The following is a 51,128-nucleotide window of genomic DNA, read 5'->3' as shown; positions in this document are numbered from 1 at the left end:
CCGAGACGAACACGTGTCGCTGTTCTGCGGGCCTGGCTCCGACATCGGCGAAACGCCCGAGGAAAAGGAGCAGCGTCGCGCGCGAGCTCGCGCCGTGTGCGCCGCCTGCCCGGTCCGGGTCGAATGCCGCCAGTACGCGAGCACGGTTCTGCGGCACGGCGAGCCGACCGGCATCTGGTATGGCGAGGACTACGACGTCCGCGCGGCCGAGCGGAAGAGGCGGATGCGCCGAAACCGTGAGCACCGGCAGCGAGCAGGGCAGCCATCATGAGCGCCAAAGCGGACGTCCAGGTGCGGGCCATGGACGAAGCGGTCCAGGTCCTGACGAAGCGGCTGCGCGAATGGGCCGCCGCCCCGCCTGACCAGCGGGAGCCCGCCGACGCGGTCGCTCGCCGCTTCATCACCGACATGAACGGCAACGGCTGGCGGTTCAACCCCGCACTCCGCCGGCCCCGGCCGCCCATGCCCGACGACCCGGTCGGAGCCACGGCGAGGGGCGCAGCGCTGGCACGGAACCTGCTGCCGAAGCTCCACGATCACCCCGAAGGAGGCCAGGAGTGAGCCCGGCCCGGCCCGCGCACGAGCAGCCCGGCGCGATCCCCGCCCGCGTGCCGTACGACGAGTACGGCAACCTCCTCCCCAGCACCTCGGGGGTGGATCCGGACCGGATCGACTGGCGGCCACCGGACCCGTTCACGCTTCCGCTCCGACTCCAGGACACGCACGGGCTGCGCGGCATCACCAGGCCGATCACATGGAAAGACCCGCACGGCCCCTCCACGTTCCCGATGTTCCCGGACGACCTGGCCCGCACGGTCAAGGGCACGGTCATCGACCACGGGCTCGTCGTCGGCGCGACCTGGGTGCCTCTCGTCCGCCGCGACCGGTACGGCATCGGCCTCAAGTCCTTCCACGAGCAGGAAGACCCCGCCCCCGAACCCCCACCGGCCACGCCCGCCGAGGAGGCCACGGCCCGCTACATCGACCGCGAGCACGTCGTCCGGCTGATCCGCGCCGCCTTCACCGTGGGCGAGCCGGAGGAGGACCTGCCGCCGGACCTGACCAACCTGATCCGCCACATCAGAGAGGATCGACCTTGACCAACCACCAGGATCTGCGCGGCCCGGCGATCCAAGCTCTCGTCTACCTCGCCGCGTACGACAGCGGCCAAGGCGTCACCCTCACGTCGGTGGAGCCCGGCTTTTGGCAGGTCGGCGACAGCGGCTGCATTGCGCACGCTGACACCCTTCACCAGCTCGCCCACGCCGGACTCCTCGACATGAGCTACCTGGTCGAGGGCTGCGACATGTCCGTCACCGTCACGCAGGACGGACGCGACTACCTCACCCACCACCACAACGCCAGGAAGGACCGCCACCAGTGACCATCAACCCCACCACCACCGGCCTGCCGCAACTCGGGCAAGCCGTCACGCGGCTACTCGACGCCATCGCAGCCGACCCCCACTACCAGCGCGACGGCCACGTCACCTACCAGTACCAGCCCAAATCGGGCGGCCGGTGGAAGTCCAGCAGCGGGCACACCTGCGGCACCGGAACCATCACCACCGCCGAACGCAACCATGTCGTCACGGTCGAAGTCGCCGGCCCCACCATCAAGACGCTCACTCTCACCCCAATCGGGAACGACTACCTCGCTAAACGCCAAGCCCGCCGCATAGCGCGAATGGTTGAGCCGCTGAACCCCATCACCATGACCATCGCCGATCTGCTCCAGCGGTCCGGTCCAGACGACGACGGCCGGATGATCACCGTCGAAGCCAGCGTCATGATCCAGGACGAGCAGCACACCAGCAAGGGCGCTCCGTGGGCGGTGCTTACCCTCGACGACGGCACCGGCCTGATCAAGGCGATGGTGTACCCGCGCCCGTACACCGAGGCGGGCGCCGAGCTGCTCATGCCCAGCGAGGAGAAGCTGCTGTTCACCGGCCGCCTCGACGTACGGGACAACGAGCCGCGCCTGGTCGTGCAGACCGTGCAGGTCGTCCGGAAGGTGGACGCCTGATGACCGAGCAGACCACCCCGGAGAACCCGTACAAGCCGCGCGCCGTGGACCTTGCCCTCGCCGCCCTGGGCGCCGCCATCGCCGGAGACGACGACACCGCCAGCCTCGCTCTGGCCGCCGTCGTAAAGGAGACCGACATCCCTGGCCTGATGGACGCCATCTACGTGTGGTGCGACACCCTCATCACCCAGGCCGGCACCGCCGGGCAGCTCCTCGATCTGGAATGGATCGACGCTGACTCGGATCGAGTCGTCGGCGCGGAAGACGTGCCCGAGGAGATCCGGTGGGCCGGTCACCTGCTGCTCGCTCGAGCCGGAGGCGACCGGGAGAGGTTCGTCGAGCTGATCCGCAGCCTCGACCCGGACCCGTTCCGCATGGCCGCCTTCGTTGGGGCGTTGTTCGCGCTGGTCGCGGACAACCTGAAGCTCGTCCTGGCCGCTCGGCGTCGGACAGGGCTGTCATGACGCGGCACGTGATCCAGATGTCCGGTGGCCTCGGGTCGTTCTGGGCCGCCGACCTCGTCCGCCGACGCTATGGCAACGAGCACATGGTGCTGCTGTTCGCCGACACCCTGTGGGAGCACCCCGACCTGTACCGGTTCCTCGGGCAGGCCAGCGAGCACCTGGACATCACCCCGACCATCATGTGCGACGGCCGGAACCCGTTCCAGGTGTACTTCGACCAGCACTTTCTCGGCAACTCTCGGCTCGCGCCGTGCACGAAGGAGCTCAAGCAGAAGCCCTGCCGCCGCTGGCTGGAGGAGCACTGCGACCCGGCCGACACCATCCTGTACGTCGGCCTCGACGCGGCCGAGGAGCGCCGCCGGCCCGGTGTCGTCAAGGGGTGGGCGCCGTGGCGGGTCGAGTTCCCGCTGATGGACGACGAGAGCTGGACGAAGGAGCGGATGAAGGGCGAGTGCGTCAAGCTCGGCATCGCGATCCCCCGCATGTACGAGCTGGGCTTCTCCCACAACAACTGCCAGGGCAGTTGCGTCCGAGCGGGGCAGGCGCAGTGGCTTCTCACCCTGCGGGAGTTCCCGGAGCGGTACGCCCTGGCCGAGGCCGAGGAGCAGCGGTTCCGGGAGGAGCACGGCAAGGACGTGTCGATCCTCACCGAGACCGTAAACGGCGTGAAGCGCCCGCTCACGCTGAGGACGCTGCGGCTTCGCGCGGAGGCGGGCCTGGTCCGTCGCCGTTCGCCTCGGCCGGCCCGGCCGCGCCGTCGTCGCAAGGCCGCCGTGAAGACGGAGGCGCTGTTCGAGATGGGGTGCCCGGCATGATCAGCGCCCTCACGCTGGCCGAGGTCATCGGCCAAGCCATGAAGGCGGGCCTGACGCCTGCCGAGGTGACCGCCAAGGTCGTCCGCGCCCTAATCGAGCACAACGTCGGCCAGATCCCTGCCACCTCGCCGATCACGTGCGAGGTGTGCAGCGACAGCCCAGCCACTCAGGCGCTGGTCGTTGACTACCCCCACATCGGGAAGGCCACGACCTTCCTCTGCGAACCGTGCGGCCACGAGCAGGAGCCGCACGCCCGCCGCCTCGGTGTGGTGTGGCGATTCCATCTCGTTCCCGTGCAGGAGGTGCAGGGTGACTGAGCAGGCCAAGCAGGACGAGCGCGCCCAGCTCGCGCTCATGGTGATCGGCCCCGAGCGGCGCGAACGCCTTATCACCCACTACGCGGACGGGCTGTCCCTGGCACACGGCATGAGCGCCGCAGCGGCCCGCCGCTACGCCACCGAACTGGTGGACGACGCTGATCCCGGTGCCGTTCTCCGGATCGGGCAAACCTGGACGCAGCGCGACGGGGAGAAGCTGCCCGGCGGCGACGTCTTCCGGTTCGCCGGGGAGAAGTCATACACCGTAGTCGGGTTCACAGACGACGGGCTGGTGTCGGTCGGTGACGGCAAGTTCCACCTCAATGCCCGCCTGTTCAGGAACATGTGGCTCACCGCCTGGCCGGAGGAATACACCCTCATCGAGGAGCCCCAGCCTCCCCAGGCTGCGCTGCCCCCGCCCGAGGAGGACGCGGCCGACGGCGGCGACGACGACGAGGAACGGTTCGACCCGCGCAACCACTGGGCCATGGTCCACCGCTGCCGTGAGGACGGACTACCGACCGGTGAGGGTCTGCCGCTGCTGGGCGACGACTACCGAGCCGTCAACTGGAAGAAGCCCGAGTACGAGCCGTGTTACGGCAACGCCCTCGACATCCCCGCCTACCTCGACAAGTACCTGGACGACTACCGGGCCGGCTGGCCCGACTTCCTGGCGACGTTCAAGACCGCGGGGTGGCTGGACTACTTCAACGCGCTGGGCGCCTGTGACTGCGACGTGGCCGTGGCCGCCTACCTCGGCCGCTGGCTGTGGCAGCGCGTCCGCTCCGACGTCGTCGCCCAGTACGGCGGCACCGTGGACGAGTACGACGTCATGTTCATGTGGGCGCCGTTCATGGCTGACGCGGTGCTGGAGGCCGCGCCGTACGCGCACCCCGAGTGGGAGATCCCGCCAGATCACCCGCTTGCGCAGTGCGATGGGCAAGCCGACCTCTTCAGTGGACAGGAGGCTGACCGTGGCTAGTCGGAGAACCACAGGGCAGGTCGGACACAGCGAACGCGACATCACACGCGAACTGACCCAGACGCTCGCCCCGTTCATGGAGGCCGGCCGCCGCGGGCTCGCCGCCGCGAACTGGCGGGTCGGCATGGAGGCCGACGACCTGGTGGCGCCGATCGTCCTCGCGGTCATCGCGGAGGTGCAAAGGCGAGTCGTGGCGGGCGGGAAGCTCGTTGAACGAGTGCCCACCGCCGCGGCGGACGACGTCGCACCTGCTGGCCGAGGTGCGCGGCGGTGAGGTCGTCCGAGTGCTCGACCCGGGGCCGCTGATCGGCTCGTGACGTTCGTTGGCGGTACCGCTTACGGTGGGGGCTCGACCCATTCCCTCAATGGGCGAGCCCCCGCTTCGCGCATATAGGGAAGGGCGGCTTGCATGCCGTGGGTACGTGTCGATGACCAGTTCCCGGTCAACCGGAAGGTCCGGCCGTTGTCGGATCGGGCGTTCCGCCTGTACGTGAGCGCGTTGTGCTGGTGCAACGCGAACCTCACCGATGGCGTGATCGGGACTCGTGAGCTGATGTACGTGAGTGACGTTTCGTCGCCGCGACGGTACGCCGATGAGCTGGTGAACGCTGGTCTGTGGTCTAAAACAAACGACGGCTGGCAGATTCACGACTACCTCGAATACCAGCCTTCAGCGATCAAGGTTCGTGAGGGCCGTGAGGCCAAAAAGGCACGTCAAGAGCGGTGGCTGGCTTCGCAGAAGGAAGCTCGTGAGGCACAACGAGACGCGTCTCAAGGCGCGTCTCAAGACGTGTCTGGAGACGACCCCCCAACCCATCCCACTCCCATCCCATCCCAACAGACGTTCTCTAGTCACTCATCTGACGGACCGTATGCAGGCGATCAAGGACGGATGGACGGACAAGATTTTTCCGAAGTGGATGAGATGATCCGCCGCGAACTCGCCCCACTCACCCCAGACCCCATCACCCCCCAGCACACCGCCGCCGTGCGCCAGCTCATCCTCAGCCGCGCCCGCACTCTCGTGAAGAACCCCCACCGGTACATCCAGCGCGCCCTACGCCGAGACCCAGCCGCCTACCTCCCCACACCACCGCAGCCAGGCAGAGACGCCGCCGGCCCCGGCCGCGAACGATGCTCCATCCACCACCAGGAACAGCCATGCATCGGCTGCGCCGCCGACCGCATCGCCCGACCCTGACCCGCTGATCAGCCGCACGAAGCCGACCAGCCAGGCTGGGCACTCACCTCCTCGTCGCCGATGGTTCTCACCGTGACGGCGATCAGGTGAGCGACGCGACCGACGCGAGAGCGACGCGCCAGCACCGCCGGAATGGTCTTCATGGTGGAGCAGGAGACGCGAACACGACACCTCCGGCACAGAGAGACCAGGCGGCAACCACAAGGCCGCAGAAACGCTCACAGACAAGATCCACAAGAGAGAGAAGAGACCACAACACGCCTCAGACATGCCGTTGGGGTCGGTGGTGCGTGTTCCTCACTTGTCAGCTTTGGTTGACGTCTGGAGGTTTGGTCGTGCCCGTAATGCGGGGCGAGTTTCGGTGTTTCCGCTGGTCGCGCGGGTGAGCGTCACCCCAGGTTGACGACTTGGGGCTCCAGGCTAATAACGGTTTAATCTCGTTTCAGTCCAAAAGTCTGGACAGCTCTGTTCTACGTAGAACAAGCTCGGAGCCATGCAGATCACACGCACGGCCAAGGCACTCGGGAGCGCGGTATCCGCCGCGACTCTCGCAGCTGCCATGGTCATCACAGCAGGCCACATCGCCCCCGGCTTACTGCCAAGCGCGACCGTGGCCATGGACCCGACCATCATGCCGACATGCCCCGAACAAGACCCGCCCGTGGTGTGCATCGTTGGCCCGACTGGACCCGCCGGACCGCAAGGCGAGCCGGGACCGCAAGGACCGCAGGGACCCCAAGGACCCGCCGGACCGACCGGACCTGTAGGCCCGACCGGTCCCCAGGGAGCCACAGGGGAGCCGGGACCGACCGGACCCGCCGGAAGCCCCGGACCGCGCGGTGAGCGTGGCGAGCGTGGACCCCAGGGACCCGCCGGACCTTCCGGCGCATCGGGTAAGCCCGGGAGCCCCGGACCGACAGGCCAGCCGGGAAGCCCCGGACCCACCGGACCGCGCGGACAGCAGGGACTACCCGGACAGCCCGGAGTGCCAGGCATGCCCGCAGGGTCCGACATCGGCACGCAGGACCCTGCCAACGTGGACATGCCCAAGCTCCGCGACGCGTCCCCGACGCCCACGAGGCAGCGCACGGCCAGTTCCACCACGATCCCCACGGCCAGCGTCTATTTGAGCGGTCCGAGCGCGCCGCCCGTTGCGGCGGCGAACACTGCTGACGACTCCGCGATCTGGGCAGGTGGCACGCTCGGAGCCATCCTGATTGCCATCGCCGTCGTGAGCTGGGTGATTCACCGCCGCAACAAGCGCGACGAAGCAACGTTCGTTGACGGTTCCGCCAACGAGTAACTCTCCCGCCCCCGCTCCACCGGGGAGCGGGGGCACCCCACCACCGAAGGGAACAGCAATGACCAGCAACAACACCCCCGCGTTCCAGATCAGCGACGAGATCCGCGCCGCCGTCCGTGAAGCGCTCGCGAACCTCAACACCGCGTTGGAGGGCCACACCAACAACAACCCAATGGTCAACGCGTACCGCCTGCCCGCCGCGCGGGCGACGCTCGCGGAGGTTATGGCCATCGTGGGCGACGGGGGCACCCTGTACGACGGCCCCAGCCCGACCGAACTCGCGGGCATGAGCACCAAGCCGAGCGAGGCAGACCGCCTCGCGTGGTACCGGATGCCCGACCGCGCCGGAGCCGCCGCGCGCATCGCCGCGACGTGCGAGAAGTTCGGCATCCCCGCCGACCACATGATCGCTACGCATCCGCTGTCTCAGGCGGAGGTCAAGGCCATGGTTGGCAGCGCTGACCCTCTGGCCAAGCTCGCGGAGATCCACGCCGAAGCCGCCAAGCGCGAGGCAGAGCGGATCAAGGCCGAGAAGACGGCCCGCATCAAGCAGGCGGTAAACGCCGCTAAGGCGCTCGCGGACTTCGGCGGCGACCCCGCGCTGCCGTTCGCCAAGGCGATCACCGAAGGCGCGGACCGCGCCGAACTGGCGGAAGCGTTCAAGAACGCCGGACTCCCCGTGCCGCCGGAGCCCAAGCCCGCCAAGAAGTAGCACCACCGCGCGCCCCCCGCGCCACCGGGGGGCGCGCGGCCCCACCACCAACCAGCTACGACCCCGAAGGGGAGAACCGTGAACCAGCTCAAGCAGGAAGCGATCCTTTCCGCGAACGCCGCCCGCAACGCCAGCGCCGAATACGTCGCCCACCGGGACATCTGCCCGCAGTGCGCCGAACACCTCGGGTGCGACATCGCCGCCGATCTCCAGGCCCGCGCCTACAACGCCAGCAAGACCGCTCAAGTCGCGTTGCAGGCGTACCTACCGTTGGGGTCGCTGGTCGTCTACAGCGGACCCGCCACGCGCGCGCACGGCGAGTGGTGGGTCGCGGGCACCGACCGCGACACCCAGCACGGCACATACACGCTCATCCGCCCGAAAGCAGCGATGCTCACGCATGTGGAGGTTGCCGACGTGTCCAGCGTCGAGCAGCACCAGCCCGGCAGCATGCTCGAATCCGTCCGCACCGCCCTACGGGAGATCACCGCCGTACTCGCCCAGTGCGACGTGTCGTTCCCCGTCACCGCCGACGTGGACGGGTACGGCCGCGTGAGCGTCTTCTACAGCGAGCACGCATGGAACCAGGCATGGCAGACCGCGCACACCAACCGCGACCAGGCCCGTTCCTCCTACGTGATCGCGGCTCTGAAGTCGCTCAATGACATGAGGATGCTCGCCCGCGCCGGAGCGCTCAAAGCAGTCACCAAGCGCGGTGAGGTAGCGCGCAAGACACGCGAGGTGATCGAGAGCGAGACGACACGCCGTCCCCGAACCTGACGCGCCGCACCATCGAAGCTCCCGCGCGAACCGTCGCGCGGGAGCTTCCGCATGTTCAAGATCACCCCGTCCTCGCCTTTTCAAGATTTCGACAGAGGTACCTCGGTCTCGTTTTGTCCGAATGGTTTTGATCTTGCCGGGTGTTTGTAGGGTGTCCGGGGTTGTGATCGGGAGAGGTGCGGGGAGGTCGTGGTGTCGGATCGGGTGTGTGTGGGTCCGTGCAACCGGCAGGCGCGGGAGGCGTGGGCGGTGTTCCTGGCTGCTCGGGAGGCTCATGCGGACGCGGTTGATCGGTGGCTCGCGGAGGGCGCCGAGGGGGAGCCGCCTGCGGAGCCGGTCATGCCGGTCATCGAGTGGCGGGGCGGGGAGCCGCTGCACTGTGGCCGGTGTGCGGCGACGTTTCGGCGGGCGCTGCTGGTGGCCGACGAGCTGGCCGCGAGTCTGGCGTCCCGGCCGGGCGTGGTGAAAGCGCAGTCGCGCTGGTCGAGAGTGCGGGGGACCAGGCCGCACGGCTCCATGTCGGGGGAGGGCGACGTCGTGCACACGCTGACGGGGGAGCTGCTCGGCATGCGGCGGGAGGCGGCCCGCAGGTTGGAGCTCGCGGACTTAGTGCCGGCGGGCCGGTCGGGTGTAGTTCGCTCGCGGTCGGTGACGTGGCTGGTGGACAAGCTCGACCAGGTGCTGGCGCTCGACGAGCTCACCGTGCGGTCGGCGGTGGGGGACCCGGACAGGCTGGTGGAGCTCGGCCCGGTGGAGTGGGCGCTCGCGTGGGAGTCGCGGTTGCGGCGCCTGGTGGACGACGAGCCCGGCCACACCGTGGCGCGCTGCCCCGGCTGCGACATGCGGAGCCTGGAGTGGAGGCCGCGGGCCGGCTACTACGTGTGCGGCGAATGCGGGCGGCACGTCTCGGAGGGGGAGGCGATTGAGCTGGTCAGCGAGGAGGCAGGGTAGCGGGCGACTGGAGGGCCGGTTCGTGGCAGTGGCGGAGCCGCTGGCGGCGGAGAAGGCGCAGCGGGCTCGCCGGTGTAACCGTGGGGGCCGCGCGGTTGAAGTCAGGAGTGTGGCCTCTTGAACACGAGGGTTAGGAAGTCGGGGATGCCGGAGACGTGTTCACCGAATGGTGCTACGTATATGAGTTCCCAGCCTTGCGGTCCCCGCTCGTTTAGCCTCGCCTGCAGGCCGATTACAGGGCTGGTGTCGGCGAGGTACTCCCACTGCTGTGTCATAGCTGGGGTTCTTCCCACTGCCGCTTCCGCCGCTGTGCGGCTCGGAGCAAAGAGTTGACCATGTGGGTTGGTCGGTGGCGGGCGGAGGAGTCCGCGGCTTAGGTCCGTTCGATGCGGATGCTGGCGGGCGGCTGACATGATGTTGGCGATTCCGCAAACGAACGGCAGGAGAGAGCGCATGAGCAAGGGCAAGGGCAAGGTCTGGCGGCGGTTCGACTACGGCAACAAGGCCGCCACGGCGCCGCCCCCGCACACGCTGGTGTGGATCGTGGAGACCTACTACGAGCGGGGCGTGACGCTCGGCTACTTCGACGGGTTCACGATGCGGACCTGGGTCGGTAGCGACGACTGCCGCGTCACGCATTGGAAGAAGCTGAAGAGGCCCGCCATGCCGGAGCTGGTCGGCGAGGAGGCGGGCGAGTGATGTGTGCGAGGCCGGGCTGCGGTCGGGTGGTGCCGGATGGCGTCCAGTTCTGTTGCACCGAGTGCAGCACGGGCGGCGGGCATGGCCAGAGTTGCGGCCGGAGTGGGAGCGTGGAAGAGCTGGTGGACTTCCTGCGGGACCGCCTCGATGAGGAAGAGATCGACGCCGGGCGCGCGATGGACGAGCTGGTGATGGTGGCGACGTTCCGGCCGGGGATGCGGGTGCAGATGCCGGTGGACGTCGCACTGCACCAGGTGCCGCCCGCGGTCCGCTCACACATCGCCCGATGGGACCCGCCTCGCGTTCGGGATGAGGTGGCGTGGCGGCGGGCGTTCCTCGACCGGTACGAGACGACGGTCCGGCTGCGGGACGAGGCCGCCGCGCGGATCAGGGCCGCTGGCCACCGCCCAGACGGCGGCGACCTGACGAGGTGGGAGCGGGCGCACGACGAGGTGGCGGTGATGGAGCCGATCGTGCGGGAGATGGCGGCCCCGTACTACCGGCTGCCGGGGTTCCGGCCGGAGTGGCGGACGAGCTGACGCCTGCCACGCACCTGTCTTGACCTGGGGTTTCGCGTAGGATTGCCGCGTGTCACGCGCGACGGTTGCCGGTCGGCTATCGTGAGCGGTACGGCTTACCGCATGCCTGCCTCTGAGCGCTTCCCCTGCCTACGCCAGGGACCGCGCGGCGAAGAGGCGAAGGTCCCCGTGGATCGCGTACCCCTCTCGACTCGTGCGCCCGCCGTGGCGCCGATCCTGTCGTCTTCGGGTGGGGTGCGTAGGGCCGCCACCTGGAAGGACCCCACCATGACCCGCAACGCCGCCTGGAAGAACCGCGTCCGCAAGTACGCCGCCGAGCACGGCCTCACCTACCAGCAGGCCCACGAAGCGCTCACCCAGGGGCAGGCCGCCGGCCCCGGCCTGGAGCCCGGACGGTACCTGGTCGCGTTCGACGTGCTCGGCTTCGACCACGACATCGAACCGTTCACCCTCGACGTCCAGGACGGGGACGACCTCCGCAACCAGATCCACGACGTCGTCGCCGCCCGCGGCTGGGCGTCGTTCTGGGTGGAGCTCGACGGCCGGGTCGGCAAGGTCCGCGTCAACGTCGAGCCGCCGAACGCCGACGTGATCGGCACGTTCACGCTCCACCCGCAGGGCGACACCGGGCAGGAGGAGCAGCTGGTGGAGCTGCCCCGGTCGCTCCACTACGACGCTCACGAGTTGATCGACGTCGTACAGCGGCGCCTCGACTGCACTGTGGACGCCATCACCATGGTCCGGGGCAAGCACGGTGACGAGCTGGAGCATGTGGCGCTCGCCTACTGGGCGGGCGACCGGGAGTTCCGGATCGTGCACATCTCGTCCAGCAACGATGGCCTGAACTTCACGCTGTCAGATGAGGCGTGGCCGCTCGCCCGCGACGAGGAGGCCGTCGAGGCGTTCCAGGCGAAGGTCGCCGAGCACATCCACGCCTGACCCCGCACATGAGGAAGGCCCGCCGCGCATCGTCGCGCCGGCGGGCCTTCTGCGTGCTACGGGCTACAGGTCGTCGTCGTCCGCCTCGTCGGCGTCCTCGGCGTCGGCGGTCTCCGGCTCCTCGGGCTCGGTGTCGAACGCGTAGTCGGTCATGGGTCTGTCCTTTCGCGAGGGAGAACGTGCTGACCCTCACAGCATGGCGGTTCGTTGGCGGTTCCGCATACGTTCCCGAAAATGGGACTCTGCCTGGCATGTTGGCGGTGCCGCCAACGGTTGCGCTCACACGATCTTCTGTGTCACACTTCCTGCGGGCGGCACCCCTATGCCCTCCGGACCCCCTTTCTGAGCTGGGCCGACGCGGAGCGCGGGACTGGACGCGTTTCTGACGGAGCCGGTGCCGCCCCCACCCTTTCCCATTCGGCCGGTCGCGTTCGCGTGTCTACGGCCATCTCAGCGCGTCGATCATTCCGGGACGAACCACCGAAAGCGGGTGAACGTGACGCCCGTGACCGCCCGCCAGGCCGCCGAACGCCTCGACCGGGAGCCGTGCACCATCCGGAAATGGGCCAGCCGCTACCGCGCCCGCCAGCTCGGCCGCGCCGGACGCGAGACCGTGTACGACTACGCCGACCTCGCGTTCATCGAGTGGTGCATCTGGGCTGGCCACGAAGTACCCGACACCGCGGCGAAGCGGGACGAGCTGCGCGCCGCCCGCCGAGCCACCGCCGCAGCCTGACCGACAAGGAGCCCTCGTGCACATCAAGCCCCGCGTCCGCATCGTCGGTGCCGAACGCCACCAGCTCGCCCAGCACGTCGCCGGCCGCTACCAGGAGGGCGAGTCGATCCGCGAGCTGGCGCTGTCGATCGGCCGGTCGTACGGGTTCATCCACACGCTCCTCGAGGAGGCGGGCGCCGGGCTCCGCCACCGCGGCGGCGACCACCGCACCCGCCCCGCCAGCTCGGCCGGAGGCGCGGAGTGACGCCCGCCGAGATCGCCGCAACGAAGGCAGCGGAGCTGCTCGACAAGGCCGAGGAGTACATCCTCGACGAGGGGGCCGTGAAGAACTGCGTGGCCATCGCGGGCGGGTGGATGCGGCTGCACGCTACCCTCGTCACCGGCACGTTCATGAGCGACGGCCACTGATCGTGCAGGGTTCCCCGGGACTTTGTCCAGGCGGCGCACCACCGCGGGGAACCCTGCACCGCTCTGCACTAGCTTCCTGACTGGCGAGCCCAGAACGTGCTCCATCGCGGCTCCGATTCCGGCACGTCCGGGAAGTCCTCGTGCCGCACGCCGATGTGCTTCACCCGGACCTCCAACGGGTACTTGTCCGTCACGCCGGTCCGATACCGGTCCTCGGTGTGGTCGATCACCTCGGTCTCGAGGATGCGGTACCCGGCGACGTCGCCGAGGAAAAAGTGTTCGCTGTGGCGCAGCACGAGGGTGTTCAGCGCCTGGAGCACGTCATCGCCTACAGCGACTCGGTCGGCGTACGGGGTTTTGAACGCGAATTCGGGCATGAGGACTCCCTGTGGCGTGAGATGGCCGTGCCGCCCGCGGTGTGCGTGCGGCATCACAGTTCGTTGAGATCCTCAGCCCCGAGGTGGAGCTGCCACGCGCCGCTGGCTGCGACGTACCAACATCGAACATAGCGGAGCCCGCCGACAAAGCGGCGGGCTCCCTTGCGTGCGAGGTCAGATCCAATTCTGGATCACGCTGGCCATCCGCCACGCATCGTACGTGCCCACCTCGAACCCCAGGCCGGTCAGCACGTCATTCAGACTGCGCTCCAAGCAGTCGAGGCACGCTCCATGCCCGTGATCGTGGTCGCACGCCGTGACGCCGATCTGAACGTCTGCGGCGATACGGGCGATCTGCTCGTTGTCCAGGTCGAGCATGGCGAAGGCGGCGGCGCGGGCGATGAGCTCCTCGGTGACGGCGCTCATGGCCTTCCTTCCTGGCGTTGGGCGTAGTTGCGGAACCGTTCGACCGCCGCCCGCGCGGCGGGGATCACCTCAGCGATAGGGATTTCGCTGATGTAGAGCGAATCCGAGTCCCGGCCGAGGAACATCCGCGCGTGATCGGCCTCGATGGCGCGGGCCACGTCGTCGTAGAGCGTGCTTACCTCCGTGTGGTCGTCGGGGATCTGCGCGTGCGGGTGGCCGGCGAGTGCGATCCGGATCGCGCCGTCCGGGTCCATGTCGGGCATCCCGTCGAGGAGGTTGGCGACCGTGTCGAGCATGTCGGCCGCGCGAGCCCAGTCGGTCATGGGCACCTCGCCAGTTCGACGCCGCGTGCCAGCCCCCACATGCGCAGGGCAAGCTCCTCCAGGTCCTCACCCTCCAGGTGCTCCCGGTCGCCGACCTGCCGGAACAGGCGGGCCACCTCCCGAGCCGCGCTGCGCGCACTGCCCCGAGGGATGTCCGCCAGGCCCATGCTGGCCGGCTCGGAGTAGGTGACGTCGGAGTAGTGCAGCTCGACGGCACGGGCGGCGACGCCGTACCGCTCCTTCTGGCCGCAGTCGTCACACGCCGCGGGCTGGCATCCCCAGATCGCGCGGGTGAGCGCGCTGTCGGCGTCGAGGGTGAGGTCGCCGAGCATGATGTCGGCCGCCCGCTCCAGGACGTACGCGATGCAGGCGAAGCTAGCCATCAGCTCACCATCCCCGCGACCGCGATCTGTGAGGCGACGCCCAGACCATGCTCGGCCGGGACGAAGACCTGGTGGGTTGGTGTGCCGTCGTTGAAGACGGCGAAGTCCGCGCCCTCCATGGAGACCACAACACGGAGTATGAGGACGGCGTCCTCGCTGATCGCGACGTGAAGCTCACGCCCGCGCGACCGACCGGCGAGCAGGTCCACGAGCTTGACGATGACGATGTGCTTGAGCCCGAAGGCGTGGCCGGACACGTTCAGCAGCACGGCGCCCTCCGGAGCTCTGGCCGGCGCGGGCCGGACGTCGAGGTAGGTGCCGTCCGGGCCGGAGTACGTGGGGTTCGTCGTGTCACGCATCGATCAGCTCCCTTGCCGCTCGTTCGAGATCGCGTGCCGCCTGCTCGGGCGGGATCGGGATGACAACGATCTGATCGTCCGGGAACGCCTCGTACGCCTCGCCCGGGAGTGCCTCGGTCCCGAACAGGATCGGCACCTTGTGGCCGTCGTTGACGTACTCGGCGAACAGGATGCGCGGCCACTGGCCGCCCACCTTCGGCGGCTCGGACGGCCTCATGTAGAGCATGGCCACGAGCCGGAACCGGCCGCCGGAGGCGAACCGCATGACCAGCTCGTGCACCTCCATCTCGATCGAGCCGGGCTCGTTGTAGTCCGCCCGGGTGGGGAAGTTATCGCTCACCGCAGGTCGCCTCCTCGATGGCGGCCCGCACCGCGTCGGCCTGCTTGTGTGGGACCAGCACCCGGGCGTTGCTGCCGCACGCGGGAAAGCTCACCGCCAAGTCCAGGCCGTCCGGCCCCGAGGTGGCGGTCAGCCACAGCTGGCCGTCAGGGTCCTTGAGCAGGAGGGTGACCTGGCCGTGCTCAGCGTCCGGGCCGAGCAGGTTGAGCAGGAGCGCGATGTCTTGCGGGTGAAGCCCGAACAGGATGCCGGACACGTTGACGATGACCGACCCGGCCGGAGCGTCCGGGAGAGCGTCGATCACGTCGAAGTATCCCTCGGGACCGGCGTAGAGAGCCGTGCTGGCGAACGGCGCTGTGATGGTGTCAGACATCACGCCCCCCACACGCGCTGGTGCCGCTGAGAAGACCGGCTGGAGTCCGCGTTGTCCGCGACGATGAGGGCGTTGGGGTGGACGGCGCACGGACCGTCCGAGAAGTGCACGTGCGCGCTGGTGAGGGTGCACTCGGTGCAGTAGGTGGAGCAGGTGCAGTTCACGGTGGTTTCCCTTTCGCGAGGAATTGGACGCCACCGTACGACCGGCACCTACCGTCTGTCGGGCATCCGCTCAAATTCGTTCGCGGAACCGCCAACGGGTAGCGTGCGGCGAGGCAGTAGGGCACGGGCGTTGGCTTCTATTCGTCCACGGTGAGCTTGTCGATGGCGGCCTGACGGTCGGCGTCGGTGGGCAGGGTGTATCGGCGAGCGGTCTCCAGCGAGTGGCCCAGCAGTTCGGCGATGGTGACGACGTCCACGCCTTCGCGGGCGAGCTTCGTGCCGAGGGTGTGCCGGAGCACGTGGCTGGTGAAGTCCTCGTCCCGGCCGACCTCGATTCCGGCCCGGTCGGCGATACCGTTGAGAACGTCGGTCGCGGCGCGGGCAGACAGTCGGCCGCCACGCACGTTGAGGAACAGCGCCTTGGATTCGTCGGCGCCGCGTAGCTTGGCCCGCTCCTTCAGCCACGTCTCCAGCTCGGCGCGGAGCTTGGCGTGCATGTTGACCTCGCGGTACTTGCCGCTCTTGCCCATGCGGACGATGAGCACGCCCTTGCGGGCGCTGATGTGCAGGTCGTCGATGTCGAGCGCGACGAGCTCGTGGATGCGGGTGCCCGCGTAGAACGCGGTGTAGCCGATGGCGCGGTCGCGGGGCGCGGACATCTCGACCTCGCGCAGGAACCGGACCTGGGCGCGCTGGTCGAGTGCGCGGGGCGCGAGGTTGGGCAGGCCAATGCGCTTGGCGGCGGCGGGGCCGAGGCCGATGCGCCGGTTGAAGTCGTCGATCGCGGTCAGGTGCGCGTTGACGGTGGTGGCCTTCCGCTTGAGCACCGTCAGGAGGTGAGCGCGGTAGTCGCGGGCGGCCCAGTCGCGGGCGGCCGGCTCGGTGAGCGGGTCGCCGTCGAGGTTGGTCGCGTCGAGCCAGACGAGGTACTGGCGGACGCGGGAGAGGTAGTTGCGGACGGTGTCGGCGTCGAGGGGGAAACCGGGCTTCGTCAGGACGGCTTCGTAGCTCGCGAACGTCTCGGCGTAGCGCGGGGGTACGGCGGTGGGGGCGGCTCCTGGACGACGTCGATTCGGACGTTCGGTCACCACTCCGGCAGGGATCGAAATATCAGAAGTCGTTTCAGTGCTCTGTTGACCTTGGGAGCGGGGAATATCAGAAGTCACAGCAGGAGTGTACTTCTTATATTCACAAGTATCTGAAGTTCGGCAGAATCCGCATGATCATGCTGCGGTCGGTCTAGCATCGCGAGTGAAGTCAATCTCCTCGCGAAAGAGATGATCATGGACCACATCGAAACCGGAGAGTCCACCACCTACGGTCGCTCCATGCGGGTGTTAGCGGTCGGGGACACCCTGGACGAACTCGAACTCTCGGCCCTCGACAAGGTGCGGGCGGTGTTCGGCCCGGCCGCACGGCTGGAGGTCGTGCGCAACTACGACGTGTACAGCTACACTCCCGGCGACTTCAGCAGCTTCTCCGAGGTCAGAGAGTCGGGCAAGACGCTTTACACCCACATCACGGTGCGCGAGGTGATCGCGTGATGAGCCGACCCATCATCACCACCGTGGCGGAGGTCGAAGCGCTGGCCGCCCGGCGACGCGCCGGCCTGACCATCCTGGGCGTCGATCTCATCAAGGCGAAAGACGTCCTTCGGGGCATGTCCGTCTTTGCTCCCACCACCGTCTACGTCTCCAAGCGTGACGAGGGCGTCTATGTCGAGCACGCCGACTCCAAGTTCATCGCGGAGCTTCGGGAGGAGCTGCGCGCTGAGGGGTGGGAGGTCCGATGAGCACCTACGAGTACGGCGTCCGGTACACCACGCAGTTCGGTAGGGGGATCACGTCCGAACGGAACGACGACACCCTTCACGACCGCACCGCCAACTTCCAGTGGTGCCGCACCTGTCGCATCTGGCAGGAGGAGCACGGTCTCCCCAAGGACGCCACCCTCATGCGGCGCCTGCCCGGCGGGGAGTGGGAGGAAGACCCTCACTCGGCGGCTGAGATCCAGGCGTGGGACGAGTACGCCGCTCGGATCAACGCGCTGCACGACTCGGGCGATGTCCAGGCCGCCGTGGACGCGCGCAACTCTCGCGACCGGTGGTTGGCGGAGCGCGTCCAGGAGCTGCTGGCGGCGGCTGGTGAGGCCCGATGAGCAACCTGGACCAGCTCGCGCACGAGCCCGCCGACGACGACCGCATCGAGCACCTGGCCAGGATGGCGATGGAGTACGCCGCCACCGACCCGGACGACGACGAGAACATCCTCTTCCGCTTGAACCACTCCTCGTTCATGGGGCAATTCATGGGGGCCGTGCTGGTGCGGCTGCGTGATGCGGAGAACAACCTGCGTGAGGTGACGGTGGCGGCCCGCCGTGACACGGCGCTGAAGCTCGCCCGCGACTTCGAGGTGTGGGCGGAGAAGGAAAGCGACGACGCCCGCAAGGCCGCGTACGATCACGCGGCGATCGTCGCCACCACGCACGCGGAGTTCGCCGCGGCCGAGTCTCTGCCGGGCGGTGGGACGCGATGAGGCTGCCCGCCGACTGGGAGACCGAGCCGGGCACCGGCTACTGGGGTCACCTCGCCCACCTGATCCACAAGCCGTGCGGGTACCGGACCGGGAACGCGTACGACCTGATCGTGGAGTCCAACAACATCGGTTCCGTGCGTGACGTGGTGTACGGGCACTACTCGGAGTGCTCTGCCAGGGAGCCCGACGAGGACCTGTCGAGCGAGAGCGCTCTTACCCTCGGCGTGTCACTCACCCAGGACCAGGCCGACAACCTCTATCGCGCCGCCACGGATCTCAACATGGACAGGGACAAACTGCTGGCGCTGCTGGCTGGCCGGGTGCAGGTGGAGTCCGGCGGCCGGCTCGCCCTGTCGGTCGAGGATGTTGAAGGGGCTGAGGCCCTGTGAGCCGCCGCAACAAGGCCGCCATGATCCGGGAGGTCATTCTCGGAGCCCCGCCGTATCGGCCGCCGCAGCGGAAGGTGGTGCAGGCGCACAACGTCCGCCGTCACGCGGCGCGGGCGATCGCCGAGCGGCTGGGGTCGCCCATGCCGGAGGCGATTCTGTCGTGCGACCGCGACCCCGACACCGCGGGGGCCATGCTGCTGCACGTCAACTCGGGCGGTAACGCGATCGAGTGCGAGAACGCGCTCCGCTCGGCCGGCTACCGGGTCGAGCCTGGCGATCCGCCACCTGGCGAGTACGGTGTCCGGCTGCGCATTCTGCCGGGCGGTGAAGCCCGATGAGCGACACGGTGAAGCTCCGCATCTGGTCCGAGGTAGCCAATACCCGCGACAGCTTCGATGAAGAGGTCGTGGACACCGGCATCTCGCGTACGGACTGGGACGCCATGCCCGAGGACGAGAAGCGCGAGGTCGGCGAGGAGTGGTTCGACGGACACATCGAGAACCGCATCTCGGGCGGCTGGGAGCCGGTCGAGGTCGAGGGCGGTGAGGGCTGATGCAGCTCACCGAAGCCGAGCGGCTTGAGCGGATCGCGTTGCTGATCCCGCCGTGCCCGCCGCCGGACGTCTGGAATGGCTATGACCTGTGCCCCAACCACGGGGGCCGGTGGCCATGCGCGCAGACCGAGGCGAACTGGCTCGCCCGCGGTCTCGACCGGTCGGAGGCGCAGCGGGCGGCGATCGAGGCGCTGCCGAAGCCTGCCGACTTCTACGCCGATCCCGAGGAGGAGTACGACCCGGCCGAGGACGACGAGGTGCGTGGCTCGGTCGGGGGTGGCGTCTGATGCACGGTCAGAACGTTCGCATTCTCACGCGCTTGTTCGCCGAGTTGGGTATCGAGCACGACCCGCAGGACAGGAGGCGGATCAACACTCTCGCCGACCTGGACCCGCAGACGATGCAGATGGTGGCCGAGCTGATGCGCAAGGCATACTCGGCTGGCCAGGCGTCCGGTTCGGTCGGGGGCTCATCGTGAGCTTGCCAGGGGACGTCATCCTCACCTACCGGGTGCTGGTGGAGCGCGACGCGCAGTCTGGGCGTGACATCCCGCACCGCGTCACCATCGCAGCTCATCTCCCGGTGGATCGCATGCCCCTGTGGGAGATCGACTTCACCGAGGAGCAGCAGGAGGACGGCGACACCACGCTGGATCTCGCCATCGGCGATGACGCGTTCGGCGTGTTCACGCTCCTGCCGGGCTTGTGGCGACTCCTTGCCGAACGGCGGCCATCCACGCTGGTTGAGGTCGTGCACATTCTCACCGGGCTTGGCATGCCTCTCGATCCTGAGGTGACCGGGGGGCATGGTGCGCGGCTGTATCCGTTCCGCCGAAAGTCACGTTCGGGGCGGGACGGCCGAGGTTAACGATCTTCGCGTGCTGACAGGTTTCGGGACCTGCCAGCACGCGCGGAATGGTCTTCATGGTGGCCGCTCGCGGCCTAACCGACCTGGCCTGATGGTCGGTGTTGCTCGCAGTGTGAGGCGCTGAGATTTGCTCTCAGCGCCTCACCTGTCCCACGACAAGATCATACAAAGAGCAAGATCACATCTTGAAGCGCGGCACCTTCTTATACCGGCCGCGCAGGGCCTCCGCCGGAACCTGGTTGAGCTGCGCAGCGGGCACCCACTCGACGTGCTTGGTATGGATCGCCCCCGCCTCCGTCCGCGTGGTCACGACCCACGTCACCAGCCCCTCCCAATCCTTCGGGCCGGCCTGCCGCCACGCCAGCAGGAACACCGCCCGCTCGTACAGCTCGCCCTCCGGCGCGTACGCCACCAGCGGCGGCACCGCCACCGGGAAGGCCTCCTCGTCGTATGGGCCTGGCTTTCTCACGATCCGTCACCTTAGCGAGGACCTGATGCGGCACATCGAGTACCTGCCCCTCCCCGAGATCGCCCGCGCGGTCCGGAACCCGAAGGAGCACGACCTCCCCACCATCCGCAAGTCGATCCAGAAGTGGGGCTGCACCCTCGCCGGCGAGCTGGACGACCGCACCGGCCGCCTCGTCGCCGGGCACGGGCGCCTCCTGGTGCTGGAGGAGCTGGTCGCCGATGGCGCGTCGCCGCCCGAAGGCGTGAAGATCGGCGACGACGGCGTGTGGCTGGTCCCGATCCTGCGCGGCTGGTCCTCCCGCTCTGACGCGGACGCGGAGGGTTACCTCGTGGCCAACAACTCGACGTCGGAACGCGGCGGGTGGGACCGCGGCCTCCTCGCTGACATGCTGACCGACATCGGCGCGGCCGACGAGGAGCTGCTGGCCGCGACCGGGTACGACCTTGGGGACGTGGACGACCTGGCGCCCGCCGACCCCGTCCAGCCGCCGCCCAGCGGAGAGCCGGGAGCGGGGCCGGCCGAGCAGGTCGAGCCGCCGACCGTGTGGGGCGTCGTCGTCACCTGCGAGTCCGAGGCCGAGCAGGTCGAACTCCTGGAACGGCTGTCCGAGGAAGGCCACTCCGTTCGAGCCCTCATGTAGCCAATTACTAACGCCGTGATGTCAGGGTGGATCTCCGCCAGTCTGCACGTCCTGAGTGCCGCCGTCGAGTTGCTTGACCGGCATTAGCACCGCGCCATCAGGCCCAACCTCCACACGCCAGTTCGATGGCCACACATGGTTCCCATCTGGCCGCGTCACCCGCGCTCCCTCCAATTCGAGGGCCGTTCCCGCCGTGCCCCTGAACACAGTGTTACCGGTGAAGGTCGCATCCTCGAACCAGCCAACGTCAGCGAAGATCGCCGTATCAAATTGGGCATCACCGATGAAGGTGGCTCTGTTAAACCAGATACCTTCGTTGAAGGTCGCCTCGTCGAACGCGGCGTAGCCATGGAAGGTTGCATCTGCGAACCCGGCAGCGGTGAACGTCGCCCTCATAAACCAGGCATTACCAGAGAAAGTCGCGTTCTCGAACGAGGCTTCAGTGAAGGTTGCATCGCCGAACCAGGCGTCGTTAGCGAAGGTCGCGCCGGAGAAATCCCCCCGCTCGACGCGGCATTTATCCAAGTCGAAGCTGAGCAAAGTTGCGCCGGTAAGGTCAAGGCGGATACCGGACCAGAAGAGAGGATTGGCGGCGGCTGGTCGTTCCCACCAGCGACGCTTTCGCCAACGCAGATGGTCCGCGAGGAGGCGCTGAGCGGTGAGGCGGACCTGTTTTTCTTCGTCCCGGTTGCGGCTGGCTGGGGCCACGGCACGGCCAGGTGAGCGTGTGCGGGCGGTCCGCTGGGCGGCGCGGATCTGCTGCTGCCTGTTCTCTGCCTCGGGAGGAGTCCACGGCATCCGCAGATAGGCGCAGATAACGTCTACGACGGTCTGCCGCAGCCGGGGGTTGTTCTGCGCGAGCTGCTCGAGTGCGTACAGACCGCCGAGCCGCACAGGGGCTTGACTGCTTCCTAGCTGCTCGACCGCCTTGCTGAAGCGATCGGTGTCGTGACCACGCTCTCCGAGCTGAAAGGTGCGCCGGGCGGTGTCGGCGTTGCGCGCGGTGTAAAACACTGCCAGGAGCGCGGCTAGGCCCGTGGCCACCGCCAGGACGTTTCCACGGATAGCCGCGAGAGCGGCGGCCCGGTCCTTATCGTCGTTGAACACCATCGTGTGGTCGATGTGCTCCATCACCCATGTGGCGCCCGGACCCAGCATCCAGGTCAGCGTCGGGATCGCCAACAGCACCAGCAAGGTCACGACGATCGAGGAAGGCTTCACTCTCCGGGCTACCGTTTCAAATCTTTCTCGGTCATGGTCCTGATGATCCTCTTACAGCGCGGATATCGGGTGCCGAGTGATGAGGTTGTAACCCTTCGTCAAGAAGGGGTCGTGAATGACCATGTCATTAACCTCAACGTGGATGATCAAGTTAAGGAGCATGACGTTGCGCGCGGACATCACGCTCGCCACCCCTGTACGCCGCACCGCCCGGGTGCTCCAGTTGCAGGGCATGTTCGACGTGCCGCTGGAGGAGAAGCTGACCAACTCGTGGTCGGCCGTCCTCCCAGTGGAGGAACGGCGGTGGAACGTCGGCCTGCTCGTCGGCCCGTCCGGCGCCGGGAAGACCACTCTTGCCCGCGCGCTGTGGCCGGGCCGGCTGGTCGAGGCGCACACCTGGGGCGACCGGGCGCTCGTGGACGACTTCCCCAAGGGCATGTCCATCAAGGACATCGTCGGCCTGCTCACGGCGGTCGGCCTATCGTCGCCCCCGGCGTGGCTCCGGCCGTACAAGACGCTCAGTAACGGGGAGGCGTTCCGCGCGAGCATGGCGCGGGCGCTCGCCGAGCAGCAGGGCCTGGTCGTCGTGGATGAGTTCACGAGCGTCGTGGACCGGCAGGTGGCGAAGGTCGCCTCCCACGCCGTGGCCAAGGCCGTACGCCGCTCCCGGCGGCAGCTCGTCGCGGTCACGTGCCACTACGACGTGCTCGACTGGCTTCAGCCGGACTGGGTGTACGACGTGGCAGCGGGCTCGTTCGCGTGGAGGCAGGTTCAACCCCGGCCCACGCTCGCCCTCGAAGTCCGGGCTGCTGACCGCTCTCTCTGGCAGGTCTTTCGGCACCATCACTATCTGAGCGCGGAGATCTCCAACACGGCGCATTGCTTCGTCGGGTGCATCGACGGTGCCCCGGTGGCATTCCTGGCGTACCGGCATTTCCAGCACCCGCGCGTCCGGAACATGAAGATGGAGCACCGGCTCGTGGTGCTGCCGGACTTCCAGGGCCTCTCCATCGGCGCGCGCATGTCGGAGTGGGTCGCCCAGCACCTCGCCGAGCAGGGATACCGGTACCGGTCCGTGTCCAGCCACCCGGCGCTCATCTCCTACCGCGACCGGTCGCCGCGGTGGCAGCGGCAGGCCCGCGCCACCAAGCTCCACACCAGCTCGAAGCGGCGGAACCAGCACAAGGACACGCTTGACCCGCGCCGGCTCGGGCTCGTGTCCTTCGAGTACATCCCGCCCGCGCCGCCACAGCGGCGCTGACCGGCGGCTTACCGATCGCGGAACGGGTCGGGGATCTCGCCGTGCATCACGGCGTGTACCAGCTCAGCGACCTCCCGCGCTCCCTGCGGCGTCGCCAAGGCGTAGATGGAGACCGCCTCTGAGTGCGGCTGGTTGATCGTCAGATCCCAGTTGCTGTCGAGGTAGATGCCGACCGCGAGCCCTGTCTGGCCGTCCCAGCCCCAGCCTCGTCTGTCAGGGAGTGGCCCAACGGCTACGCCGGATCGGATGGGGACAGCGAGCGGGAGCCCGAGGTCGGCGAGCGCCTTGGTCAGCGCTTGCTTGAGCTCGCTCAGTTCGGCCAGGTCGCGCTCCTGCTGGGGCCTGCTGTACCTGCTGCTTGTGGCGTCGGCCGCGTACCGGGCCAGCCCGCCGAGGGCTTCCGACCGGTCGTGGCCGTGCCTGGCCGCCGTGTCGGCGAGGTCGTCGAGGAGGCGCGCGGCTTCTGCGATCACGCTGGGCGCGTACAGCGCCCGATAACTCGCGTAGATCTTGCGGACGTGCTGGACCGCGAGCGTCTCGTTCGTCATGCCGTCATGCTCCCACCCGGTGTGTTGTCGCGCGCTGTAAGCGCCATAGAACGGAGAAACGATCATGGCCGTGGATATCCGCCAGTACGAGCCCATCGACACCGTCATCGAGGCGGTCGAGGTCAACGGGCACGACCTCGAGGACATCGTCGCCTGGATCAACGCCGAATCGAAGCTGAACGGCATCGTTGGGCAGCCCGCCCTGCGTGGCCGGTCGGCCGAGTACGTGGAGATCCAGACGCCCGAAGGTGCGCTGCGCGCCTGGCTGGGCGACTACATCGTGCACGACGGCAACGGCTCGTTCTGGAAGGAGAAGCGCAGCATCTTCCAGCGCACGTACACGCCCGCCGCCGGCGCGGCTGAGGACGAGGGCGGCGAGGGGGAGTAGTGCGCATCCAAGTGCTGCGGCTGCCGCTGTACGAGCTGGGCGGCGTGTTGGAGGAGCCGTTCGCGCTCGTCGTGGACCAGGCCCCGCCGGAGGGGGACGGCTGGTCGATGCCGTCGCTGGCGGTGTTCGCCGAGCAGATCGGCGCCCGCGGCGTATGGGTGACCCCGGCGACGGTGGAGATCGTGGACCAGTTCCCGCCCGAGATCGTGGATCACGTGCCGGTCGGCGATCCGACCGAGGCCGTGAACGGCGGCCTGTAGATCGTTGGCGGAACCGACAACCAACATGTGGAGGGAGGCGTGCCCGGGTGGCCGACGACAAGCGGAAGCTGGAGCTCGCCCAGCGGCGCAACCAGGCCCTCCAGATGCGGATCGCCGGAGTCTCGCCGACGCTGATCGCTGAGCGGCTCGGCTACAACAGCCCGCAGGCGGCGTCCGGCGACATCACCGCGGCGCTCAAGCGGGCGGCCAAGGTGGAGGGCCTGGCGGCTGAGCATCTGCTGCATCTGGAGATCGGCCGCCTGGACAGGATGATGGCCGCCCTCTGGCCGCGTGTGCTCAAGGGCGAGGTGAACGCGGCCGAAGCCTGCCTGAAGATCATCAATAAGCGGGCGTCGCTGCTGGGCCTGGACCAGATCAACCGCAACGGCCACCCAGACCACGACATGGCGTCCCTGCTCGGCAGCATGCTGGCCCAGCTCCAGCAGCGCTACCAGGTCGCGGACCCGGACCTGGACGCCATCACGTCGGCCGAGGTCGTCACGGGCGAGGTGCTGTACGACGACGCCGGCGGCGAAGCATGAGCGGCGCCCTTGGCCTGGCCGTCCGGCTGTCGCCCAAGCAGGAACGATCGATCGCCGAGTCGAACGCACGGCTGAACGTCTGGCAGGGGGCCATCAGATCCGGGAAAACGATCGCCTCGCTGATCAGGTGGCTGGCGTTCGTCGCGAACGCCCCACGCGGCGGCTCTCTCGTCATCGTGGGCAAGACCGCCGACACGATCAGCAGAAACGTGTTCGATCCGCTGATGGACCCCGCCATCACCGGGCCGCTCGCCGCGCGGATCTCCTACACCCGCGGTGCTCCTACCGCGACGATTCTGGGCCGGAAAGTCGAGATCATCTCGTGCGCGGACGCCCGCGCCGAGACACGGCTGCGAGGCATGACATGTGCGGGCGCGTACGTGGATGAGATCACACTGCTGGAACGTCCGTTCTGGGACATGCTGCTGTCTCGCCTGTCGGTGCCGGGAGCGAAGCTGTTCGGCTCCACCAACCCCGACAGCCCCTCGCACTGGCTGAAGCGGGACTTCCTCGACCGGGCCGCCGAACTCGACCTGAGGAGCTGGCACTTCCGGCTCGACGACAACCACAGCTTGGACGCGGCGTACGTGGCCGCGCTGAAGAAGGAGTACACCGGGCTCTGGTACAAGCGGTTCGTGCTCGGAGCCTGGGTGATGGCCGAGGGCGCCATCTTCGACATGTGGGACGAGGACCGGCACGTCGTCCACGAGCTGCCGCTGATGGAGAAGTGGCTCGCGGTCGGAATCGACTATGGCACCGCGAACCCATTCGACGCCGTCCTCATCGGCGTGTCCGTCCCCGACGACGCTGGGCAGCGCCGCATCTACGTCGCCAGCGAATGGCGGTGGGACAGCAGAGCGCAGCGCAGACAGCTCACCGACGCCGAATACTCGCTGCGGCTGGCCGACTGGCTGGACGACATCCCCGAGACGTTCGGCCCGGGGACGCGCGGCGTCCGACCAGACTGGCTGATCGTGGACCCCAGCGCGGCGTCGTTCGTGATGCAGCTCCACAAGGACGGGTTCCGGCCACAGCAGGGCGACAACTCGGTGCTGGACGGCATCCGGACCGTGTCCAACCTGATGGCCGCCGACCACCTGCGGGTCCATGCCTCCTGCCGCGCTCTCATCGATGAGATCGTCGGCTACGCCTGGGACGACAAGAAGGCCGAGCGCGGCGAGGACGCCCCGGTCAAGGAGCATGACCACTCCGTGGACGCTCTCCGGTATGCGCTGCACACCACACAGGCGGTGTGGTTGCGGCTGCTCGAACCCGTCCCCGCCTACTAGACGCGCGCCCCCGGGCCGGTTGTGGCGGCTTGGTCTGGGGGTGTGCCTGCTCCGCGCGGCTTCCCCGTACGCGCGTCGAGCACCCAGCGCGGGCCGCGCCTTTCTGCTGTTGAGGGGCAGCACGAAGGCCGGCCCGCGCTGCTGGACCTCACCCCATTCCGGATTCCGAGGGAGAGCCGTCGTGGCCGACTTCACGTTCAACATCGCGCTCGGCAGGGTCGCCGAGTTCTACAACCGGGTGAAGACCGGTGACCCCGCCGGCTGCACGCTCGTCATCGCCGCGCTGGCCGCCGCGGGCCTCGAGAGCGACGCGGTCCTGAAGGACAAGGACACGCTGGCCGACGTCGTCGCGGGCGCCACCAACGAAGTGACGGCCGGGAACGGGTACGCGCGCAAGACGCTGGTGGCGGCCGACCTCAACGTGGTGGCCCCGGACGACGCCAACGATCGGCTCGACCTCGACATCCCCGACCAGACATGGACGAGCGTGCTCGCGGCCAGCGGTGCGTGGGCCAAGTTCGTCGTCTGCTACAAGCCGTCCGCCGCCGCGACAGACGCGCAAATCGTCCCGCTCACCTGCCACGACTTCGCGATCACACCGGACGGCACGGACGTGGCCGCGCAGATCGCGACCGCGGGCTTCTACCGGGCGCAGTAGCCGTGGCGGTTCGGTTCGATGCCGACAGCGAGGACTACACCCGAGCCGTCAATCTCGGGGCGCAGTCGCAGTGGTCGATGTCCTGCTGGGTGAAGATCTCCGGGGACCGCGACACCTACAGCACCGCTTGGTGCCTCGACGGCGGCTCCACGACTGACTACGCCTTTTTGCAGACGATCAATGACGGCACAACGTTGACGTTCAGCCAGGCAAGCTCGGGCTCGAACACGGGCTTCCTGGCCACGCGGGCGTTGACCGTGGGCGTCTGGTACTACATCGCTGTCTCGGTCAACGGGGCGTCCGGGACGATGGTGTCGAAAGCCCTCGGCGACGCATTGTTCACGTACTCCACGTGGACCGCCGGGAAGGCATCCACGACGCATACGAACCTGCGGATCGGCGAATCCGTCTTCGAGGCGGAGTGGCTCAACGGGGCCGTCTGCGCGGTGAAGTGGTGGGGCGCGGCCCTGTCCCAGGCCGAGTTGCAGGCCGAGGCCGGCCAGTTCGCCCCCGTCCGCACGACCAACCTTCGCGCGTACTACCGGTTCAGCGGACCCAGCACCGTGGACAACTCCGGCAACAGCAACACGTTGTCGGGCGGTACGGGCACCACAGCCGAGCCCGACCCCGTCATCGCGCCGCCCGTGCTGCGGGCCAACACGTTCGACGGCGGCACGGCCGGAGCGGCGATCACTGCGGCGAACTCCGGCGGTACCAGCGGGGACGCGTTCAACAACATCGCCGGGTCGCCGCAGTACAGCAACGCGGTCGCGCACCGGGGCCTGGTCGCGACCAACTCGGTCGCCGGATCAGACACGCACATCGACTGGACGAACGTCACCCAGCCCGGCAACACGATCTGTTCGCGCATGTACCTCTACCGGGCCGGGACCCAAACCGACACCAAGGGACTCTTCGCCCTGATCGGCCCAAGCGGCGTCGTGTCCAAGGTGTGGATGTTCGCGAACGGCTCCATCTCCATCTACTCCGCGGCCGCTGGCACGAACGTCGCGAACGGTTCGGTGCCCATTCCAGTGGGCCAGTGGGTGCGGATCGAGTGGCGTTACACCATCGACGCGTCCGGCAACGGCACCGTCGAGATGTGGATCTACCTGTCCGCCGACTCCACCGCGCATTCCGATTACGTCATCTCTTCGACGGTGGCGTGGCCGGGTGGGAAACCCAGGGACGCCGAGTTCCACATTGGGCGTGACGCCGGCAGCCAGTGGTACGTGGATGAGATCGCCGTCTCGGACACCAAGCTCGGGCCGGTGGTTCCTCGGCTGGTCGCGCAAGTCAAGATGGCCGCAGAGACCGACGCGGCCCAGCGCGTCACCGGTCGGAAGGTCGGCCGCGTCGCCCAGGTCGCGAGTTCCGGTGCGGCGCTGCCGGTCCGTCCGGCCAAGGTGCGGCAGGTCGGCCAGGTTGTCGAGACCGGCTCTCCGAGCCCGGTCGCCGGGCGGAAAACCCGGCTCGTGGTCCAGGTCGCCGAGTCGGACGTGGCGGCGCAGGTCAGAGCGGCGCGGCGGCGGATCATCGGGCAAGCCGTTGAGACCGACTCGGCGACTGTGGTCATGTCCGATGTGGGCGGTGTGGTTGCGCCCGCGTTCGAGACCGACATCGCGGCGCCGATCCGCCCGGTCAAGGCACTCCACGTCGGGCCGGCTCTCGACGCGAGCACGACGGCCGCGATCCGGCCCGCCCGTGCCCGAACCATTGGCCAGGCCGGCGAATCCGGCCTCGTGCAGGCGATCGGCCGCCGCAAGATCCGCATCGTCGGGCAGAGCACCGAAGGCGACCAGGCTCGGCCGGTCAGGCAGCTCGGCCGCGAGGTCACGGGCGTGGACGGGCCGCGCCGGACTTGGAGCGCAACCCTGACGCGGCACTGGGCTGCTGATCCGCCGCGCCGTACCTGGTCCGCATCGCGTACGTAAGGAGCCCGTGGTGGGAGAAACGATCTCTAGCTTGTCGCGGGAGTGGTTGCCGTTCTTCGTGCGCGGCGCGGCAGGAACGGAACTGGTGGAGATCGCGTTCACCACGCCGGGGGTCGAGCCGGCCGAATCCGACTGGAAACCGGCCGAGTGGGCGCCCGGCTCTGCCGGTGTGCGGGGCGCGACCGCGCGCATTTTGTTCGGGCCTGGCGGGGCCGTCGCCAAACCGGATGGCAGCTACCAGGCGTGGGTGCGGGTGAGCACGCCGTTTGAAAAGCCTGTGCTGCCTGCGGGCCTGATTGACGTCATCTGACCATCCCGCGCTGGCCTGCCGCGACCACGCACGTTGCGTCCCTTCGAGAACAGAGTGAGGGCGAGACCATGCCGCTTCCGGACCACGACCAGGAGTGGCCGCCGCCGCACGTCCGGCGCGAGATGCGGCTGTATGAGGAGTGGGGAGCCTGGTACGCGGGCGACCCGGACCGGTTGGCCGACGTGTACGGCTCGACCGGGATGGTGCACGGCATCGGCCTGGACCCGAAGGGCTGGGACCGGCCGTCCAAGGGGTTCACTGGGTGGATTCAGCGTGCCGCCCGCTACTTCTGGGGGACGCCGGTGCCGCTCGGGCAGGTGCGCTCCACGAAGCTGCACATCCCGATCGCCGGTGACATCGCTACGACCAGCGCGGACCTGCTGTTCAGCGAGCCGCCGACGCTGCGGGTGCCCGGCAAAACGTCGCAGAAACGCCTCGACACGATCATGCACGAGGCGGGCATCTACGGGGCGCTGCTGGAGGCCGCCGAGATCGGCTCCGCGTACGGCGGCGCCTACCTGCGGGCCGGGTGGGACACCGAGATGTACGACCACCCCGTCATGTCGGTGTTGCCGCCGGACGCCGCGGTGCCCGAGTTCCGGTACGGCAAGCTCGCCGCGGTGACGTTCTGGCGGGTGCTGCACGAGGACGGCGACCGGCAGGTGTGGCGGCACCTGGAGCGGCACGAGCGCGGCCGGGTGCTGCACGGGCTCTACCTGGGGACACCGGACCGGCTGGGCCACCAGGTCCCGCTGGAAGACCACCCGGACACTGCCATCTACGCCGATCAGGTGGACGAGAACGGCGGCTTCGACTCGCGGTACCCGCGCGGCCTGCTCGTGTCGTACGTGCCGAACATGCGCCCCCACCGGCTGATCCGTGGCACGTCGCTTGGCCGGTCCGACTACCAGGGCGTCGAACACCTGATGGACAGCCTCGACGAGGTGTGGACGTCGCTGCTGCGCGACATCCGGCTCGGCAAGGGCCGCGTCATCGTGCCCGACGTGTTCCTCGACTCCCTCGGCCGCGGCCAAGGCGCTGCGTGGGACCCGGACCGGGAGATCTACTCGGGGCTCGGGATGCTGCCGCCGCCCGGGTCGGCCGCCAACAGCATGTTGACGATCACGCAGTTCGCGATCCGCGTGAAGGAGCACGTGGACGCGGGCAAAGCGCTGGTCGCTCAGATCCTTCGCGGCGCGGGCTACAGCGCGCAGTCGTTCGGCGAGGTGGACGGGTCCGGGCAGGCGGTCACCGCCACAGAGGTGCACTCCCGCGAACGCAAGTCATTCTCGACGCGCGGCCGGAAGACGGGCTACTGGAACCCCACCCTCCAGTGGGCGCCCGACGTGCTCCTCTCCATCGATCACGCCGTCTTCGGCAAGAAGGTCAGCGCGGAGAAGGGCGAGGTGCACTGGCCGGACGGCGTGCAGCCCGACCCGGAGGCCCTGGGCCGGACGCTTGAGCTCCTCAACAGGGCGCAGGCCGTCTCCCTGGATACGAAGATCCGCACTCTGCACCCCGACTGGGACGACCACCAGGTGCGCGAGGAGCAGGAACGCATGCGTGACGAGCTCGGGCTGAACGTGCCCGACCCCGACCGGCTCGACGACGTGCTCGTGCCCGGCACGGGCGACGACGAGTAGCCGGGCATGAGTGTGCCGACGCTGGCGCTCCCGGCCGCGCCGCAGGAAGCCGCGCAGATCGAGGCCGCGCTCGAGCACGCCCGCGCCGTCGCCGCGATCTACTGGGACGCCGAACGCGAACTCCTCAAGGTCGTGTCGGAGGCGCTCGCGAAACGGGAGGGCGAACCGGAGTACGCCGGCCCGCGCTTCGCCGAACTCCGGCAGCTGCGCAGGGAGGCCGACCGGGTCGTCCGGCGGCTGGAGACCCTGTCCGAGCGGCTGGTCACGACCGGGGTGAACGCCGCGTGGCGGCGCGGTGTGGAGCGCGCGACCGGCGACCTGCAACGGCTCGGCTCCCGCAGAGGGATCCCGCAGGGGCAGGGCGTCATCGAGATCGCTCGCCGCGCGACGCGGCTGGTCGCCTCCACCCAGCCGGGCATGCGGTCGGCGCCGGAGTTCATCTTCCAGCAGATCGTGAACGAGGTGGCCGCGCAGGCGCTCACCGGCGCGATCTCCCGCCGCCAGGCCCAGGCCCGGCTTCTCGACCGGGTCGCGAAGAGAGGCATCACCGGCTTCACTGACACCTCCGGCCGGGTGTGGTCGGCGAGCGCGTACGCCGAAATGGCGGTGCGGACGGCGATGGCGCAGGCCGCGACGGACGGCCACCTGGCCACCCTCGCCGCCAACGGGGTGGACCTCGTCATCGTGAGCAGGTTGCCGTTCACGTGCGAGCGGTGCGCCCGCTGGGAGGGGAAGATCCTGTCCCAGGAGGGGCCGATCGGCTGGCGTCAGGAGGAGTCGGCCGTCTCCGACGCGATGGTGGACGTGCTCGTTGAGGGGACCGTGACGCAGGCCCGCGCCGCCGGCCTGCTGCACCCTGGCTGTGGTCACACGCTCGGCGCCTACCTGCCGGGCGCGACCCGGCCGCCTCGTCCGGCCTCGCACCGTGGTACGTACTCGGGGGCGCAGAAGATGCGTCGCCTGGAATCGGAGCTGCGCGGGGCGAAGCGGCAGGCGGCGGTCGCGCTCGACGCCGAGCAGCGCCGCAAGGCGGCGGCCCGCGCCGACCGGCTCACCCAGCAGATCAAGGACCATGCTCGAGAGTCGGGCATCCCCGCCCGGACCGATCGGCAACGCCAGGACACCATCCCGCGCGACCTCGACAACCGGACGGACGACGAGCTGGCCGCGCTGCTCGGCCAGTGGGCGAACGATGAAGCGGCGGTGGCCCGCATCACGCAGGTGCTGGAACGGCGCGACAGCGACCGCGAACGCCAGCGCGATACGCGGGTTCGGGAGGCGGTCGCCGGCCTGCCCGCCGAGTTCGCCAACGCCTCCGACGAGCAGATCCTTGACCTGGTGCGGCAGTTCTCCGACGCCGGAGACCCGGTCGCCTTGGAGAAGCTGCTCGCCGAGCTCGACGCCCGCGAGCAGAACCCCACCTGGTCGTGGCAGGCCGACGACACCGCCGAGGACCGCGCCGTCACCGACCTCATCGACGACGGCGCGGATCCCCTGGACGCGTACGCGCTCGTGTACGGGCTCGACCCGGAAGTGATGCGGCGCGAGGAGTCCCGCCAGGTCGCCGAGCAGATGCGGCGACCAGGGGAGACCCTGGACCAAGTCGTCCGCCGTCTCTTCGACGAGTGGCTGGAAACCCAGTTCATCGCCGCCGAGCGGTACACGCGCGGTGTGCTCGTCAACGCCGCCGGCCGGGCGGCCGGGATCGACGGCCGGACTCTGCTGTCCGGGCCGCAGTCCCGCGCCGATCGGTACGCCTCCGACGAGCTGCGCGCGTGGTGGGAGCAACACCCCCGGATGACGCTGGTCGAGTTCCGGGCACAGATGCTCGGACGCGCCTCCGACCGCAAGGCCGCCCAGAGAGCGAAGGAGCAGCGCCGGTGAGCCTGACCGACCTCGACCGGCGGACGGCGATCACGACGGCGCGATGGGCCGCACAGCAGTCCCGCCCGATCACCGAATGCCCGTACGACCCCGCAGGCGACGCCCGAGCACGGGCGCTCGCGCTGCTGTGGGTGCGCACATATCGCAGGTACCGGCCGCCGGCCTGACGCCGGGGCGCCTGCCTGCCCTTGTTGTGGCCCGCCTGGCGCGGGCCTTTCTCATGTCCGGCTCCAGGAGGGCCCCGATGTTCGATCACATGCTGCCGACGACGCCTGGCGCGATCATCGGCTACCGCAGGAACGGCCAGCCCATCCGGCTCATCGCCGGGGGCGCTGAGGGCGGCGGCGACGCTGCCGCGGCCGGTGGCGACAGCGGCCAAGCGGGTGACGCTCAGGCCCAGGCCAGAGCGCAGTCGCAGGAAGGCCAGACCGACGCCGGGAGCGACACGCCAGACCCGCTCGCCGCGGCGAAGGCCGCCGAGCAGAAGGTCAACCCCGACGCCATCAAGGTCGAGCAGCTGCCCGACTGGGCGCAGAAGATCGTCCGGGATGCGCGGAAAGAAGCGGGCGACTACCGCGCCGCTCTCAAGCAGGCGCAGAAGGACGCCGAGGACGCCGCCAAGAAGGCGGGGCCGTCCCCGGAAGAGATCACCGCGAAGGTGCGGGAGGACTTCGCCCAGCAGATCGGCAAGGCACTCGGACTGGTCACCGAGGAGGAGCAGCAGCTCACCCCGGAGCAGGTGATCGAGAAGCTGACCGCCGAGAAGGAACAGACGGCGAAGGAACGCGACGAGGAGCGCGAGCTACGCCGCCGGGAACGTCTCGAGGCGGGCGTGCTCCGCGCCAGCGGCAAGCTGGGCGCCGACTCTGAAGCGCTGCTCGACAGCCGGACATTCCTCCGCAAGATCCGCGACCTGGACCCGGACGCTGACGACTTCGCGGCCAAGCTCGGCGACCTCATCCAGCTCGCGATCGACGAAAACCCCAAGTACAAGGCGACTGCCCTGGCGGCGACGCCCACGCGGAGCGGAGGGGAGTTCGCCGGCGGGCCTGGCGTGCGACCCAGCGGCTCCGAGCCCACCATCGACGACTTCCGTAAGCGCCGTGCCGCTGAGGCGGCGGCGAAGAACAAGTCGTCTTAGCCAGGTCGTTGGCGGTTCCGCTAACGGCTTTCATGTCAGGAGTAAGGCCCGATGGCTAACACGTTCATCACTCCCAAGGTCATCGCCCGTCAGGCGCTCGCGAATTTGTACGAAACCACGGTCATGGCTCAGCTCGTGCACCGTGATTACGAAGAGGAGTTCGTGAACAGGATCGGTGACACGATCACGATCCGGAAGCCCGCCGTCTTCGAGGCCAAGCCGTTCAACAGGACTACGGGCATCGAGATTCAGAACGCGACCGAGGGGTCGATCCCGATCCGTCTCGACAAGTTCGTGGACGTCTCCTTCGCTGTGACGAGCGAGGAGTTGACGCTCGACATCGTGGACTTCAACGCGCAGCTTCTCGCCCCAGCGGTCGAGGCGATCGCGCAGAAGATCGACCGCGACGTTCTGAGTCTGCGCGGCGACGTCCTCCAGCGCACGGGTAAGGCCGGAACCACGGTGACCGGCGTCGGCGGCCCCGTCACCGGCACCAACGAGTGGAACTGGGACAACCCGCGCGTCGCGATCGACGCGCGCAGGGTGTTGAACCAGCGGAACGTGCCGCCCACGGATCGCAACATGGTGGTCGGGCCGGAGATCGAGGCGCAGTGGCTCGGCGACCCGCTGTTCCACCAGGCGGACACCAGAGGCGACACCGAGGGTCTGCGCGAGGCCAACCTCGGCAGGCGCGTCTTCGGGTTCGACGGCTACCAGACGCAGAACATCAAGGGCCCGACCGGATCCCCCGGGGCCGGCCAGCCGAACACCGAGATCGGCGTCGCCTTCCACAGGACGGCGTTTGCGCTGGTCACGCGCCCGTTGGTGCTTCCGCAGGGCGCCGCGAACGCGCACGTCGAGTCCTACAAGGGGTTCGCGTTGAGAGTGGTCATGGGCTACGACCAGGCCAAAAAGCAGGACGTGGTGAGCATCGACACCCTGTACGGGGTCAAGACGCTCGACGCAGACCGCGCGTGCCTCATCCATGGCGTCGCCTGATGTGGCGGTACAGGAACGCCAACACCGGCGACGTGGTGGACCTGGAGCAGCGGGATCCGTGCTTGGACATGCTGCCGAACTGGTCCGCCACTCCGCTGGGCGCCGCGCCCCCCGCAGCTCCCGCCGTCCCGGTGGCCGGGGCGGCGGGCCGGCCGCCGGAGAACGCGAACAAGTCGGCGTGGATCGCCTACGCCGTCACCCGCGGCATGGACGAGCGCGACGCCCGCGCCCTATCCAAGGCGGCGCTCATCGAGGAGTTCGGCGAGAACTCCGACAACAACGACGAGGGAGAGGAGAGGGCCGATGGCCAGGACTGACCTCACCGTGACCGCGATGCCGCGCGCCGGCGTGAACCTGGCGGGCGCGCTGCCAAACCCCGCGAACGCGGACGGGCACGCCTTCGTCCACTCGCCGAAGCGGCAGGTGCGGGTCAAGAACACCGCGTCGGCGGCCCGCACGGTGACCTTCGTCATCCCCGGCGAGCTGGAAGGCCAGCCCCTGCCGGACGTTCCGCACGTCATCCCGGCGAACACCGGGGACGTGCTCATCCCGCCGCTGGGCGACGTGTACCGGCAGAGCGACGGCAAGGTGTGGATCAACTACGACGACCCGGCCGGCGTCAGCGTGGCCGTGTACGAGATGCCGTAGGCGGCCAAGGTGGTGGTGTACGCGAGCGCGGCCGACTACGCGGCCTACACCGGGCAGGATGCGCCGTCCGGGATCGAGGCGGTGCTGGCCCGCGCGTCGGAGCGGATCGACGAGCTGCTGGTGGGCGCTGTCTACGACGTGGACCCGGCGACCGAGCTGCCGACCAAGCCGAAGGAGGCCGAGGCCATTGCGCGGGCGACGTGCGCGCAGGCGGCGTGGGCTCTGGCGGTTGGTGACCCGTACGGTGTGGCCGCTGCGTTCAAGTCGGTGTCGATCGGGTCGGTGAAGCTCGACCGCGCAGGCGGCGGCGAGGCGGGTCCGGCCCGGCACGCCCCGGACGCGGCGTCGATCCTGCGCACCGCGGGCCTGCTCCCGGGCTACGTGATCGATCAGGGCGTGTGGTGACCGTGCTGATCCCCGAGTGGGTGTTCACGCACCAGGCCATCATCGAGCCCTTCGAGGGCGACGGCGCGTACGGGCCGATCTTCGGCCCGCCGGTCTCCGAGCGGTGCCTGGTGGACGACGAACGGAGGCTGGTCCGCAACGCCGAAGGCAGCGAAACCGTGTCCGATACGACGATCTTCTTCCCGTCCGGGACGCACTGCCCCGAGGGGTCGCGGGTGACCGTCAACGGCCGGACGACCACGGTCATCGCCTCCCACAACCGGACCGGCGGCGGCCTGCCTACGCCCGACCACACGGAGGTGGTGTGCCGATGAGCCAGCGCGCGATCGACGTGGACGTGCGCCTGGACATGCACGTCAACCCGGAAGCCCTGGAAGCCAAGGCGCGGGCGGCCATCGAGAGGGGACTCCACCAGGCGACCGAGCACGTGCTGACTTCGACCGAACCGAAGGTGCCGTGGCAGACCGGCGACCTGGAACGGTCGGGCAGCGCCCAGGTGGACCGCACCGCCCTCGAGGGCGTTATCTCGTTCGACCAACCGTACGCAGTCGCCCAGCACGAAAACCTGGACTGGGACCACCCGATCAAGGGCGAACCGAAGTACCTGGAGACCACCCTGTACGAGGAGGCCGCCGTGGTGCGGGACATCGTGGCCAAGGCGGTGCGGAAGGCGCTCGGCGGATGACCACCCCGATGCCGGGATTCTCGCGAGCTCTGCTGAACGGCCTGGCCGAACTGCTCGCCGCGCGCGGCGTCGGCGCGTGGAACCCGGTCGGCGCCTACACCGACGCCCAGCTCGCGCTGACGATCGGCGGTCTGCCGGCCCGGCCGGACACGGCCATCTCACTGGCTGTGTACGGGACGGGCGGCGACGACCTCGACGGCGGCGACTCGACGGTGCTCGTGCAGGCGCGGATGCGGGCGAAGGGCGACCCGCGCGACGTCGGCGATTACGCCGACGCCGTGTTCGCCGTGCTGCACGGCCTGTCCGAGGTCCGCCTGTCGTCGGGGGTGCTGGTGCTGCTGGCCAGGCGGACCGTGGTGGCGCCGCCCGGCCGCGACTCCTCCGGCCGGTGGGAGCGCGCCGACTCCTACGAGCTGATGGTGCACTGGCCCACCGCCCAGCGGGACGACGAGTAGCCCTCCGGGCTGGCGTCCCCCTACTTCTTCATCTGTGCGCGGCCGGGGCCGGCCGCGCACGCGCACGAACGGAGACACGATCATGGGCCTGCGCAGCATGCTCGCCAAGGACTGGAAGCTCGACGTGAACACCGCCGGAGTGGGCGCCCCCACCCCCGCGTGGACGCCGGTCCGAGGGCTCAGCAAGTTCGAGAAGACCACCGACGACAACGTCGAGGACGACGGGGATTTTGATGACGAGGCCGGGTACGGCGCGGACGTCATCACGGAGCGGAAGTGGAAGATCGAGGCCGAGGGGCGCCGCAAGCGGAACGACGGTGGCGTGTTTGTCCCGGACACGGGCCAGGAGTACATCCGTAAGGCCGCCCGCCGGGTCGGGTACGCGGCCAACATCGAGGTCCGCTGGTACCGGCGCGACGGCTCCGACGAGGCGTACAAGGGCGTCTGCCAGGTCAACGAGTACACGGTCGGCGGCGAAAAGACCGACCTCGAACCCTTCAGCTTCACCCTGCTTGGGCAGGGCGAGGACGAGGAGATCGACAACCCGCTGGTGGCGCCGTGACCTCCTTCCGCGACCTTGACGAGTTCTTCGACCCGTCGCTCCGGCTGCCTGTCGGCGGCAAGACGTACGTGATCCCACCTCCGGACGCGGAGGTGGGCCTGCTTGTCCAGCGGCTCATGCACGCAGGGATCGCCGCCGAAGCGGGCCAGGAGGTGGATCAGGAAGGGCTCAACCAGCTCGCCGAGACCGTCCTGACGAACGACAGCGACGAGAAAGACCTCTACAAGCGGATCCTCGGCCCGGTCTGGGATGAGCTGTTCGCCGACCAGGTGTCGTGGCCGGTCATCCAGCACGTCGGCGAGACAGTGATGCTGTGGGTCGGCGCGGGCCTGGAGGCGGCGGCCCGCCATTGGGAGGCCGGGGCGGGGGAAGCGCAGGCCCCGAACCGGAAGGCTCGCCGGGCGGCGGCGTCGCAGGCCCGATCGACCCGGTCACGGGGCTCGCGGAGTGGTACGACCCGGACGACGGGCTCGGCCTGACCGGCGGGCCTGCCGTGTCGTGGCTGGACCTGCTGACGCGGTGGGAGCTGGTGGAGGCTGACCTGCACAGCGAGTTCGGGATCGACCTCGACCGCTCCGGGGCGCTGCGTGGCCGGTCGTGGCGGTGGCTGCGGACCCGGATTGCGGGGCTGCTGGTGGCGGATACGCGGATCGCTCGCGCGCTCGACCCGGGCGACGACCGTTCCTCCCGCCGATGAACCGTTGGCGCTACCGCCAACGGAGATGAGCTGCTGAAGGGTGGTGGCGCTGGTGAACGTCGGCGAACTGTCAGCCAGGCTGAAGCTGCACGACAACCTCTCCGGGCCTCTCGGCCGCGCCATCGGTTTCTTCCGCGCCAAGGCGCAGGAGTTCCGCGCGAACGCCGGATCGATCGCCACCAGCTCGGTGCAGATGGGCGCCCGCTTGGCGGCCACAGCGGTGGCGGGGGCGACCGCCGCCGCTGGCCTGGCGTCGGCCGCGCAGGGCGCTCTCGGCCTGGTGGCCGCGCTCGCCCCGGCCGCCGGGATCGTGGCAGCGCTGCCCGGCGCGCTGGCGCTCGGCAGCGCTGCGCTCGCCACGTTGAAGGTCGCCCTGGCGGGTGTGGGCGATGCTTTCGGCCTCGCTCTCAGCTCCAACGTGATCGACTTCCGGGATTCGCTGGTCAAGCTGTCCCCTGCCGCTCGGGCCGCAGCGCTCGAGCTGCACGCCGCGAAGCCCGCCATCGACGCTCTCAAGTCGTCGGTGCAGGATGCGTTCTTCGCCCCGCTGGTCGGCCAGATCACTGCTGTGGCCGCCGCTCTGGTCGGTCCGCTGAAGGCGGGCATGTCCGGGGTCGCCTCGCAGATGGGGTTGGCTGCGGCGGAAGCGGCCCGGTTCGCGGCGTCGGCGCAGACGTCGGCCGCCGTAACGTCGATCTTCGGGGCTTTGCGGTCGGCGGTCGCCGCGATCCAGCCCGCCATCGCGCCGCTGCTGGCCGGGTTCCGCGACCTGACCGTCGTCGGCGCGGGCTTCTCAGCCGGCCTCGTGCCGGGGATCGCCGCCGCGGCGGCCCGGTTCGGCGAGTTCCTGTCGAACGCGGCCCGGTCCGGGCAGGCGCTGGCCTGGATGCAGGGCGCCGTGCAGGTGTTCCAGCAGCTCGGCACCATCGGCGGCAGTGTCGTCGGCATCGTCCGGTCGATCTTCGCCGCGATGCAGACCGGCGGAAGCAACGCGCTCGGCGTGCTCGGGCAGGTCCTGGGCAAGGTCAATGAGTTCCTGGCCAGCGCGCAGGGTCAGCAGATCCTCGTCACGATCTTCCAGTCGTTGTCGCAGGTCGGAAGCGTCTTGATGCCGATCTTCACGGCGCTGGGCGGATCGCTGGCCATGATCGCGCCTCACGTGGCGGCCATCGCGGTCGCCCTCGGTCCTGGGCTGGCAGCCGCCGTGAGCGCGCTCGGTCCAGCGCTGGCCGCGCTCGGGCCTGGGCTGACCATGGTCGCGCAGATGCTGTCGCAGGCGTTCGCGTCTCCGGAGCTCCAGGCCGGATTGCTCGCGCTCGGGCAAGGGATCTCGGCTGTGCTCTCCGCTGCTGCGCCGCTGCTGCCGGTGATCGGGCAGCTTGCCGGAATCCTGGGTCAGATCTTGGGTGCGGCGCTGACCAACGTGGCGTCACTGCTCCAACCGGTGATCCTGGCGCTTTCGTCCAGCTTGAAGCCACTTCTTCCGGTTTTGTCCAGCGCGGTCACGCAACTCGCGGCAGCCACGGCCCCACTCGCGGCTCAAATAGGGCAATTCCTCGCACAAGCACTCAAAACGGTCCTTCCGCCCTTGGTCCAGCTGGCGATGGACCTGCTCCCACCCACGTTAGAGCTGGTCAAGGCCCTGATCCCGGTGATCAGCTCGTGGGTCGGCTCGCTCTCGGAGATCCTCGGCGTGATCCAGCCGATCATCGGGCCATTGACGCAGATCGCGACCGCGCTCCTGCCCTTCTGGATTAAGATCATCACGGCTGTGGTTCAGCTCTTGTCCGGCGACTTCAAGGGCGCACTCAATTCGATCATGGGGGCGATCAAGAGCTTCGGCGACACGATCATGAACGCCGGGCGCGCGCTCATGGAGGGCCTCTGGAACGGCATCGTCGCCGCCGGAAACATGATCAAGGACAGGATCGTCGGCTTCCTCCGCTCCATCCTCCCGCAGCCCGTCCTCGACTTCCTCGGCATCCACAGCCCCTCCCGGCTCTTCATGAAAATCGGCCGCCAGGTCCCTGCCGGCCTCGCCCTCGGCATCACCCAGGCCGGGGGAATGGTCCGCACCGCCGCCGAACGCATGGCCGGGGTCGTGGCCGGCGTGGGCATCCCCGACATGGCAGCGCCCGGCCTGGCGCTGCCCGGCGGGATGAACGGCACAGGGCTCGGCGGCTCCTCCCGGGTGGTCGTGCACCAGACGAACTACTACCCGCAGGCCGAACCCACCTCGGCCACCGTGAACCGCGGGCTCCAGCTCGCGGGAGCCTTGGGGGTGATCTAGCCGTGCCGCAGTACACGCTCGACGGCGTGCCGCTCGACCACCCCGCTGGCTGCTGGCGGCTCAAGAAAGGCACCCAGCGCAGGCCCTTGCCGGGAGCCCGCGCTGTCCGCGTCACCGTGCCTGGCCGCGCGGGAGAGCTGCCGATCGTCGGCCTGGACCACGAGCTCACCTCGTTCTCGCTCGTGTTCACCGTGACCGGGGCCACCCCCGCCGGCGGGTACGGCGGCTTCGCCCAGCTCGAAACCAACCTCGAAGCCCTGACAGCGCTGCTCGGAGTTCGGCACCGGCTCATGAGCCTGCGCTACGAGGCAGGCAGCATCGTGCGCGTCGCCGACGTGACCGTGATCGCCGCCTCCGAGCCGGAGCTGCGGGTCGGCGCCGCCCGCGCCCGCCTTACTGCGGTGGTCGAGGTCCCAGGCGTGTACTGGCGGGACGAGACCACCACCACATGGGCCGGGAACGCCAACGCCGACAACCAGGCGATCACCACCGTCGCCGGGAGCACCGCGCCCATCACCGACGCGCTGATCCGCGTCACCGGGCCGGCCAGCAACATCACCATCAGGGACGTGGCCACGCAGGGCGCGGTCGGCCTGCTCACCTCGGGCAGCAACAGCATCACCGCGTCCGAGCGGCTGCTGATCGACGCCGCCGCGATGCGCGCGGCCGTCGTCACCACCGATACCTGGGACCTCGCCGCGGGCACGGACAAGACCGGCGTCATCTCCGTGTTCGGGCCGGGCAGCGCGTCCCGCTGGCTGCACCTGACCCCGGCCGTCGCGGTTGGCGACCCGTTCTCCCGCGCCGTGCTCATCTCCTGCTCCAGCTCCGGCGTCACCGCCGCATCCAAACTGGAGGTCAGAGCTCGCCGCGCCTACCTGTAATCGCGCCGATCTCAGCGGGCAAACCCCGAAGCACGGATCGACGACGATGGTAGGTCCGCAACCTACCAACTAGCGTCATTCGGTGGACCACTGACCGAATAATCTCAACCGGTGGAGCTGTGACCATAACCGTCGCGCTCTACGGCGAAGAGTAGACGAGATAAGCAACGCGCAACTCATCACCGCACTCGACGCGGTAGTTGTAATGGGCTACGCAATGCAGACCGTGTTATGGTCCATCACCGTGTCTAAACGCTACCGTTCGGCTAGCCTAGGAAGGCGTGCGGGGCCCCGATCCTCGCTCCGACTCGAACCGGGGCCTATCGCACATGCGATACAAGCGGGCTCGGCTGATTACATCTGGCCGGGCCCGCCGCCGTTCAAGAGCCAGTCCAGCAGGATCAGTAGCAGCCGGAGGAGTTCCAGCCGATCCTCGTGATCAGACTCTTCCTGGGTGCGGTGCAACGAACCTCCCCTTTTCCGGACCGGTTGGTTCCCATGTGGGTGGTCCCGGCCCGCTCGACCGACCCACGTGGAAGCCGACCGACTGGCGAGTGCGTTGCCTTGCACTGTTCATGAATCGTACTGGTAATGGCGTCTGCTCGGAGATTTTCCATGCCCAATCTGGAACGATTTTTGTGCCGTTTCGACCGGGTATGTCCGCCAATTCGGCCCATATTTGGACAAATATTTTCGAGGGAAACGCGCCACAATGCGTAATTGCTTGAGGGCTTTTCACGTCTTAGCAAGGTGATACGGGGGACGGACGGAGGGCGTCATGTTCGACCTCCGCCTCGTCGCCTACGCCCCCAACGGCAACAGGCTCGGCATCCTCCCGCACCCGCTCAACGTGCAGGTCGCGTGGCCGCTCAACGACGTGCCCAGCCTGAAGTTCGGCTACAGTACGCGGGCGGTCGGCGCCGACCTGATCGCCCAGCCGTGCGAGATCGGCGTCCAATGGTCAGCGGACGGCAACGTGTGGACGGAGAACGGCGACGGCCGATTCATCCTCGCCCGCCGCGAAGGCGACCAGCTCGACCCCGCCCGGACCTGGCAGTTCGACTGCCCCAGCTACCTGTGGGTGCTGAAGAAGGCCGTCACGTACGCGCACGCCAGCATCGCCCCCACCAACGGGCAGCGCGTCTACGGCTCCCCGACCCCGAACGCCACCAGCGGATTCATCGTCAACAGCCTCCTGACGGAGGCACAGGCGCGCGGCGCCCTGGCCGGGTTCGGGTGGACGTTCACCGGCAGCCTCGACACCGCCGGACTCACCTGGAACCAGACGTTCGGGCTGGGCATACCGCTCGGCACCGACGTGCTCGCGGTGCTGCTGACGCTCGTGGACGCGGGCCTGATCGACATCCGCATGACCGGCCCCCGCACCCTGTCCGCGTGGCGGCCAGGCACCGCCATCTTCCGCGACCTCACCACCGGCACCACCCCCGTCGAACTGGCCGGCGGCCGGGACATCCGGGCCGCGCCCGACGTCGGCACGCTCGAGGACCTCGCCAGCGCCGCGTACGTCGTCGGCGACAGCTCCTTCCGCGTCGAACGCGTCAACGTCGGCACCCCGCTGCCGTGGGGGCGGTGGGAGGTCAGCGTACGCCAGGTCGGGGTGACGGAGGCGACCGCCGCGAACCTCGTAGGCGACTCGCTGCTCGTGCGCGGCGCGGTCGAGCGGGTGCAGCGCACGCGGGAGCTGCTGTTCGCGCCCAACACGCGCTGGCTGCCGCTGCGGGACTACCTGCCCGGGGACCGCATCTACGCGCCCGGCGCGGCCGGGCAGCGCACACCGCTGCGGGTCCGGCAGATCACACTCACCCGCACCGAACGTGGCGTGGTCGGCGGGAACCTCGTCCTCGATGACCGGCTCGCCGACCAGGAGATCCGGCTCGCGCGCCGCATCGCACGGCTCAGCGTCCGGCCGTAGAGATCGCTGTCTTCATAGATGGTTGCTTTTGGGAGGCTCGTCGTGCAGGTGATCACGCCCGGACCCGCCGAGCGGTACGCGCTGCGCCTGGTCGCACACGCCCCCAACGGCGACCGGCTTGGGGTGCTGCCGCACCACCTCGGGTTCGAGGTCGCGTTCCCGCTCAACGACGTCCCCAGCCTGAAGGTCACCTACCCGGTCGCCGGCGTCGGCTCGCAGTGGCTGGAGCAGCCCGTCGAGGTGGCGGTCGAGTACGCCACCGAGAACGGCGTGTGGGTGGAACCGGACGGCGGCCGGTTCCTGCGAATCAAGCGGGGCGCCGACGTCGCCGACCAGAGCGGCACCCGCACGTACGAGTGCCCCGCCTGGTCGTGGCAGCTCCGCAAGCTGATCATGTACGCGGGCGGCGTCATGGTCGAAGGCAAGCGCCAGTTCTCGGCTGTCACGCCAGGCGCGCTGCTGCGGACTCTCGTGCAGGAGGGGAAGGTTCGCGGCGCGGTGCCCGGCCTCGCGATCGACTTCACGTCCACGCACGACAGCGCTGGGCAGCCGTGGGACGCGACCAAGCTGCTCACGCTGGAGCTCGAACCCGGTGTTGATCTGCTGACCCTGCTGATCAACCTTTCCGAGCAGGGCGTGCTCGACTGGACGATGACCGGCCGGACCCTGCGCGCCTACCGTGAGGGCACCGTCCTGGGCCGCCAGAACGGGACCGGGGCCGGCGCCATCGATCTGCGACTCGGCCGCGACATCGACGAGGCGCCCGACACCGCGACGCTGGAGGACCTCGCCACCGCCATCCTCATCAAGGGAGAGAAGGGCCTGACCGTCGAGGTCACCAACTCCAGCGCGACCGCGCCCTGGGGGAGGTGGGAGACCTCGCAGTCGCAGGGCGGCGTGAGCGACGCCGGGACTGCGACGCTGCTGGGTCAGAACGCGCTCGAGCGCGCTGGCCGCGAGCGCGCCCAGCTCACCCGCGGCATCCGCGTCCAAGCCGCCCGGTTCCTGCCGCTGGCGCACTACCGGCCGGGCGACTACATCAGAGCTCCCGGGGATCGCGGGGAGATGCAGCCGCTCCGGGTGCGGCAGATCACGCTCTCCGTGGACAAGGACGGCGCGATCTCCGGCAACCTTGTGCTCAACGACAGGTTCATCGAACGCGAGATCCGGCTCGCCCGCCAGGCGGCCGGCATCCTCGCGGGCGGCGTCGGCTCCGGAGGTACCGGAGGCACGCCAGCGCCCGAGCCGGGTGGCCGCACTCCGGCCGCGCCGACCGGGCTGGTCGTGAACGCGCAAGCCTACATCGACGCGTCCGGCACCGCCCAGGGGCAGATCACCGCGACGTGGTCGCCGGTGACCGCCGACGTGAATGGCGTCGCCATCGAGGTGGACTCCTACGAGCTGTACGCGCGGGAGAACAGGCCGGGCGACTACTGGCAGCAGATCGCTGTCGTAGAGGGCGGCACCACGACAGCGACGTACTCTCCGCTGCGAGTGGGAGTCGAGTACGCCTTCAAGGTGCGGGCTGTCTCGCCATGACGGGGCCGTTCTCGAAACAGGTGATCGTGCTCGTGCCGGACGACGTGACCCCGCCTCCGGCTCCTTCCACGCCTGCTGTGATGAGCCGCCTCGGCATGATCCATGTGGGGTGGGATGGACGCTCGTCTTCTGGCACGAGCATGCCTTCTGACCTGGACCACGTGCGGGTCTGGCTGGCCGATCCCATCGATCCCAGCAGCGCAGCAATCGTAGACGCGATGCGCGCGGCCGAGACGGTCGTCATCGGTGGCCAGCCGTACAACGCCGAGCGCCAGGTGTGGCTTACCGCCCTTGACCGGTCAGGCAACGAATCGGCCCCTTCTACGAAGGTGAGCGTGACAACCCAACCGCTCGTCAACACGGACGTGGTTGGGCAGATCATCGCGGGCGCGAACATCGTGGACGGCACGCTGAACGCGGCCGACAAGGTGATCGCGAACTCCGTGACGAGCGCACTCGTGCAGACTGCGGCGATCAACGCCGGGCATCTGGCGGCCAACGCGGTCACCACCCCGGCCCTGGCAGCAGGCTCAGTCACCTCGGGAAAGCTGGAGTCGATCCTGACGCTCACGACACGGCTGGTGGCTGGCAACAGTGGCGGCGCTCGCGTCGAACTCAACTCCTCCGGTTTGCAGGCGTTCAACGCAGCAGGCCAGCAGACGGTGTCCATCGCCTCTGCCACCGGGAGCGCCACGATCGTCGGGCAGCTATCCAGCGGCTTCTCCGGCCGTCGCATCGTCTTCAACCCCAACGGGACCAGTGACCCGGAGATCCGTTTCCTGCCCGACAGCGGTGTCGCCGACAACGGTGCCCGCATGTATCTGCAAAACTCCGGAAGTAACCAGGCGTTCCTGAAGTTCGAGGGGCCGCAAGACGGACAGATGAGGTCCCGGCTGGAACTCGGCTCGGGCTTGAACTCTACCTTCATCGGCCAGCTGAACACCTCCGACTACAAGGAGGACATGGCCATCTACATGGGCACGTCCTACACCGGGAAAAGGATCTCGTTCACCGGGCGTGTCAAAGAGCCCGCAGGACTGGGCGTGCAGTGGGGCATGGCTGCCATCGCACCAGGCTCGGCCGATACGGACGGCTCCGTCTTCTCGTGTGACTATGAAGGGCTCTGGTATGAGCCCATGTACGCGATCTTCACGCCGACTGCCGGAAACCCGGTCGGGCACGCGGTGACCCTGAACGAGTACGGCTACTTCAATGGAAGCGTCTCCATCGGGCTGTCCGGTTCCGACCGGGTCACCTGGTGGTCGGTGAGGCTCTGACATGCCAGATTGGGAGATCATCCGCATTAAGGACGACCCGGCGGCGGTCGATACCCCGCGCTGGACGATCGTCTACAGCGTGCCGACCGAGTATTCGCCTGACGGAGTGTTCTCGCACTCCACGCCCAAGAGCATCCTCAACACCTACGCGGCGGCATTCGAGTACGACGTTGAGGACGAGACACAGGTTGGGTTGCTGTTCGACCATGTGATGACGCGGCCGATGCTCACGGCTCAGCGCTTCGGGCCGCCTGCGCCTGACAGCCTCGCGAAGGCGCTGGAACGGCGTGACGCCGTGGCGGATGCTCTGTCGAAGGCTGCGGAGGCGTGCAAGGGACGACAGGTCTATCTGCGTGATCCTGCCGAACTCCGCGCTGATGTCGCTGCGGGTATCGCGCACATGAAACGTGGCCTTGCCCGGTTGAAGCCGGCCGCTCAGGTTGAGTTGCACGAGGCCGGTCGGTTCGTTGGCATGGCGGATCTGGCCGAGAACCCCAAGTACATCCTCATGAGAGACATGGTGTCCCGGCTGCGGCCGGATCTGATCGAGGTGGGTCGCCGCGTCTTTCGTGAGCAGCGGGCGCTGCGGATGGCTGAGCAGACGGAGGCGCGGTGAAGGGCGAGTTCTCTGACCAGATGATCGTCCTCATCCCGGACGACACTCGGCCGCCTCCGGTGCCGTCCACGCCCACCGTGACCACGCGGCTCGGCATGATCCACGTGGCGTGGGACGGGCGCGGCAGCTTGGGCGAGCAGATGCCGTCCGACTTTGACCACATCCAGGTGTGGATGGCTGACCCGCTCGTGGCTGGCACCGCCCGGGTCGTGGACTCCATGCGGGTCACGGAGACGGTCGTCGTCGGCGGCCAACCGTACAACGCGGCCAGGGAGTTCTGGCTGAGGGCCGTGGACCGTAGTGGGAACGCTTCGGCCGACTCGGGGCACGTCACCGTGGCCACGCAGCCGCTGGTGGATACCGACCTTGTCGGGAAGGTCATCAGCGGGGCGAACATCATCAACGGCACCGTGAATGCCGCCGACGCGGTGATCGGCAACACGATCACCGGCGCCCTCGTGCAGGCGCTCGCGATCGACACCGGCCATCTGAAGGCGAACGCAGTCACGGTGGACAAGCTCGCGGCCGGGTCGGTCACTGCGAGCAAGCTCGAAGCGACCCTGACTCTGTCCACACGCGTCGTCGCGGGAAATCCTGCCGCGGCCCGGGTCGAGCTCAACTCGACAGGACTGCGCGGGTTCAACTCCTCGGGTGTGGAGACGGTCAGCCTCACCAACTCCGGTTCGTTCACGCTCCGCAGCGGAGCCACAGGCGCCCGCGTCCAGCTCGACAACACCGGGCTGAAGGCGTACAACGCCTCCAACCAGCAGACGGTGGACATAAACTCCGCTGGATTAGCGACCATCGTGGGTCAGATCTCGACCGGGTTCTCTGGCAAACGCATCGTCTTCAACCCGCCGGGAACGCTCGATCCCGAGCTTCGGTTCTATTCCTCCAGCGGCTCGTTCGCGAGGATGTGGGCGTCGGGCAGCAGTGGTGGCGCTGACGTCGGGATTGACATCGAGACCGCCACGAACTCGAACAACTCGCGAAGTCTTGTGTGGATTGAGCCACACACCATCCAGATAGCCAACTACTTCAACCGCAACGACTTCGTCACTGCCTACCTGTCGCTCGACGACACCGGAGTCCAGCTAGGTCACCGAGAGCCAGGTACGGGTGAGAACGCGTCGATCTCGATGTCCGAGGGCGATGTCTTCATCAACGGCGTCTTGTACAAGAGCTTCATCATCGACCACCCGGTAGACGCTGATCGATGGCTGGTGCACGCCTGCACCGAAAGCCCGATGCCCGGCGTGGAGTATTGGGGCGAGACCAACCTCGACGACAAAGGTCAGGCCGTGGTCACACTGCCCAGCTACTTCGAGGCGCTGACCCGCAAGGACGGGCGGTACGTGGCCGTCAATACCTGCTCTGACGGGATCAGGAACGCCTCAGCGAGCTACCCAGAGAACGGCCAGTTCACGATCTATGGCGGCGCCGGAGTGCGTGTGACGTGGCTGGTGAAGGCCATCAGGGCTGACGCCGACTCGATGCTCATCGAGCCTCTTCGTTCGGAGATCGACGTGGTCGGCGATGGGCCGTACCGCTACTACATCCCCAAGGAGCCACAGCATGGATAGCCCGGTCACCGTCCCCGCCGAGGCCGTGCTCGCAGTGACCGCCCAACAGCGCAACGATCTGATGGACGAGCTGGCCAAGGCCCACGTCATCATCGGCCAGGTCGTCGCCGAACGCGACAAGCTCGCCGAGCAGCTCCGCGCCCGCGACAGCAGCGAGGACGACGCCGAGCAGCCCACGGCCTGATCCGCCCCCGTACAACCCGAGGAGATCCTGATGGAGCTGTTCACCCCGCCTGACACCGACATGGACCTGCCGATCGGTGACGACCCGCAGAGCGGCCCCGGCCCGGACGTGGCCGCGGTGGACAAGGCCGCCGAGCTGTTCTACCGGTACGGTCACGCTGGCCGCCGGGCAATCGCGAGTGGCGGCGGGCAGGTGCAGTACCTGTCGGATCGAACGTCGATCGTGTGCGTCCGCACTGCGCCTTCTAGCGGGCCGGTGTCGTGGGTGCTCTACGCGGTGGTGGATCGGCCGACCGGGCTCCCTGGCCAGTACAAGTCCGAGCCCATCTCGGCCGTGGAGTTCGCGCAGGCGCTCGCCGCCCAGGGCCACGCGGTGGCGGTGCGCCGGTACGACAACTACGACATCACTTACTCACTGGATGGCGAGTCGGTGCCGCTGTGACAGAAGACTCGCTCGTGCAGGTGTTCGTCGTGGCCGGAACGATCGCTGGGGGCCTGGCGCTGGTCGGGGTTCTGGCCAAAGGCGGCGCCTGGCTGTGGCGGACCTTCGTGGCGTTGAAGGACTTCCTCGACGACTGGAAAGGCGAACCAGCGCGCCCCGGTGTCGAGGCACGGCCTGGCGTCCCAGAGCGGATCACCCGCATGGAGGCCGAGCTCCACCCGAACCACGGCACGTCGCTGCGGGACGTCGCCGACAGGCTGGAGGAGTCGGTGCGCCGGGTCGAGGACGGGCTGGCCGAGCACCTGCGCCAGCACCGGGACGGCGGCTGACCCCTGTTGATCGTGTTCCCCGTGCGGGACGGCGTGGACGTCGTGCCCGCCGTTCTCCCTATCCGCATCAGCGACGACGAGCTCAAGCTGACCGTCGCTGACTGGCTCGCTCTCAAGGAGATCAACATGTCGAACCCCTCACCCGAGGCGATCCCGATCCTGGACGGGCAGCTTCCGCTGCCGCCGTACGCCGACGCCGCGGTGACCGTGCTCGACCCCGACCAGGAGGGGCTTCCGCAGGAGCCCGGCAGCGCCATCGACGACGAGTACGAGGAGGTCGGCAGTTGATGGGCAAGAAGCCTGACCGGCCAACCACCGGCCGCATCGTCCGCTACCGAGGCAAGCAGGGCCTTCACGCGGTCCGCGCGGCCATCGTGACAGCCGACGTGGACACCCTCGACCCCGAAGGCGTCCGGCTCGGCGCGGTGCCCGCACTCGACAGCGACCAGCACGTCCACCTGCTGGTGTTCACACCCGGCGCGCAGGGCTCCTTCCACGAGTTCAACGTGCCGCCCGGGGACGAGCCGGGCACCTGGCACTGGCCGGAGCGTGTGTGATGGTGACGAAACCGGAAGACCGCCTCCTGGCGGCGGCCCGCTCCCAGCTCGGCACCACCGAGTCACCGACCGGGTGGACGGTGTACGGGTCGTGGTGGGCCAAACGCCACGGCAAGTCCGCGTCGTGGGCGCTGGCGGCGTGGTGCGACATGTTCGTCGCCTGGTGCGCGAACAAGGCCGGACTGCTGCCGGTGGTCGGTGATCACGCCTGGACGGTCGGCCACGCCGAGTGGTTCAAAGCGCGCGGCCAATGGGGGCACACACCCAGGCGGGGCGCGATCGTGTTCTTCGACTGGGGCGGCACCCGCGACATCCTGGCGATCGACCACGTCGGCATCGTCGAGGCGGTCCGCGACGGCGGCCGGACCATCGTGACGATCGAGGGCAACACCGAGAACCGCGTGAAGCGCCGCGAACGCAGCCTCGCCAACGTGGCCGGGTTCGGCTACCCCGCCTACCTGCCCGCGCCCGCCACCCCGGCGCCGCCCGCGACGCCGGCGCTCAACTGGACGGAGAAGATGATGAAGGACCTCCCGACCCTGCGGCGCGGCGACGGCAAGGACCCCAACGATCCGAAGCGGTGGCACGTCAAGACCGTCTTCTACCTGCTGCATGCTCGAGGGCACGGCCTCGTGGGCGGTATCGACGACACCGTGTTCAGCGGGCCGATGGACGATGCCGTCCGCGCGCTCCAGCGGGAGGCCGGGCTGAAGGATGACGGCGTGGTCGGGCCGAAGACGTGGCCCGTGCTCGTCCGCGTCTCCTGATCCTTTGGTTGACGGTACCGCCAACCATCTTCGACCTCTGGCCCGCCGTGTGCGGGCCTTCGCCATCTCTGGAGGACCCTCATGACCGGTACGACCCGTCCCAACTCGCGCACCATCTTCGGCCAGGAGC

General features: G+C 68.7%; 82 protein-coding genes (1 of these 82 cut by a window edge). 68 read left to right on the top strand and 14 right to left on the bottom strand.

Annotated features, from left to right (window positions below; all coding sequences use genetic code 11):
• From AB0H84_RS46335 to AB0H84_RS46285, 11 genes are all read left to right on the top strand, one after another.
• The coding region (locus tag AB0H84_RS46335) for a WhiB family transcriptional regulator (protein ID WP_357619537.1) at positions 1–271 on the top strand (271 nt) is incomplete at its 5' end.
• Positions 268–561, top strand: a complete 294-nt coding sequence (locus AB0H84_RS46330) for a hypothetical protein (protein ID WP_357619535.1) — start codon at positions 268–270, stop codon at positions 559–561. The genes AB0H84_RS46335 and AB0H84_RS46330, both read left to right, overlap by 4 nt.
• Entirely contained in the window at positions 558–1,100 is a 543-nt protein-coding gene (locus AB0H84_RS46325; RefSeq protein WP_357619533.1) for a hypothetical protein, read from the top strand. The genes AB0H84_RS46330 and AB0H84_RS46325 overlap by 4 nt, the downstream gene beginning before the upstream one ends.
• Positions 1,097–1,384 carry a hypothetical protein gene (locus AB0H84_RS46320; RefSeq protein ID WP_357619531.1) on the top strand — a complete coding sequence of 96 codons (288 nt, stop codon included), beginning with the start codon at positions 1,097–1,099 and terminating at the stop codon, positions 1,382–1,384. The genes AB0H84_RS46325 and AB0H84_RS46320 overlap by 4 nt, the downstream gene beginning before the upstream one ends.
• Complete coding sequence (locus tag AB0H84_RS46315; protein WP_357619529.1) at positions 1,381–2,025, top strand: hypothetical protein; 645 nt, start codon at positions 1,381–1,383, stop codon at positions 2,023–2,025. The genes AB0H84_RS46320 and AB0H84_RS46315 overlap by 4 nt, the downstream gene beginning before the upstream one ends.
• Complete coding sequence (locus tag AB0H84_RS46310) at positions 2,025–2,489, top strand: hypothetical protein (protein ID WP_357619527.1); 465 nt, start codon at positions 2,025–2,027, stop codon at positions 2,487–2,489. The genes AB0H84_RS46315 and AB0H84_RS46310 overlap by 1 nt, the downstream gene beginning before the upstream one ends.
• Positions 2,486–3,304, top strand: coding sequence for a hypothetical protein (locus tag AB0H84_RS46305; protein WP_357619525.1), 819 nt, complete (start codon positions 2,486–2,488; stop codon positions 3,302–3,304). The genes AB0H84_RS46310 and AB0H84_RS46305 overlap by 4 nt, the downstream gene beginning before the upstream one ends.
• Positions 3,301–3,621, top strand: a complete 321-nt coding sequence (locus AB0H84_RS46300) for a hypothetical protein (RefSeq protein WP_357619523.1) — start codon at positions 3,301–3,303, stop codon at positions 3,619–3,621. Before AB0H84_RS46305 ends, AB0H84_RS46300 begins: the two co-directional genes overlap by 4 nt.
• Positions 3,614–4,603: a hypothetical protein gene (locus tag AB0H84_RS46295; protein ID WP_357619521.1), complete on the top strand. Its 990-nt coding sequence runs from the start codon at positions 3,614–3,616 to the stop codon at positions 4,601–4,603. Before AB0H84_RS46300 ends, AB0H84_RS46295 begins: the two co-directional genes overlap by 8 nt.
• Complete coding sequence (locus tag AB0H84_RS46290) at positions 4,596–4,877, top strand: hypothetical protein (RefSeq protein WP_357619519.1); 282 nt, start codon at positions 4,596–4,598, stop codon at positions 4,875–4,877. The genes AB0H84_RS46295 and AB0H84_RS46290 overlap by 8 nt, the downstream gene beginning before the upstream one ends.
• Before the next feature lie 135 nt (positions 4,878–5,012).
• Entirely contained in the window at positions 5,013–5,804 is a 792-nt protein-coding gene (locus AB0H84_RS46285) for a hypothetical protein (RefSeq protein WP_357619517.1), read from the top strand.
• A gap of 8 nt (positions 5,805–5,812) precedes the next feature.
• On the opposite strand, the gene AB0H84_RS46280 is transcribed toward AB0H84_RS46285, so the two are convergent.
• Positions 5,813–5,947 carry a hypothetical protein gene (locus AB0H84_RS46280; protein ID WP_357619515.1) on the bottom strand — a complete coding sequence of 45 codons (135 nt, stop codon included), beginning with the start codon at positions 5,945–5,947 and terminating at the stop codon, positions 5,813–5,815.
• A gap of 893 nt (positions 5,948–6,840) precedes the next feature.
• Between AB0H84_RS46280 and AB0H84_RS46275 the strand changes: the two genes are divergently transcribed.
• From AB0H84_RS46275 to AB0H84_RS46260, 4 genes are all read left to right on the top strand, one after another.
• Positions 6,841–7,107, top strand: a complete 267-nt coding sequence (locus tag AB0H84_RS46275) for a hypothetical protein (RefSeq protein ID WP_357619513.1) — start codon at positions 6,841–6,843, stop codon at positions 7,105–7,107.
• Between the two features lie 58 nt (positions 7,108–7,165).
• Positions 7,166–7,819 (top strand): hypothetical protein, encoded by a 654-nt coding sequence (locus AB0H84_RS46270; protein ID WP_357619511.1) that lies wholly within the window; start codon positions 7,166–7,168, stop codon positions 7,817–7,819.
• Positions 7,820–7,897: 78 nt separating this feature from the next.
• Positions 7,898–8,599 carry a hypothetical protein gene (locus AB0H84_RS46265; protein ID WP_357619509.1) on the top strand — a complete coding sequence of 234 codons (702 nt, stop codon included), beginning with the start codon at positions 7,898–7,900 and terminating at the stop codon, positions 8,597–8,599.
• A 192-nt stretch (positions 8,600–8,791) separates the two neighbouring features.
• Entirely contained in the window at positions 8,792–9,550 is a 759-nt protein-coding gene (locus AB0H84_RS46260; protein ID WP_357619507.1) for a TFIIB-type zinc ribbon-containing protein, read from the top strand.
• Between the two features lie 101 nt (positions 9,551–9,651).
• On the opposite strand, the gene AB0H84_RS46255 is transcribed toward AB0H84_RS46260, so the two are convergent.
• On the bottom strand, positions 9,652–9,825 hold the full coding sequence (locus AB0H84_RS46255) for a hypothetical protein (protein WP_357619505.1): 174 nt from the start codon (positions 9,823–9,825) through the stop codon (positions 9,652–9,654).
• 178 nt (positions 9,826–10,003) lie between these two features.
• Here AB0H84_RS46255 and AB0H84_RS46250 point away from each other — a divergent pair, with 178 nt between their 5' ends.
• From AB0H84_RS46250 to AB0H84_RS46225, 6 genes are all read left to right on the top strand, one after another.
• Positions 10,004–10,249 carry a hypothetical protein gene (locus tag AB0H84_RS46250; RefSeq protein WP_357619503.1) on the top strand — a complete coding sequence of 82 codons (246 nt, stop codon included), beginning with the start codon at positions 10,004–10,006 and terminating at the stop codon, positions 10,247–10,249.
• A gap of 110 nt (positions 10,250–10,359) precedes the next feature.
• On the top strand, positions 10,360–10,788 hold the full coding sequence (locus tag AB0H84_RS46245; RefSeq protein ID WP_357619501.1) for a DUF6221 family protein: 429 nt from the start codon (positions 10,360–10,362) through the stop codon (positions 10,786–10,788).
• Between the two features lie 267 nt (positions 10,789–11,055).
• The gene (locus AB0H84_RS46240; protein WP_357619499.1) at positions 11,056–11,727 is read left to right on the top strand and encodes a hypothetical protein; all 672 of its coding nucleotides are present in this window, start codon (positions 11,056–11,058) and stop codon (positions 11,725–11,727) included.
• Positions 11,728–12,223: 496 nt separating this feature from the next.
• The gene (locus tag AB0H84_RS46235) at positions 12,224–12,463 is read left to right on the top strand and encodes a hypothetical protein (protein WP_357619497.1); all 240 of its coding nucleotides are present in this window, start codon (positions 12,224–12,226) and stop codon (positions 12,461–12,463) included.
• 16 nt (positions 12,464–12,479) lie between these two features.
• A complete protein-coding gene (locus AB0H84_RS46230) occupies positions 12,480–12,707 on the top strand; it encodes a helix-turn-helix domain-containing protein (RefSeq protein WP_357619495.1) in 228 nt (75 codons plus the stop codon).
• The gene (locus AB0H84_RS46225; RefSeq protein WP_357619493.1) at positions 12,704–12,871 is read left to right on the top strand and encodes a hypothetical protein; all 168 of its coding nucleotides are present in this window, start codon (positions 12,704–12,706) and stop codon (positions 12,869–12,871) included. The genes AB0H84_RS46230 and AB0H84_RS46225 overlap by 4 nt, the downstream gene beginning before the upstream one ends.
• Before the next feature lie 68 nt (positions 12,872–12,939).
• On the opposite strand, the gene AB0H84_RS46220 is transcribed toward AB0H84_RS46225, so the two are convergent.
• The 9 genes from AB0H84_RS46220 to AB0H84_RS46180 all read right to left on the bottom strand — a co-directional run bounded on the left by AB0H84_RS46220 (position 12,940) and on the right by AB0H84_RS46180 (position 16,704).
• Positions 12,940–13,248 (bottom strand): hypothetical protein, encoded by a 309-nt coding sequence (locus AB0H84_RS46220; protein ID WP_357619491.1) that lies wholly within the window; start codon positions 13,246–13,248, stop codon positions 12,940–12,942.
• Positions 13,249–13,422: 174 nt separating this feature from the next.
• A complete protein-coding gene (locus AB0H84_RS46215) occupies positions 13,423–13,674 on the bottom strand; it encodes a hypothetical protein (protein WP_357619489.1) in 252 nt (83 codons plus the stop codon).
• Complete coding sequence (locus AB0H84_RS46210; protein WP_357619487.1) at positions 13,671–13,997, bottom strand: hypothetical protein; 327 nt, start codon at positions 13,995–13,997, stop codon at positions 13,671–13,673. The genes AB0H84_RS46215 and AB0H84_RS46210 overlap by 4 nt, the downstream gene beginning before the upstream one ends.
• Positions 13,994–14,380, bottom strand: coding sequence for a hypothetical protein (locus AB0H84_RS46205; protein ID WP_357619485.1), 387 nt, complete (start codon positions 14,378–14,380; stop codon positions 13,994–13,996). Before AB0H84_RS46205 ends, AB0H84_RS46210 begins: the two co-directional genes overlap by 4 nt.
• Positions 14,380–14,739: a hypothetical protein gene (locus tag AB0H84_RS46200; RefSeq protein ID WP_357619483.1), complete on the bottom strand. Its 360-nt coding sequence runs from the start codon at positions 14,737–14,739 to the stop codon at positions 14,380–14,382. Before AB0H84_RS46200 ends, AB0H84_RS46205 begins: the two co-directional genes overlap by 1 nt.
• The gene (locus AB0H84_RS46195; RefSeq protein WP_357619481.1) at positions 14,732–15,079 is read right to left on the bottom strand and encodes a hypothetical protein; all 348 of its coding nucleotides are present in this window, start codon (positions 15,077–15,079) and stop codon (positions 14,732–14,734) included. Before AB0H84_RS46195 ends, AB0H84_RS46200 begins: the two co-directional genes overlap by 8 nt.
• Positions 15,069–15,452 (bottom strand): hypothetical protein, encoded by a 384-nt coding sequence (locus tag AB0H84_RS46190; protein ID WP_357619479.1) that lies wholly within the window; start codon positions 15,450–15,452, stop codon positions 15,069–15,071. The genes AB0H84_RS46195 and AB0H84_RS46190 overlap by 11 nt, the downstream gene beginning before the upstream one ends.
• Positions 15,452–15,616: a hypothetical protein gene (locus AB0H84_RS46185; RefSeq protein WP_357619477.1), complete on the bottom strand. Its 165-nt coding sequence runs from the start codon at positions 15,614–15,616 to the stop codon at positions 15,452–15,454. Before AB0H84_RS46185 ends, AB0H84_RS46190 begins: the two co-directional genes overlap by 1 nt.
• Positions 15,617–15,753: 137 nt before the next feature.
• Entirely contained in the window at positions 15,754–16,704 is a 951-nt protein-coding gene (locus AB0H84_RS46180) for a tyrosine-type recombinase/integrase (RefSeq protein ID WP_357619475.1), read from the bottom strand.
• Positions 16,705–16,899: 195 nt separating this feature from the next.
• Here AB0H84_RS46180 and AB0H84_RS46175 point away from each other — a divergent pair, with 195 nt between their 5' ends.
• The 10 genes from AB0H84_RS46175 to AB0H84_RS46130 are packed head-to-tail and all read left to right on the top strand — an operon-like array spanning position 16,900 to position 19,959.
• Positions 16,900–17,160: a hypothetical protein gene (locus tag AB0H84_RS46175; protein ID WP_357619473.1), complete on the top strand. Its 261-nt coding sequence runs from the start codon at positions 16,900–16,902 to the stop codon at positions 17,158–17,160.
• Entirely contained in the window at positions 17,160–17,408 is a 249-nt protein-coding gene (locus AB0H84_RS46170) for a hypothetical protein (RefSeq protein ID WP_357619471.1), read from the top strand. Before AB0H84_RS46175 ends, AB0H84_RS46170 begins: the two co-directional genes overlap by 1 nt.
• Positions 17,405–17,773 (top strand): hypothetical protein, encoded by a 369-nt coding sequence (locus AB0H84_RS46165; RefSeq protein WP_357619469.1) that lies wholly within the window; start codon positions 17,405–17,407, stop codon positions 17,771–17,773. Before AB0H84_RS46170 ends, AB0H84_RS46165 begins: the two co-directional genes overlap by 4 nt.
• On the top strand, positions 17,770–18,150 hold the full coding sequence (locus AB0H84_RS46160; RefSeq protein ID WP_357619467.1) for a hypothetical protein: 381 nt from the start codon (positions 17,770–17,772) through the stop codon (positions 18,148–18,150). Before AB0H84_RS46165 ends, AB0H84_RS46160 begins: the two co-directional genes overlap by 4 nt.
• Entirely contained in the window at positions 18,147–18,539 is a 393-nt protein-coding gene (locus tag AB0H84_RS46155) for a hypothetical protein (RefSeq protein WP_357619465.1), read from the top strand. Before AB0H84_RS46160 ends, AB0H84_RS46155 begins: the two co-directional genes overlap by 4 nt.
• Complete coding sequence (locus tag AB0H84_RS46150) at positions 18,536–18,877, top strand: hypothetical protein (RefSeq protein ID WP_357619463.1); 342 nt, start codon at positions 18,536–18,538, stop codon at positions 18,875–18,877. Before AB0H84_RS46155 ends, AB0H84_RS46150 begins: the two co-directional genes overlap by 4 nt.
• Entirely contained in the window at positions 18,874–19,092 is a 219-nt protein-coding gene (locus tag AB0H84_RS46145) for a hypothetical protein (protein ID WP_357619461.1), read from the top strand. Before AB0H84_RS46150 ends, AB0H84_RS46145 begins: the two co-directional genes overlap by 4 nt.
• Complete coding sequence (locus AB0H84_RS46140; protein ID WP_357619459.1) at positions 19,092–19,379, top strand: hypothetical protein; 288 nt, start codon at positions 19,092–19,094, stop codon at positions 19,377–19,379. Before AB0H84_RS46145 ends, AB0H84_RS46140 begins: the two co-directional genes overlap by 1 nt.
• Positions 19,379–19,570, top strand: a complete 192-nt coding sequence (locus tag AB0H84_RS46135) for a hypothetical protein (protein ID WP_357619457.1) — start codon at positions 19,379–19,381, stop codon at positions 19,568–19,570. The genes AB0H84_RS46140 and AB0H84_RS46135 overlap by 1 nt, the downstream gene beginning before the upstream one ends.
• A gap of 32 nt (positions 19,571–19,602) precedes the next feature.
• The gene (locus AB0H84_RS46130) at positions 19,603–19,959 is read left to right on the top strand and encodes a hypothetical protein (RefSeq protein ID WP_357619455.1); all 357 of its coding nucleotides are present in this window, start codon (positions 19,603–19,605) and stop codon (positions 19,957–19,959) included.
• A gap of 178 nt (positions 19,960–20,137) precedes the next feature.
• Here the strand turns inward: AB0H84_RS46130 and AB0H84_RS46125 are convergent, their stop codons facing one another.
• Positions 20,138–20,428: a hypothetical protein gene (locus tag AB0H84_RS46125; protein WP_357619453.1), complete on the bottom strand. Its 291-nt coding sequence runs from the start codon at positions 20,426–20,428 to the stop codon at positions 20,138–20,140.
• A 25-nt stretch (positions 20,429–20,453) separates the two neighbouring features.
• Between AB0H84_RS46125 and AB0H84_RS46120 the strand changes: the two genes are divergently transcribed.
• Positions 20,454–21,068 (top strand): hypothetical protein, encoded by a 615-nt coding sequence (locus AB0H84_RS46120; RefSeq protein ID WP_357619451.1) that lies wholly within the window; start codon positions 20,454–20,456, stop codon positions 21,066–21,068.
• 21 nt (positions 21,069–21,089) lie between these two features.
• Here the strand turns inward: AB0H84_RS46120 and AB0H84_RS46115 are convergent, their stop codons facing one another.
• Entirely contained in the window at positions 21,090–22,268 is a 1,179-nt protein-coding gene (locus AB0H84_RS46115; protein ID WP_357619449.1) for a pentapeptide repeat-containing protein, read from the bottom strand.
• Positions 22,269–22,431: 163 nt separating this feature from the next.
• Here AB0H84_RS46115 and AB0H84_RS46110 point away from each other — a divergent pair, with 163 nt between their 5' ends.
• Positions 22,432–23,550 carry a GNAT family N-acetyltransferase gene (locus AB0H84_RS46110; protein ID WP_357619447.1) on the top strand — a complete coding sequence of 373 codons (1,119 nt, stop codon included), beginning with the start codon at positions 22,432–22,434 and terminating at the stop codon, positions 23,548–23,550.
• An 8-nt stretch (positions 23,551–23,558) separates the two neighbouring features.
• On the opposite strand, the gene AB0H84_RS46105 is transcribed toward AB0H84_RS46110, so the two are convergent.
• Positions 23,559–24,098: a hypothetical protein gene (locus AB0H84_RS46105; protein WP_357619445.1), complete on the bottom strand. Its 540-nt coding sequence runs from the start codon at positions 24,096–24,098 to the stop codon at positions 23,559–23,561.
• 64 nt (positions 24,099–24,162) lie between these two features.
• Here AB0H84_RS46105 and AB0H84_RS46100 point away from each other — a divergent pair, with 64 nt between their 5' ends.
• The 35 genes from AB0H84_RS46100 to AB0H84_RS45930 form a co-directional block, all read left to right on the top strand.
• Positions 24,163–24,486: a hypothetical protein gene (locus AB0H84_RS46100; RefSeq protein ID WP_357619443.1), complete on the top strand. Its 324-nt coding sequence runs from the start codon at positions 24,163–24,165 to the stop codon at positions 24,484–24,486.
• On the top strand, positions 24,486–24,746 hold the full coding sequence (locus AB0H84_RS46095; protein ID WP_357619441.1) for a hypothetical protein: 261 nt from the start codon (positions 24,486–24,488) through the stop codon (positions 24,744–24,746). The genes AB0H84_RS46100 and AB0H84_RS46095 overlap by 1 nt, the downstream gene beginning before the upstream one ends.
• Positions 24,747–24,793: 47 nt before the next feature.
• Positions 24,794–25,288 carry a hypothetical protein gene (locus tag AB0H84_RS46090; protein WP_357619439.1) on the top strand — a complete coding sequence of 165 codons (495 nt, stop codon included), beginning with the start codon at positions 24,794–24,796 and terminating at the stop codon, positions 25,286–25,288.
• Positions 25,285–26,577, top strand: coding sequence for a PBSX family phage terminase large subunit (locus tag AB0H84_RS46085; protein ID WP_357619437.1), 1,293 nt, complete (start codon positions 25,285–25,287; stop codon positions 26,575–26,577). Before AB0H84_RS46090 ends, AB0H84_RS46085 begins: the two co-directional genes overlap by 4 nt.
• Positions 26,578–26,758: 181 nt before the next feature.
• Positions 26,759–27,235, top strand: a complete 477-nt coding sequence (locus tag AB0H84_RS46080; RefSeq protein WP_357619435.1) for a hypothetical protein — start codon at positions 26,759–26,761, stop codon at positions 27,233–27,235.
• Positions 27,236–27,237: 2 nt separating this feature from the next.
• Positions 27,238–29,169: a LamG-like jellyroll fold domain-containing protein gene (locus tag AB0H84_RS46075; protein ID WP_357619433.1), complete on the top strand. Its 1,932-nt coding sequence runs from the start codon at positions 27,238–27,240 to the stop codon at positions 29,167–29,169.
• 10 nt (positions 29,170–29,179) lie between these two features.
• On the top strand, positions 29,180–29,479 hold the full coding sequence (locus AB0H84_RS46070; protein WP_357619431.1) for a hypothetical protein: 300 nt from the start codon (positions 29,180–29,182) through the stop codon (positions 29,477–29,479).
• A 68-nt stretch (positions 29,480–29,547) separates the two neighbouring features.
• Entirely contained in the window at positions 29,548–31,122 is a 1,575-nt protein-coding gene (locus tag AB0H84_RS46065) for a phage portal protein (RefSeq protein ID WP_357619429.1), read from the top strand.
• 6 nt (positions 31,123–31,128) lie between these two features.
• Complete coding sequence (locus tag AB0H84_RS46060) at positions 31,129–33,006, top strand: phage minor capsid protein (RefSeq protein WP_357619427.1); 1,878 nt, start codon at positions 31,129–31,131, stop codon at positions 33,004–33,006.
• Positions 33,003–33,173 carry an Rmf/CrpP family protein gene (locus tag AB0H84_RS46055; RefSeq protein ID WP_357619425.1) on the top strand — a complete coding sequence of 57 codons (171 nt, stop codon included), beginning with the start codon at positions 33,003–33,005 and terminating at the stop codon, positions 33,171–33,173. Before AB0H84_RS46060 ends, AB0H84_RS46055 begins: the two co-directional genes overlap by 4 nt.
• Before the next feature lie 77 nt (positions 33,174–33,250).
• Positions 33,251–34,147 carry a hypothetical protein gene (locus AB0H84_RS46050; RefSeq protein ID WP_357619423.1) on the top strand — a complete coding sequence of 299 codons (897 nt, stop codon included), beginning with the start codon at positions 33,251–33,253 and terminating at the stop codon, positions 34,145–34,147.
• A 51-nt stretch (positions 34,148–34,198) separates the two neighbouring features.
• Positions 34,199–35,146, top strand: a complete 948-nt coding sequence (locus AB0H84_RS46045; protein ID WP_357619421.1) for a P22 phage major capsid protein family protein — start codon at positions 34,199–34,201, stop codon at positions 35,144–35,146.
• Positions 35,146–35,463: a hypothetical protein gene (locus tag AB0H84_RS46040; protein WP_357619419.1), complete on the top strand. Its 318-nt coding sequence runs from the start codon at positions 35,146–35,148 to the stop codon at positions 35,461–35,463. The genes AB0H84_RS46045 and AB0H84_RS46040 overlap by 1 nt, the downstream gene beginning before the upstream one ends.
• On the top strand, positions 35,450–35,794 hold the full coding sequence (locus AB0H84_RS46035) for a hypothetical protein (RefSeq protein ID WP_357619417.1): 345 nt from the start codon (positions 35,450–35,452) through the stop codon (positions 35,792–35,794). The genes AB0H84_RS46040 and AB0H84_RS46035 overlap by 14 nt, the downstream gene beginning before the upstream one ends.
• Positions 35,795–35,806: 12 nt before the next feature.
• Complete coding sequence (locus AB0H84_RS46030; protein WP_357619415.1) at positions 35,807–36,199, top strand: hypothetical protein; 393 nt, start codon at positions 35,807–35,809, stop codon at positions 36,197–36,199.
• Positions 36,196–36,513, top strand: a complete 318-nt coding sequence (locus AB0H84_RS46025) for a hypothetical protein (RefSeq protein ID WP_357619413.1) — start codon at positions 36,196–36,198, stop codon at positions 36,511–36,513. The genes AB0H84_RS46030 and AB0H84_RS46025 overlap by 4 nt, the downstream gene beginning before the upstream one ends.
• Entirely contained in the window at positions 36,510–36,884 is a 375-nt protein-coding gene (locus tag AB0H84_RS46020; protein ID WP_357619411.1) for a hypothetical protein, read from the top strand. Before AB0H84_RS46025 ends, AB0H84_RS46020 begins: the two co-directional genes overlap by 4 nt.
• Entirely contained in the window at positions 36,881–37,339 is a 459-nt protein-coding gene (locus tag AB0H84_RS46015; protein WP_357619409.1) for a minor capsid protein, read from the top strand. Before AB0H84_RS46020 ends, AB0H84_RS46015 begins: the two co-directional genes overlap by 4 nt.
• Before the next feature lie 82 nt (positions 37,340–37,421).
• The gene (locus tag AB0H84_RS46010; protein WP_357619407.1) at positions 37,422–37,901 is read left to right on the top strand and encodes a hypothetical protein; all 480 of its coding nucleotides are present in this window, start codon (positions 37,422–37,424) and stop codon (positions 37,899–37,901) included.
• Positions 37,898–38,380: a hypothetical protein gene (locus AB0H84_RS46005; protein WP_357619405.1), complete on the top strand. Its 483-nt coding sequence runs from the start codon at positions 37,898–37,900 to the stop codon at positions 38,378–38,380. The genes AB0H84_RS46010 and AB0H84_RS46005 overlap by 4 nt, the downstream gene beginning before the upstream one ends.
• A gap of 14 nt (positions 38,381–38,394) precedes the next feature.
• Positions 38,395–38,598 (top strand): hypothetical protein, encoded by a 204-nt coding sequence (locus AB0H84_RS46000; RefSeq protein ID WP_357619403.1) that lies wholly within the window; start codon positions 38,395–38,397, stop codon positions 38,596–38,598.
• Positions 38,599–38,638: 40 nt separating this feature from the next.
• Positions 38,639–40,888, top strand: a complete 2,250-nt coding sequence (locus AB0H84_RS45995) for a hypothetical protein (RefSeq protein WP_357619401.1) — start codon at positions 38,639–38,641, stop codon at positions 40,886–40,888.
• A gap of 2 nt (positions 40,889–40,890) precedes the next feature.
• Positions 40,891–41,772, top strand: a complete 882-nt coding sequence (locus AB0H84_RS45990; RefSeq protein ID WP_357619399.1) for a hypothetical protein — start codon at positions 40,891–40,893, stop codon at positions 41,770–41,772.
• 778 nt (positions 41,773–42,550) lie between these two features.
• On the top strand, positions 42,551–43,705 hold the full coding sequence (locus tag AB0H84_RS45985) for a hypothetical protein (protein ID WP_357619397.1): 1,155 nt from the start codon (positions 42,551–42,553) through the stop codon (positions 43,703–43,705).
• A 42-nt stretch (positions 43,706–43,747) separates the two neighbouring features.
• Entirely contained in the window at positions 43,748–45,244 is a 1,497-nt protein-coding gene (locus AB0H84_RS45980) for a fibronectin type III domain-containing protein (protein WP_357619395.1), read from the top strand.
• A complete protein-coding gene (locus AB0H84_RS45975) occupies positions 45,241–46,521 on the top strand; it encodes a hypothetical protein (RefSeq protein WP_357619393.1) in 1,281 nt (426 codons plus the stop codon). Before AB0H84_RS45980 ends, AB0H84_RS45975 begins: the two co-directional genes overlap by 4 nt.
• A 1-nt stretch (position 46,522) precedes the next feature.
• Positions 46,523–47,137 carry a hypothetical protein gene (locus AB0H84_RS45970; RefSeq protein ID WP_357619391.1) on the top strand — a complete coding sequence of 205 codons (615 nt, stop codon included), beginning with the start codon at positions 46,523–46,525 and terminating at the stop codon, positions 47,135–47,137.
• Entirely contained in the window at positions 47,134–48,720 is a 1,587-nt protein-coding gene (locus tag AB0H84_RS45965) for a hypothetical protein (RefSeq protein ID WP_357619389.1), read from the top strand. Before AB0H84_RS45970 ends, AB0H84_RS45965 begins: the two co-directional genes overlap by 4 nt.
• Positions 48,713–48,904 carry a hypothetical protein gene (locus AB0H84_RS45960; RefSeq protein WP_357619387.1) on the top strand — a complete coding sequence of 64 codons (192 nt, stop codon included), beginning with the start codon at positions 48,713–48,715 and terminating at the stop codon, positions 48,902–48,904. The genes AB0H84_RS45965 and AB0H84_RS45960 overlap by 8 nt, the downstream gene beginning before the upstream one ends.
• Positions 48,905–48,934: 30 nt before the next feature.
• Positions 48,935–49,345, top strand: coding sequence for a hypothetical protein (locus tag AB0H84_RS45955; RefSeq protein WP_357619385.1), 411 nt, complete (start codon positions 48,935–48,937; stop codon positions 49,343–49,345).
• On the top strand, positions 49,342–49,674 hold the full coding sequence (locus AB0H84_RS45950; RefSeq protein WP_357619381.1) for a hypothetical protein: 333 nt from the start codon (positions 49,342–49,344) through the stop codon (positions 49,672–49,674). The genes AB0H84_RS45955 and AB0H84_RS45950 overlap by 4 nt, the downstream gene beginning before the upstream one ends.
• A 21-nt stretch (positions 49,675–49,695) precedes the next feature.
• Complete coding sequence (locus tag AB0H84_RS45945; protein ID WP_357619379.1) at positions 49,696–49,962, top strand: hypothetical protein; 267 nt, start codon at positions 49,696–49,698, stop codon at positions 49,960–49,962.
• Positions 49,962–50,231, top strand: a complete 270-nt coding sequence (locus tag AB0H84_RS45940) for a hypothetical protein (RefSeq protein ID WP_357619377.1) — start codon at positions 49,962–49,964, stop codon at positions 50,229–50,231. The genes AB0H84_RS45945 and AB0H84_RS45940 overlap by 1 nt, the downstream gene beginning before the upstream one ends.
• Positions 50,231–50,998, top strand: coding sequence for a CHAP domain-containing protein (locus AB0H84_RS45935; RefSeq protein WP_357619375.1), 768 nt, complete (start codon positions 50,231–50,233; stop codon positions 50,996–50,998). Before AB0H84_RS45940 ends, AB0H84_RS45935 begins: the two co-directional genes overlap by 1 nt.
• A gap of 81 nt (positions 50,999–51,079) precedes the next feature.
• Positions 51,080–51,128, top strand: the 5' end (the start) of a protein-coding gene (locus AB0H84_RS45930; protein ID WP_357619373.1) for a hypothetical protein. Its footprint extends 347 nt past the window's final position; 49 of the gene's 396 nt are visible here — the first part of the coding sequence; it begins with the start codon at positions 51,080–51,082; its stop codon lies off the right edge, out of view.

The organism is Nonomuraea sp. NPDC050786 (genome assembly GCF_040654115.1).
GTDB lineage: Bacteria > Actinomycetota > Actinomycetes > Streptosporangiales > Streptosporangiaceae > Nonomuraea.
This window is presented reverse-complemented; position numbering and strand designations above follow the sequence as displayed.

What these genes read in the sequence shown, in the direction of transcription:
- AB0H84_RS46330 (WP_357619535.1), top strand. Translation starts at nt 268, where the DNA reads ATGAGCGCCAAAGCGGACGTCCAGGTGCGGGCCATGGACGAAGCGGTC.
- AB0H84_RS46310 (WP_357619527.1), top strand. Translation starts at nt 2,025, where the DNA reads ATGACCGAGCAGACCACCCCGGAGAACCCGTACAAGCCGCGCGCCGTG.
- AB0H84_RS46305 (WP_357619525.1), top strand. Translation starts at nt 2,486, where the DNA reads ATGACGCGGCACGTGATCCAGATGTCCGGTGGCCTCGGGTCGTTCTGG.
- AB0H84_RS46300 (WP_357619523.1), top strand. Translation starts at nt 3,301, where the DNA reads ATGATCAGCGCCCTCACGCTGGCCGAGGTCATCGGCCAAGCCATGAAG.
- AB0H84_RS46285 (WP_357619517.1), top strand. Translation starts at nt 5,013, where the DNA reads ATGCCGTGGGTACGTGTCGATGACCAGTTCCCGGTCAACCGGAAGGTC.
- AB0H84_RS46280 (WP_357619515.1), bottom strand. Translation starts at nt 5,947, where the DNA reads ATGAAGACCATTCCGGCGGTGCTGGCGCGTCGCTCTCGCGTCGGTCGC.
- AB0H84_RS46270 (WP_357619511.1), top strand. Translation starts at nt 7,166, where the DNA reads ATGACCAGCAACAACACCCCCGCGTTCCAGATCAGCGACGAGATCCGC.
- AB0H84_RS46255 (WP_357619505.1), bottom strand. Translation starts at nt 9,825, where the DNA reads ATGACACAGCAGTGGGAGTACCTCGCCGACACCAGCCCTGTAATCGGC.
- AB0H84_RS46250 (WP_357619503.1), top strand. Translation starts at nt 10,004, where the DNA reads ATGAGCAAGGGCAAGGGCAAGGTCTGGCGGCGGTTCGACTACGGCAAC.
- AB0H84_RS46240 (WP_357619499.1), top strand. Translation starts at nt 11,056, where the DNA reads ATGACCCGCAACGCCGCCTGGAAGAACCGCGTCCGCAAGTACGCCGCC.
- AB0H84_RS46220 (WP_357619491.1), bottom strand. Translation starts at nt 13,248, where the DNA reads ATGCCCGAATTCGCGTTCAAAACCCCGTACGCCGACCGAGTCGCTGTA.
- AB0H84_RS46215 (WP_357619489.1), bottom strand. Translation starts at nt 13,674, where the DNA reads ATGAGCGCCGTCACCGAGGAGCTCATCGCCCGCGCCGCCGCCTTCGCC.
- AB0H84_RS46210 (WP_357619487.1), bottom strand. Translation starts at nt 13,997, where the DNA reads ATGACCGACTGGGCTCGCGCGGCCGACATGCTCGACACGGTCGCCAAC.
- AB0H84_RS46205 (WP_357619485.1), bottom strand. Translation starts at nt 14,380, where the DNA reads ATGGCTAGCTTCGCCTGCATCGCGTACGTCCTGGAGCGGGCGGCCGAC.
- AB0H84_RS46200 (WP_357619483.1), bottom strand. Translation starts at nt 14,739, where the DNA reads ATGCGTGACACGACGAACCCCACGTACTCCGGCCCGGACGGCACCTAC.
- AB0H84_RS46190 (WP_357619479.1), bottom strand. Translation starts at nt 15,452, where the DNA reads ATGTCTGACACCATCACAGCGCCGTTCGCCAGCACGGCTCTCTACGCC.
- AB0H84_RS46175 (WP_357619473.1), top strand. Translation starts at nt 16,900, where the DNA reads ATGGACCACATCGAAACCGGAGAGTCCACCACCTACGGTCGCTCCATG.
- AB0H84_RS46170 (WP_357619471.1), top strand. Translation starts at nt 17,160, where the DNA reads ATGAGCCGACCCATCATCACCACCGTGGCGGAGGTCGAAGCGCTGGCC.
- AB0H84_RS46165 (WP_357619469.1), top strand. Translation starts at nt 17,405, where the DNA reads ATGAGCACCTACGAGTACGGCGTCCGGTACACCACGCAGTTCGGTAGG.
- AB0H84_RS46160 (WP_357619467.1), top strand. Translation starts at nt 17,770, where the DNA reads ATGAGCAACCTGGACCAGCTCGCGCACGAGCCCGCCGACGACGACCGC.
- AB0H84_RS46155 (WP_357619465.1), top strand. Translation starts at nt 18,147, where the DNA reads ATGAGGCTGCCCGCCGACTGGGAGACCGAGCCGGGCACCGGCTACTGG.
- AB0H84_RS46145 (WP_357619461.1), top strand. Translation starts at nt 18,874, where the DNA reads ATGAGCGACACGGTGAAGCTCCGCATCTGGTCCGAGGTAGCCAATACC.
- AB0H84_RS46140 (WP_357619459.1), top strand. Translation starts at nt 19,092, where the DNA reads ATGCAGCTCACCGAAGCCGAGCGGCTTGAGCGGATCGCGTTGCTGATC.
- AB0H84_RS46135 (WP_357619457.1), top strand. Translation starts at nt 19,379, where the DNA reads ATGCACGGTCAGAACGTTCGCATTCTCACGCGCTTGTTCGCCGAGTTG.
- AB0H84_RS46120 (WP_357619451.1), top strand. Translation starts at nt 20,454, where the DNA reads ATGCGGCACATCGAGTACCTGCCCCTCCCCGAGATCGCCCGCGCGGTC.
- AB0H84_RS46110 (WP_357619447.1), top strand. Translation starts at nt 22,432, where the DNA reads ATGATCAAGTTAAGGAGCATGACGTTGCGCGCGGACATCACGCTCGCC.
- AB0H84_RS46105 (WP_357619445.1), bottom strand. Translation starts at nt 24,098, where the DNA reads ATGACGAACGAGACGCTCGCGGTCCAGCACGTCCGCAAGATCTACGCG.
- AB0H84_RS46100 (WP_357619443.1), top strand. Translation starts at nt 24,163, where the DNA reads ATGGCCGTGGATATCCGCCAGTACGAGCCCATCGACACCGTCATCGAG.
- AB0H84_RS46085 (WP_357619437.1), top strand. Translation starts at nt 25,285, where the DNA reads ATGAGCGGCGCCCTTGGCCTGGCCGTCCGGCTGTCGCCCAAGCAGGAA.
- AB0H84_RS46065 (WP_357619429.1), top strand. Translation starts at nt 29,548, where the DNA reads ATGCCGCTTCCGGACCACGACCAGGAGTGGCCGCCGCCGCACGTCCGG.
- AB0H84_RS46060 (WP_357619427.1), top strand. Translation starts at nt 31,129, where the DNA reads ATGAGTGTGCCGACGCTGGCGCTCCCGGCCGCGCCGCAGGAAGCCGCG.
- AB0H84_RS46050 (WP_357619423.1), top strand. Translation starts at nt 33,251, where the DNA reads ATGTTCGATCACATGCTGCCGACGACGCCTGGCGCGATCATCGGCTAC.
- AB0H84_RS46045 (WP_357619421.1), top strand. Translation starts at nt 34,199, where the DNA reads ATGGCTAACACGTTCATCACTCCCAAGGTCATCGCCCGTCAGGCGCTC.
- AB0H84_RS46040 (WP_357619419.1), top strand. Translation starts at nt 35,146, where the DNA reads ATGTGGCGGTACAGGAACGCCAACACCGGCGACGTGGTGGACCTGGAG.
- AB0H84_RS46035 (WP_357619417.1), top strand. Translation starts at nt 35,450, where the DNA reads ATGGCCAGGACTGACCTCACCGTGACCGCGATGCCGCGCGCCGGCGTG.
- AB0H84_RS46020 (WP_357619411.1), top strand. Translation starts at nt 36,510, where the DNA reads ATGAGCCAGCGCGCGATCGACGTGGACGTGCGCCTGGACATGCACGTC.
- AB0H84_RS46015 (WP_357619409.1), top strand. Translation starts at nt 36,881, where the DNA reads ATGACCACCCCGATGCCGGGATTCTCGCGAGCTCTGCTGAACGGCCTG.
- AB0H84_RS46010 (WP_357619407.1), top strand. Translation starts at nt 37,422, where the DNA reads ATGGGCCTGCGCAGCATGCTCGCCAAGGACTGGAAGCTCGACGTGAAC.
- AB0H84_RS45985 (WP_357619397.1), top strand. Translation starts at nt 42,551, where the DNA reads ATGTTCGACCTCCGCCTCGTCGCCTACGCCCCCAACGGCAACAGGCTC.
- AB0H84_RS45975 (WP_357619393.1), top strand. Translation starts at nt 45,241, where the DNA reads ATGACGGGGCCGTTCTCGAAACAGGTGATCGTGCTCGTGCCGGACGAC.
- AB0H84_RS45970 (WP_357619391.1), top strand. Translation starts at nt 46,523, where the DNA reads ATGCCAGATTGGGAGATCATCCGCATTAAGGACGACCCGGCGGCGGTC.
- AB0H84_RS45960 (WP_357619387.1), top strand. Translation starts at nt 48,713, where the DNA reads ATGGATAGCCCGGTCACCGTCCCCGCCGAGGCCGTGCTCGCAGTGACC.
- AB0H84_RS45955 (WP_357619385.1), top strand. Translation starts at nt 48,935, where the DNA reads ATGGAGCTGTTCACCCCGCCTGACACCGACATGGACCTGCCGATCGGT.
- AB0H84_RS45940 (WP_357619377.1), top strand. Translation starts at nt 49,962, where the DNA reads ATGGGCAAGAAGCCTGACCGGCCAACCACCGGCCGCATCGTCCGCTAC.
- AB0H84_RS45935 (WP_357619375.1), top strand. Translation starts at nt 50,231, where the DNA reads ATGGTGACGAAACCGGAAGACCGCCTCCTGGCGGCGGCCCGCTCCCAG.